Below are 56,845 nucleotides of genomic sequence, written 5' to 3'. Positions count from 1 at the left end.
GCTGTTATTCAACGCGCGCATCATTCCTTACCGCGGCTCCTGGCTGGACTTCGAGTTCGACCACAAGGATTGCGTGTACGTGCGTATCGACCGCCGTCGAAAAATCCCGGCGACGATTCTGCTCAGAGCGCTGGGTATGGATAACGAAGAGATCATCAAGATCTTCTTCGAAACGAACAAATTTACGATCAGCGCCGATCAGGTGCTGTTCCATGTCGTGCCTGAAAGAATGCGCGGCGAAATCGCGGCATTCGATATCAGGCACGGCGACCAGGTGATCGTCGAAGAAGGCCGCCGCATCACCAGCAAGCATATCCGCCAGATGCTGGCGGCGGGGCTGACTCAAGTTGCGGTACCGAAAGACTATCTGGTCGGCAAGATTCTTGCCAGCAATATTATCGACCACTCGACCGGTGAATTGCTGGCCAGCGTCAACGACGAGCTGACGCTGGCCGCGATTGAGCGCTTCATCGAGCACGGCATCAGCGAGATCGACACCTTGTTCGTGAATGACCTGGACAGAGGTCCGTATATTTCGAACGCAATGCGCCTGGACGTTACGACCAACCAGATGGAGGCATTGGTCGAAATTTACCGGATGATGCGTCCCGGCGAGCCGCCGACCAAAGAATCGGCTGAAAACCTGTTCCAGAATCTGTTTTTTACCGACGAACGCTACGATTTGTCGACAGTCGGCCGGATGAAATTCAACCGCCGTCTGGGCCGGACCGAAATCACCGGTCCCGGCACGCTGAGCAAGGAAGACATCATCGATGTCCTGAAAGAACTGATCGATATCCGGAACGGCAACGGCAATGTCGACGACATCGACCATTTGGGCAACCGGCGCGTGCGGTCGGTCGGCGAAATGATCGAGAACCAGTTCCGCGTCGGCTTGGTGCGCGTCGAGCGCGCGGTCAAGGAACGCTTGACCCTGGCTGATTCCGAAGGCCTGATGCCGCAGGAAATCATCAATGCGAAACCGGTTTCGGCGGCGGTCAAGGAATTCTTCGGATCGAGCCAGCTGTCGCAGTTTATGGATCAGAACAATCCGCTGTCGCAGGTGACCCACAAGCGCCGGGTATCGGCGCTGGGTCCCGGCGGTCTGGCGCGCGAGCGTGCGGGTTTCGAGGTGCGCGACGTGCATACCACGCACTACGGCCGGGTTTGTCCGATCGAAACGCCGGAAGGTCCGAATATCGGGTTGATCAACTCGTTGTCGGTCTATGCCCGGACCAACGAATATGGCTTCCTGGAAACGCCTTACCGTAAGGTGGTGGACGGCAAGGTCACCGACCAGGTCGACTATCTGTCCGCGATCGAGGAAGGCGAATACGTGATCGCGCAGGCGAGTGTTCCGGTCGACGAAAACGGCAAGCTGATCGAAGGTTTGGTATCCTGCCGTCACAAGGACGAATTTACGCTGGCGATGTCCGACACCGTGCAGTATATGGACGTGTCCTCGAAACAGATCGTTTCGGTCGCGGCCTCGATCATTCCGTTCCTCGAACACGACGACGCGAACCGCGCGTTAATGGGATCGAACATGCAGCGCCAGGCCGTGCCGACGTTGCGCGCGGAAAAACCGCTGGTCGGCACCGGCATGGAACGGACCGTCGCGAAAGACTCCGGTGTTGCGGTGGTGGCGACGCGCGGCGGCAGCATCGAAGCGATCGATGCGGCCAGAATCGTGGTGCGTGTGAACGACACCGAAACCGAAACCGGTGCGCCGGGTGTCGATATTTACAATCTGACCAAATATACGCGCTCGAACCAGAATACCTGCATCAACCAGAAGCCGCTGGTCAAACCGGGGGACATCGTCAAAAAAGGAGACATCCTGGCTGACGGTCCGTCGACCGATTTGGGCGAATTGGCGCTTGGCCAGAACATGCTGGTCGCGTTCATGCCGTGGAATGGCTATAACTTCGAAGATTCGATCCTGGTTTCCGAACGTGTCGTGAAGGAGGATCGCTTCACCACGATTCACATCGAAGAAAAGACCTGTGTCGCACGCGATACCAAGCACAGCCCTGAAGAAATTACTGCCGATATTCCGAACGTCAGTGAAGAAGCGTTGTCAAAATTAGATGAATCCGGAATCGTCTATGTCGGCGCCGAAGTGAAGCCGGGCGACATTCTGGTCGGTAAAGTGACGCCGAAGGGTGAAACCCAACTGACGCCGGAAGAAAAATTGCTGCGCGCGATTTTCGGCGAGAAGGCGGCGGATGTGAAGGATACCTCGTTGCGTGTGCCGAGCAGCATCGAAGGCACCGTGATCGACGTGCAAGTCTTTACCCGCGACGGCGTCAAGAAAGACAAGCGTGCGCTGGAGATCGAAGACGCCGAAATCAAGCGTTACCGGAAGGACTTGGATGACCAGCTGAAAATTCTGGAAGGCGACATCTATGCGCGGATCGCCAAGGCGATTACCGGCAAGCTCGCTCAATCGGGCCCTGGGCATTTGAAGGCCGGCAGCGAAGTGACCGCGGATTATCTGGCCGGATTGAAACATTCGGACTGGCTGAAGATCCGGATGAAAGACGAAGACATCAACGTGCAGATCGAAGCGGCAGCCGAACAAATCGAGCAGCAGCGCAAGGCATTCGATGAAAAATTCGAAAACAAGCGCAGGAAAATCACGATGGGCGACGATCTGCCGCCCGGTGTATTGAAAATGGTCAAGGTGTATCTGGCGGTCAAGCGGCGCATCCAGCCGGGCGACAAGATGGCGGGCCGGCACGGAAACAAAGGGGTTATCTCGATGATTCGTCCGGTCGAGGATATGCCTTATACCGCCGACGGCAATCCGGTCGACATCGTGTTGAACCCTCTCGGCGTACCGTCGCGGATGAACGTCGGCCAGGTGCTCGAAACCCACTTGGGCTGGGCCGCGAAAGGGCTTGGCATCAAGATCGGCAAGATGCTCGAAGCGAGAGCCAAGATCAACGAGATTCGCGAGTATCTGGACAAGATTTATAATTCGAGCGGCCGGAAAGAAAATCTGGGCTCCTTCTCGGATAAAGAGATCCTGGAATTGGCGCAAAATCTGGTCGGCGGCGTGCCGATGGCGACGCCGGTCTTCGACGGTGCGACCGAGGAAGACATTCGTACCATGCTCAGGCTGGCGGATCTGCCGGAACACGGGCAGACCGTGTTGTACGACGGCCTGACAGGGGAAGCGTTCGAGCGCGAAGTCACAGTCGGCTACATGTACATGCTGAAACTGAACCACCTGGTCGACGACAAGATGCATGCGAGATCGACCGGTCCCTACAGCCTGGTTACGCAACAGCCGCTGGGCGGCAAAGCCCAGTTCGGCGGCCAGCGTTTCGGGGAAATGGAAGTCTGGGCACTCGAAGCTTACGGCGCGGCTTATACCTTGCAGGAAATGCTGACGGTCAAGTCCGACGACGTGACCGGCCGGACCCGGATGTACAAGAATATCGTCGACGGCGACCACAAGATGGATGCCGGCATGCCGGAATCGTTCAACGTATTGATCAAGGAAATCCGTTCATTGGCGGTCAATATCGAATTGGAACGCGATTAAACGCCAGCTTGGCATATAACCGGTAGCCTGTCCCGGAACCCTGCGTCCGGGACTTATTTAAATTTAAAGAGGATAAACTCTTGAAAGATTTAATGAATTTTTTGAAGCGTCAAGGCCGGGCCGAAGATTTCGACGGTATCCGGATTGGCTTGGCATCTCCCGACATGATCCGTGCCTGGTCCTATGGAGAAGTCAAAAAACCTGAAACGATCAACTACCGCACCTTCAAGCCGGAGCGCGACGGCCTGTTCTGCGCGAAGATCTTCGGACCGGTCAGCGACTACGAATGTTTGTGCGGGAAATACAAGCGCCTGAAGCACCGTGGCGTCATCTGCGAGAAATGCGGCGTCGAAGTCACGCTGTCGAAAGTCCGCCGCGAGCGGATGGGTCACATCGAGCTGGCAAGTCCTGTTGCGCACATCTGGTTCCTGAAATCGCTGCCGTCGCGGATTGCGCTGCTGCTCGACATGACGCTCCGCGAGATCGAGCGCGTCCTGTATTTCGAATCCTTCGTGGTGTTGGATCCGGGCTTGACGCCGTTGAACAAGGGTCAATTGTTGACCGACGACGAATATCTCGACGCGGTCGAGCTGCACGGTGACGATTTCGTTGCGAAAATGGGCGCCGAGGCGATTTACGACTTGCTCAAGGCAATCGACCTGAAGGAAGAGGTCAATGTGTTGCGCGAGGAAATCAATTCGACCAATTCCGAGACCAAGATCAAGAAATATTCGAAGCGCCTCAAGGTGATCGATTCCCTGCTGAGTTCACGCAACCGGCCGGAATGGATGATCCTGAAAGTGCTGCCGGTATTGCCGCCGGAGCTGCGCCCCTTGGTGCCGCTCGACGGAGGCCGTTTCGCGACATCCGATCTGAACGATCTGTACCGCCGCGTGATCAACCGGAACAACCGTTTGAACCGCCTACTGGATCTGAATGCGCCGGACATCATCGTGCGCAACGAAAAGCGGATGCTGCAGGAATCGGTCGATGCCTTGCTCGATAACGGCCGCCGCGGCCGGGCGATTACCGGCACCAACCGGCGTCCTTTGAAATCCCTGGCCGACATGATCAAGGGCAAGCAGGGGCGTTTCCGGCAAAACCTGCTCGGGAAGCGGGTCGACTATTCCGGCCGGTCGGTAATCGTGGTCGGTCCGACCTTGCGCCTGCATCAGTGCGGTCTGCCGAAAAAAATGGCGCTGGAATTGTTCAAACCTTTTATTTTCAGCAAGCTGCAGTTCCGCGGCCATGCGACCACGATCAAGGCGGCCAAGAAGATGGTCGAGCGCGAAGGCGCCGAGGTGTGGGATATTTTAGAGGAAGTGATCCGCGAGCATCCGATCCTGCTGAACCGTGCGCCGACTCTGCACCGTCTGGGTATTCAGGCGTTCGAGCCGATTCTGATCGAAGGTAAGGCGATTCAGCTGCATCCTTTGGTATGTAGTGCGTTCAACGCGGATTTCGACGGCGACCAGATGGCGGTGCACATCCCGCTGTCGCTCGAAGCGCAGCTCGAAGCCAGAACGCTGATGATGGCGACCAACAATATCCTCTCGCCCGCGAACGGCGAGCCGGTCATCAATCCGTCTCAGGACGTGGTGTTGGGGCTGTATTACATCAGCCGGCAAAAAGTCAATGCGAAAGGCGAAGGCGGCATCTTCGTCAGTGTCGGTGAAGTACAAAAAGCACTGATGGAAAAAACGGTGGAACTGCAGTCGAAGATTCAACTGCGGATCACTGAAAGAACCAAAGCCGAAAACGGAGAGATCATCGAAAAGACTCATCGCGTCGAAACCACGGTCGGCCGCGCACTGATCTGGGACATCGTGCCCGAGCTGATGCCGTTCGAATTGGTCAACTGCGACATGACCAAAAAGAACATCTCGCGCCTGATCAACTACTGCTACCGCTACCTCGGCAACAAGGATACGGTTATCCTGGCGGACCAGCTGATGTATCTCGGTTTCCGTTACGCGACGATCGCCGGCGTGTCGTTCGGCGTCGAAGACATGGCGATTCCGGCAAAGAAAGTCGATATCATCACGTCTGCCGAAGCGGAAGTCAGCGAGATTCAAAGCCAGTACGCATCCGGTTTGGTGACCGACGGCGAGCGCTATAACAAGGTTGTCGACATCTGGTCCCATGCGAACGATCAGGTCGCGAAGGTGATGATGGACGGTCTCGGCGAAGAGAGCGTGATGAATGCCGATGGCGAAATGGTCAAGCAGAAATCGTTCAATTCGATCTTCATGATGGCCGAATCGGGCGCCCGGGGTTCCGCGGCGCAGATTCGCCAGCTGGCGGGGATGCGGGGGTTGATGGCGAAGCCGGACGGTTCGATCATCGAAACACCGATCACCGCAAACTTCCGTGAAGGTCTGGACGTATTGCAATACTTCATCTCGACTCACGGTGCCCGGAAGGGTCTGGCCGATACCGCGCTGAAAACCGCGAATTCGGGTTACCTGACCCGGCGGCTGGTCGATGTGGCTCAGGATCTGGTCATTACCGGTGAGGATTGCGGTACCGAAAACGGTTTGATCATGATGCCGATCATCGAAGGTGGCGATGTGGTGGAACCGCTGTCCGAGCGTGTGCTGGGTCGTGTCGCGGCAAAAGACGTGATGGAGGCGAGCGGCGAAAAAGTTGTCGTTCCGGCCGGTACGCTGTTGAACGAATATTGGGTCAGCGTGCTCGAAGAGCAGAGCATCGACCAGGTACTGGTGCGTTCGATCATTACCTGCGAAAGCCGTTATGGCGTCTGCGCGGCCTGCTACGGACGCGACCTGGGCCGCGGCCATCTGGTCAATATCGGCGAAGCGGTCGGCGTGATCGCGGCGCAGTCGATCGGCGAACCCGGTACGCAGTTGACGATGCGGACTTTCCACATCGGCGGTGCGGCTTCCCGGTCGGCGGCGATCAGCAACGTACAGGTCAAATCGTCCGGTACGGTCCGTTTGAGCAACCTGAAATCGGTCTTGAATCGCGAGGGCAATCTAGTGGCGGTTTCTCGCTCGGGTGAAGTCGGCGTGGTCGACGATTACGGCCGTGAGCGGGAGCGCTACAAGATTCCCTACGGTTCGGTGCTGTCGGTGCAGGAAGGCGGCCGCGTGAACACGGGCGACATCATCGTCACCTGGGATCCGCATACGCACCCGGTCATTACCGAAGTAGACGGTGTCGTCAAACTGGAGCATTTCAACGAAGGTGTCACCGTTCAAAAAATCTCGGACGAAGTGACCGGTCTGAGCTCGTTGGTGGTTACCGATCCGAAGCAGCGCGGCAGTGCGGGCAAGGAATTGCGTCCGATGGTTAAGCTGATCGGTGCCGCCGACGAAGCGATCTTCTTGCCGGGAACCGAAATTCCCGCGCAGTACTTTCTGCCGGCCGGCGCGATCGTCGGCATCAAAGACGGCGGTGAGGTGAAGGTCGGCGACGTGTTGGCCAGAATTCCGCAGGAATCTTCGAAAACCCGTGACATTACCGGCGGTCTGCCGCGCGTTGCGGACTTGTTCGAGGCCCGCAAGACCAAGGATCCGGCGATCCTGGCCGAAACGAGCGGAACCGTGTCTTTCGGCAAGGAAACCAAAGGCAAACAGCGCGTGATCATTACCGATGCGGCCGGCGAACAGGTGGAAACCCTGATTCCGAAGTGGCGCCATATCACCGTATTCGAGGGCGAATATGTCGAAAAGGGTGAAACGATCGCCGAAGGCGAATTGACCCCGCACGACATTCTGCGTCTGCGCGGTGTTGAAGAGCTGGCGAATTATCTGGTCAAGGAAATTCAGGACGTTTACCGTCTGCAAGGGGTAAAAATCAACGACAAACACATCGAAGCCATCATTCGCCAGATGCTGAGAAAAGTCGAGATTACCGCTTCCGGTGATACCTCCTTCCTGAAAGGCGATCAAGTCGAGCGTGCCGCGCTACGTGAAGAGAATGATCGGATGGAAACCGAAGGCAAGATTCCGGCTAGTTTCGAGCCGGTCTTGTTGGGCATCACTAAGGCTTCATTGGCAACCGAATCGTTCATTTCGGCCGCCTCGTTCCAGGAAACGACGCGCGTATTGACCGATGCGGCGGTTCGCGGTTTGAGCGACAGTCTGCAAGGTTTGAAAGAAAACGTGATCGTGGGTCGGTTGATTCCGGCCGGAACCGGTCTGGCTTATCACGAAAATCGAAAGAATCGTGCTGCCCAGTACCAGGTAGTCGAATCCGAAGCGGCATCGGCAGTCGATGCGAGCGATGTGGAAGAGGCTCTCAAACAGGCGCTGAATCTGTAAGTACCGAGTTAAATTACATTTTAATGTAAATTCGTCTTGACCTGGCTAAACTTTGTCAGTATCATAAACGGCTAACATGAACTAACGTGATTGGTCAGGTCGAAAAAACCGATAACCGCCGGCCCGCTAAAGCCAGGCGGTTATTTTTTTATAATCTGGCAGTTAATTGATATCGGAGTAATTAGAAAAATGGCCACGATCAACCAATTGGTCCGTAAGCCACGTGCCAAGAAAATCGAAAAAACCAATGTTCCTGCATTGGAAGCCTGTCCGCAGCGTCGGGGGGTTTGCACGCGTGTTTATACCACTACACCTAAGAAACCGAATTCGGCGCTGCGTAAAGTGGCTCGGGTTAGGTTGACCAACGGCGCTGAAGTCAGTAGCTACATCGGCGGCGAAGGCCACAACTTGCAAGAGCACTCCGTGGTTTTGATTAGAGGTGGCCGGGTCAAGGACTTGCCAGGTGTGCGTTATCACGTCGTGCGCGGCAGTCTCGATACTTCTGGCGTCAATAACAGAAAATGCGGTCGCTCCAAGTACGGAACCAAACGGCCAAAAGGCAAATAACAGGTTGATAAGCTATGTCTAGAAGAAGAGTTGCTACCAAAAGAGAAATCATTCCGGATCCGCGTTACGGCAGCGTGATGCTGAGCAAGTTCATGAACATGATCATGGAAAGCGGCAAGAAATCCATTGCGGAAGGCATCGTTTACGGCGCTCTGGATGTGATCGAAAGCAAAGGCCATGGCGAACCTCTGGAAGTTTTGTCTAAGGCGCTTGAAAATGTACAGCCCCGCGTAGAAGTGAAATCGCGCCGCGTGGGTGGTGCGACCTATCAGGTGCCTGTCGAAGTACGCCCCTCTCGCCGCGTGGCATTGGCGATGCGCTGGTTGATCGACGCGTCGCGTAAAAGAAATGAAAAGAACATGCCGGCCAAATTGGCGGGCGAATTGCTGGATGCCTACGAAAACCGCGGCGCTGCAGCGAAGAAGCGGGAAGATACGCACCGCATGGCGGAAGCGAACAAGGCATTCTCGCATTATCGTTGGTAATCGATTACTGCAGATCGTAATTTAGCCGTGGCTCGCAAGACTCCGATAGAGCGATACCGTAATATCGGTATCATGGCTCACATTGATGCAGGGAAAACCACGGTTACCGAACGGATTCTCTATTACACCGGCGTATCGCATAAGATAGGCGAGGTGCATGACGGGGCTGCGACGATGGACTGGATGGCGCAGGAGCAGGAGCGGGGGATTACGATCACCTCTGCGGCGACGACCTGCTTTTGGTCCGGAATGAAAAAGCAGTATCCGCAGCACCGTATCAATATTATTGATACGCCTGGCCATGTCGATTTCACGATTGAGGTCGAACGTTCGCTCAGGGTTTTGGACGGAGCCTGTGCGGTTTTTTGTGCGGTAGGCGGGGTCGAGCCTCAGTCGGAGACGGTTTGGCGACAGGCGAATAAATATCATGTCCCCCGCTTGGTATTCGTTAACAAAATGGATCGCTCGGGAGCGAATTTCTTGCGGGTGATCGAACAGATCAAGTCGAGGCTGGGAGGTCTGGCTGTGCCCATGCAACTGCCGATCGGCGCTGAAGACCGCTTCGAAGGCGTGGTCGATCTGATCAAGATGAAGGCGATCTACTGGGACGAAGGCAATATGGGGATGACCTTCCAAGAGAGGGACATCCCGCCCGATATGCTGGAAGAGTGTAAAACGTGGCGCGAGCATATGGTCGAGGCCGCTGCCGAAGCCAGCGAAGAGTTGCTGGAAAAGTATCTGCTCGAAGAAACGCTCACGAATGAGGAAATCAAGCAGGGCATCCGTCAGCAGACGATAGCCAATAAGCTGATGCCGGCGTTCTGTGGATCCGCCTTTAAAAATAAAGGCGTGCAGGCCATGCTGGATGCGGTAATCGAATACCTTCCGGCGCCAACCGATGTGGTGGCAATTAAAGGTCATCTGGAAGACGAAGAAACCGAAGCGGAGCGACCCTCGAGCGATGAGGCTCCATTTGCCGCCTTGGCTTTCAAAATCGCGACCGACCCCTTTGTCGGCGCTTTGACGTTTTTTAGAGTGTATTCCGGGGTGCTGAATTCCGGCGACAGTGTCTATAACTCGGTTAAAAGACGCAGAGAACGGATTGGTCGGTTGGTGCAGATGCATGCGAACAGCCGCGAAGAAATCAAGGAAGTTCGTGCGGGCGACATTGCCGCTGCGATCGGCTTAAAAGATGTTACGACTGGCGACACTTTGTGCGATCAGGATCATAAAATCGTGCTGGAGCGGATGGATTTCCCTGAGCCGGTCATTTCCGTGGCGGTAGAACCGAGAACAAAGGCCGACCAGGAAAAGATGGGCATTGCGCTCGGCAAACTTGCCCAGGAGGATCCTTCCTTCCGCGTCAGAACGGATGAGGAAACGGGGCAGATCATCATTTCGGGAATGGGTGAGCTGCATCTGGAAATTATCGTCGACCGGATGCGCAGAGAGTTTAATGTTGAAGCGAATGTCGGCGCGCCGCAAGTGGCCTATCGCGAAACGATACGGAAAAGGGTCGAGCAGGAAGGCAAGTTCGTCAGGCAGTCCGGAGGGCGCGGTCAATACGGTCATGTCTGGCTGCGAATCGAGCCGCAGGAGCCGGGTGAAGGTTATCAGTTCGTGAACGGCATTGTCGGTGGCATAGTCCCGAAAGAATACATTCCTGCGGTCGATAAAGGCGTGCAGGAGCAATTGAAAAGTGGTGTGTTGGCCGGCTACCCGGTTCTTGATGTCAAGGTGACCTTGTTTGACGGTTCCTACCACGATGTCGATTCGAGCGAAATGGCGTTTAAAATCGCCGGTTCGATGTGTTTCCGTGAAGGCGCGAGAAAGGCGGATCCGGTCTTGCTTGAGCCGATCATGAAAGTGGAAGTGATCACGCCCGAAGATTATATGGGCGATGTGGTCGGCGATATCAACCGGCGGCGCGGTGTGATCCATGGCATGGAAGATACGCCGTCAGGCAAGGCAATCAGCTGTGAAGTGCCGCTTGCCGAAATGTTTGGTTATGCGACCGATTTACGGTCGGCGACTCAGGGACGGGCGACATATACGATGCAATTTGAAAAGTACACTGAGGCGCCGGCAAGTATTGCGGATGCGATTATTAAAAAATCTTCATTATTTTGAATATTAAAAGAATAGGGTATTGACACATGGCCAAAGAGAAATTTTCCCGTAGCAAGCCACACGTAAACGTCGGCACGATCGGACACGTCGACCACGGCAAGACGACCTTGACCGCGGCATTGACCAAAGTCATGGCGGAACTGCAAGGCGGCGAAGTCAAAGCGTTCGACCAGATCGACAATGCGCCGGAAGAGCGGGCGCGGGGGATCACGATCGCCACCTCGCACGTGGAGTACCAATCGGCAGCCCGGCACTATGCGCATGTGGACTGCCCGGGCCATGCGGACTACGTGAAGAACATGATTACCGGTGCGGCGCAGATGGACGGCGCGATCCTGGTGGTCTCGGCGGCCGACGGCCCAATGCCGCAAACCCGCGAGCACATCCTGTTGTCCCGCCAGGTCGGCGTGCCCTACATCGTGGTGTTCCTGAACAAGGCGGACATGGTGGACGATGCCGAGCTGATCGACTTGGTTGAAATGGAAATCCGCGAGCTGCTGGACCTGTACGAATTCCCGGGCGACGACACCCCGATCATCGTCGGATCGGCCTTGAAGGCCCTGGAAGGCGACCAAAGCGAAGTGGGCGTGCCCGCCATCATCAAACTGGTCGACGCCCTGGATAGCTATATCCCGCTACCGGAGCGCGCCGTGGACGGTGCCTTCCTGATGCCGATCGAAGACGTGTTCTCGATCTCGGGTCGCGGTACGGTCGTCACCGGCCGGGTCGAGCGCGGTATCATCAAGGTCGGTCAGGAAGTGGAAATCGTCGGCATCCGTCCGACCCAAACCACCACCTGCACCGGCGTGGAAATGTTCCGCAAGCTGTTGGATCAAGGCCAGGCGGGCGACAACGTCGGCATCCTGCTGCGCGGCACCAAGCGCGATGATGTGGAGCGCGGCCAGGTGTTGGCGCAAAAAGGCACGATCAAGCCGCACAAACAGTTCAAGGCGGAAATCTACGTGTTATCGAAGGAAGAAGGCGGCCGTCATACCCCCTTCTTCGATGGCTACCGGCCACAGTTCTATTTCCGGACCACCGACGTGACCGGCGCGGTCAAGCTGCCGGAAGGCACCGAAATGGTGATGCCGGGCGACAACATCGCCGTCGAAATCACCCTGATCTCGCCGATCGCGATGGACGAAGGGTTGCGGTTTGCGATTCGCGAAGGCGGCCGTACCGTTGGTGCGGGCGTTGTGGCTTCTATTATCGAGTAATAAACAATGTCAAATCAAACAATCAGAATCCGTTTGAAATCATTTGATCACAAATTGATCGATCAATCGGCTGGTGAAATAGTAGAAACTGCAAGAAGAACCGGTGCGCAAGTCAAAGGGCCGATTCCGTTGCCTACTAAAAAAGAACGGTTCACGATTTTGATCTCGCCGCATGTCAATAAAGATGCCCGGGATCAATACGAATTAAGAACCTATAAAAGATTGCTGGACATTGTAGAGCCTACCGACAAGACCGTTGATGCATTGATGAAACTGGATCTTGCCGCAGGCGTGGATGTTCAAATTAAGTTGAATTAAAAGATAGAGGAATTGGCAGATGTCAATAGGTCTTATAGGTCGTAAGTGCGGTATGACCAGGGTTTTTTGCGAAGATGGCTCGTCTGTGCCGGTAACCGTACTGCAGATCGACTCCAATCGGGTCACTCAGGTTAAAGGTATCGAAAACGATGGTTATCGCGCTGTTCAGGTGACTGTGGGCGACGTGAAATCATCACGAGTCAATAAAGCAATGGCCGGTCATTTTGCGGCGGCCAATGTGACGGCGGGTCGCGGTCTTTGGGAATTCAGGCTCGAAGACGGCGAAGGCGAAGGCATTTCTGTCGGTTCTGAACTGTCTTTGGATATTTTTTCCGCGGGTCAAATCGTGGACGTTCAGGGAACCAGCATCGGTAAAGGTTTTGCCGGGGCGATCAAGCGCCACAACTTTCATATGCAGGATGCGACCCACGGTAACTCGGTGTCGCACCGGGTGCACGGCTCGGTCGGCATGAACCAGACGCCAGGCCGCGTTTTTAAGGGCAAGAAGATGGCGGGTCATCTGGGTGCGGTCAAGACGACCGTGCAAAATCTGACCGTCCATGCGGTCGATGCCGAAAGGCGTTTGATTCTGGTTAAGGGCGCTGTGCCAGGCGCGAAGGGCGGTGATGTCGTGATCAGGCCCGCCTCGAAAATGAAAAATAAAGGTTAAGTTATGGGTTTGCAAGTACCTGCATTGAATGATCAAGACACGGCCGGCAAGGTCGAAGTCAACGAGGCCGTTTTTGGTCGGGATTATAACGAAACGTTGATCCACCAGATCGTCACACGCTTTCTGGCAGCCAAAAGAGCCGGTACCAAGGCGCAAAAGACCCGCTCCGAAGTGAGCGGCGGCGGTATGAAGCCATGGCGACAAAAAGGCACCGGCCGGGCGCGTTCGGGATCGACCCGCAGCCCGATCTGGCGTACCGGTGGTGTGGCGTTTGCGGCAAGACCCCGCAACTACGAGCAGAAGTTGAACAAGAAAATGTTCCGCGCCGGCATCCGCTCGATCCTGTCCGAATTGCTTAGACAAGATCGCTTGGTCGTGGCGAACGACATTTTGCCGACTTCGCCGAAGACGAAGGATTTTGTGGCCAAGCTGAAAGGGCTGGACGCACGCCGTATTCTGATCGTGGTCGATTCGGTCGATCAAAATCTGGCGCTGGCTTCTCGCAATGTGCCTTACATTGAAGTCGTTGAAGCGAACAATCTGAACCCGGTGCTGCTGGTGTCGGCTGAAAAGGTCATTGCGACTTCAGGTGCGCTGAAAAAAATCGAGGAGCACTTAGCATGAGTACGCATCAAAATTATTTAACGACGGTCATTCGCGCGCCGGTCATTTCCGAAAAGAGCACGCTGCAGGCCGAAGTAAACAAGATTATTGTATTCAAAGTCCTGAAGCAAGCCACCAAAAAGCAAATCAAGGATGCGGTGGAGCTAATGTTCAATGTCGAAGTCGACAACGTCAATGTCCTGAATGTGCAGGGCAAGCAAAAACGTTTCGGCCGTACCTTGGGTAAAAAATCGGATTGGAAAAAGGCCTATGTCAAGCTGAAACCCGGCCACGACATCGATTTTTCCGCGGCTTAATTCAACAGATACAAAGATCAATTAGGAAACGGTAGTTAACATGGCGATTGTAAAGTCAAAACCGACATCACCAGGTTCACGGTTTGTCGTACGGATCAAATCAGACGATCTGCATAAAGGCAAGCCGTATGCACCATTGCTGGATAAAAACAGCAAAACGGGAGGTCGTAACAACCAAGGGCGTATCACAACACGTCATGTCGGCGGTGGTCACAAGCAGCACTACCGTATTATTGATTTTAAAAGAAATAAAACCGACATTCCGGCCGTTGTCGAGCGCCTCGAGTACGATCCTAACCGTACCGCGAATATCGCTCTGGTCTTGTTCAAAGACGGCGAGCGCCGCTATATCATTGCTCCTAAGGGCCTGTCGGTCGGCCAGGAAGTGCTGTCTTCCGAAACCGTGCCGGTCAAGCCGGGCAACTGTATGCCGCTGCGCAACATTCCTCTGGGCACCACCGTACACTGCGTCGAGTTGAAGCCGGGTAAAGGTGCGCAGTTGGCCAGAAGCGCGGGCACATCGGCGCAATTGGTGGCGCGCGAAGGCGCGCATGCCACTTTGAGGCTGCGTTCCGGCGAAATGCGTAAAGTACTGGCGGATTGCCGCGCGGTGATTGGCGAAGTGTCCAATTCGGAGCATAATCTGGCGTCTCTCGGTAAAGCCGGCGCAACCCGCTGGCGCGGTGTCAGACCGACCGTTCGCGGTGTGGTCATGAACCCGGTTGATCACCCGCACGGCGGCGGCGAAGGCCGTACTTCCGGCGGCAGACATCCGGTTTCGCCATGGGGTATGCCGACCAAGGGCTACAAGACTAGAAAAAACAAGCGGACTGACAACATGATCGTCAGACGCCGTAAGCAAAAATAGTGAGGAATTAGCGTGCCACGTTCAATTAAGAAAGGTCCTTTTGTTGATCACCACCTTATCAAAAAGGTGGAAGATGCGGTAAGCAGCAATAATCGGAAACCAATTAAAACCTGGTCCAGAAGATCGATGATAGTACCCGAAATGTTGGGTTTAACCATTGCGGTCCATAATGGACGCCTTCATGTTCCGGTACTCGTTTCCGAGAATATGATCGGCCACAAGCTTGGCGAATTTGCCCCAACTCGAACATACAAAGGCCATGTGGCCGACAAGAAATCCAAATAGGTGAGAGATGGAAACTAGTGCAAAATTAAGTAATGCGCCTTTGTCGGCGCAGAAAGCCCGGCTGGTTGGGGATCAAATCCGCGGACTGCCGGTGGATCAGGCCTTGAACGTGTTGAAATTCAGCTCCAAGAAAGGCGCGGCGATCATGAAAAAAGTGCTCGAGTCCGCGATCGCGAATGCTGAAAACAATGATAGCGCCGATATCGACGAGTTAAAAGTGTCTACCGTTTATGTTGATGAAGGGGCGACCTTGAAAAGATTTAAGGCAAGAGCCAAAGGACGTGCAAACCATATCCTGAAGCGGACTTGCCATATCACAGTTAAAGTCGCAGAGAAGGCATAGGGGTAACAATGGGTCAAAAAGTACATCCAGTAGGCATTCGCCTGGGCATCGTGAAAGACTGGAATTCCAGATGGTATGCGAACAACCAGGATTATTCGGTCTTCCTGCATCAGGATTTGCAGGTCAGAGACTACATCAAAAAGAAACTGGCGCATGCATCGGTGAGCCGGATTCAAATCAATCGGCCGGCCAACAATGCCCATATCACGATTCACACCGCGCGTCCGGGTATCGTGATCGGCAAGAAAGGTGAAGATATCGAAATCTTGAAGCAGGAAGTTTCGAAGATGATGGGGATTCCCGTCCAGGTCAACGTTGAAGAAATCAGAAAGCCTGAGCTCGACGCGCAACTGGTTGCGGAAGGTGTCGCTCAACAGCTCGAAAAGCGCATCATGTACCGCCGCGCCATGAAGCGAGCAGTGACCAACACGATGCGTCTGGGTGCAGAAGGCATCAAGATCAACGTCGGCGGTCGTCTGAACGGTGCTGAAATCGCGCGCAGCGAATGGTACCGCGAAGGCCGTGTGCCTCTGCATACGCTGCGTGCAGATATCGATTACGCGACTGCGGAAGCGAAAACCACTTATGGCGTGATCGGCATCAAAGTCTGGATCTTCAAGGGTGAAGTATTCGACATGGATGCGCATCAGGCCGCGCTTAATTCTGAAACCAAAAAATAATCGTTGAAGGAACAGAGACATGCTTCAACCAAAAAGAACAAAATTTCGTAAACAGCACAAAGGCAGAAACAACGGAGTGGCTGTGCGGGGTTCATCCGTCAGTTTTGGCGACTTCGGCTTAAAATCGATTACTCGCGGCCGTTTGACCGCGCGCCAGATTGAGGCCGGCCGCCGAGCGATTACTCGTCACGTCAAACGGGGCGGAAAAATCTGGATCCGGGTTTTCCCTGACAAGCCGATTACGAAAAAACCTTTAGAAGTTCGTATGGGAAAAGGTAAAGGTAGTGTAGAATACTGGGTTGCTCAAGTCAGACCCGGCATGATGCTTTACGAAATCCAAGGTGTGAGTGAAGAACTGGCACGGGAAGCGTTTACCCTGGCGGCGGCAAAATTGCCATTGAAAACACTGTTTACCGCGCGGACGATAATGTAATGAAAGCCACAGAATTACGCCAAAAAACCCAAGACGAACTGAATTCGTTACTGCTCGATTTGGCGCGCGAGCGTTTTAATTTGAGAATGCAAAAAAGTACCGGTCAATTGTCCAAGCCTTCCGAAGTGAAACGGGTTCGCCGTGAAATGGCCCGGATTCAGACCGTTTTGAACGAAAAGAAAGGCGCATAAGTATGAGCGAAAATCAAACCAAAGTTCGGACGATCACCGGACGCGTCGTCAGCAACAAGATGGATAAAACTATTACCGTTCTAGTGGAGCGGGTTGTAAAGCATCCTGTTTACGGCAAGTACGTCAAAAGATCGACCAAGATGATGGCGCATGACGAAAACAACGTGTGCCAGGAAGGCGACGTTGTTTCGATTACCTCATGCCGTCCGTTGTCAAGACACAAAACCTTCAAACTGGTAGAAGTTTTAGAAAGTGCTAACAAATAATTAGCACGAACCTTATTTGAGAAAACTGGGAATTTATCATGATTCAGATGCAAACTAACCTTGAGGTCGCCGACAACAGCGGCGCAAAAAAGGTCATGTGTATCAAAGTACTCGGCGGTTCGCACCGGCGCTATGCGAATATTGGCGATATCATCAAAGTCAGTATTAAAGATGCGATCCCGCGCGGGAGAGTAAAAAAAGGCGAGGTTTACAACGCCCTGGTCGTTCGCACCTGCAAAGGCGTGCGCAGATCCGATGGTTCGGTCATTCGCTTCGACGACAATGCCGCCGTCATCCTGAACAATAACTTGCAGCCACTGGGCACCCGTATCTTCGGGCCGGTTACCCGTGAGCTCCGCGGTGAGAAATTCATGAAGATCATCTCACTCGCTCCTGAAGTGTTATAAGGTAGGGTTTGACGATGCAAAAAATTAAAAAAGGCGACGAAGTGATCGTTCGTACCGGTAAAGACAAAGGCAAAACCGGTCGCGTAAGCAAAATTTTGAAAGATGATAAGGTCCTGGTTGAAGGCATCAATCAAGTTAAAAAGAGTCAACGGCCAAATCCGAATGCGGGCGTGACGGGCGGCATTATCACGAAAGACATGCCGATCCACATCTCCAATATCGGACTTTATAACCCTGCTACTAAAAAAGCGGAACGTGTCGGAATCAAACTTCTGGATAATGGCAAGAAAGTCAGATATTTCAAGTCCACGAACGAAGTTGTTGATGCGTAAGGTGTAATATCATGGCCAGACTACAGACAGAATATAAAGAAAGAATTTTGCCTGCACTGATGCAGCAATTCGGCTACAAGTCGATCATGCAGGCGCCCCGTATTACCAAAATCACCTTGAACATGGGTGTCGGCGAAGCGATTGCAGACAAGAAAATTCTGCAGGCAGCGGTTGCCGATATGGAAAAAATCTCCGGTCAGAAACCGGTGATCACCTTGGCCAGAAAGTCGATCGCGGGCTTCAAGATCCGTGACGATATGCCGATCGGCTGCAAGGTCACTTTGCGCAGCGACAGAATGTATGAGTTCCTGGATCGTTTGATCAATATCGCAATCCCGCGTATCCGCGACTTCAGAGGCTTGAACTCTAAGAGCTTCGACGGCCGTGGCAATTATTCGATGGGGGTGAAGGAGCAAATCATCTTCCCTGAAATCGATTATGACAAGATCGATATGTTGCGCGGTATGGACATTACCATTACGACCACCGCCAGGACCAATGAAGAAGGTCTGGCGCTGCTCAAACAGTTCAATTTTCCATTTAAGAATTAAGGCGATATTGGTATGGCGAAGAAGTCAATGATAGCGCGCGAAGACAAGCGTAAAAAGTTGGCGCAAAAATACGGCGCAAAACGCAAGTCTTTGAAAGAGACGATCAGAAACCCGAATTCAACGTTCGAAGAAAAAGAAGCGGCCCAGCTGCAACTGCAAAAACTGCCAAGAGACTCCAGCTTCTCTCGGGTGCGCAACCGGTGCAATTTGACGGGCCGCCCGCATGGTTATTACCGTAAGTTTGGTCTCAGCCGCAACAAGCTGAGAGAGGCCACGATGCGCGGCGACGTACCCGGTCTGGTCAAGGCCAGCTGGTAACTCTGCCGGATCATGTTTGGAGATTGAAAATGAGTATGACAGACCCTATTGCAGATATGCTGACCCGGATCAGAAACGGTCAAGCAGCTGGCAAAAAAATAGTTAAACAACCCTCTTCCAAGCTGAAAGTCGCGATCGCGAAGGTCTTGAAGGAAGAAGGCTATATTTCCGATTACAGCACCGAAACCGTCGGCAATCACACCGAGATGACAATCGTGTTGAAATATTACCGGGGCGCCCCTGTAATCGAAAGCATCAAAAGAGTTAGCAGACCCGGTTTGCGCATTTATAAGTCGAAAGATGAACTGCCAAAAGTGCTTGGCGGTTTGGGTATTGCTATTGTATCAACATCCAATGGTGTAATGACCGATCGAGCTGCTCGTGCAATTGGACATGGCGGTGAAGTGATTTGTACCGTTTGCTAATATAGGCGTGATATGTCAAGAATTGCAAAAGCCCCAGTGACGATTCCACAGGGCGTGGACGTCAAACTCGATGGCAACAACCTGACCGTCAAAGGAAGCAAAGGTCAGTTGTCTTATCAATTTAATTCCGCGATCGGCTTCAACTTTGTCGATAAAACCATCCAAATGGAATGGAACAAAGACGACAAGGCAGCGACTGCACAAGCGGGCACCGCCCGTGCGCTCATCAGCAATATGGTGACGGGCGTATCTGTAGGCTATGAGAGGAAGCTGACCTTGGTCGGCGTCGGTTACAGAGCGCAGGCGAAAGGCAGTGTCTTGAACCTGGCGCTGGGTTTCTCGCATCCGGTCGACTTTGAAGTGCCTGCGGGCATTACCGTGGAAACCCCAAGTCAAACCGATATCGTGGTCAAAGGCACCGACAAGCAACTGGTTGGTGAGGTGGCTGCGAAGATCAGAGCGTTTCGTCCGCCAGAGCCTTATAAAGGTAAAGGCGTTCGCTATGCGGATGAAAATGTCGCCCGTAAAGAAGCTAAGAAGAAGTAAGGTAGCGTGATGGAAAAGAAGAATAGTCGTATGAAGCGCGCATTGAAATTGCGCAGCAAAATCAAGAGACTGGGTACGACCCGTCTGTCGGTTCATAAAACATCACAGCATATCTACGCCCAGATCATCAGCGGCGACGGTAACAGCACTTTGGCCAGCGCGTCGACCAATCAAGCGGCGATCAAGGCGGCGGTCGGCTACACCGGCAATATCAAAGCCGCTGCCGAAGTCGGCAAAGTGATTGCCGAGCGTGCGTTGGCCGCCGGCATTACCGAAGTGGCGTTCGATCGTTCGGGTTTTAAATATCACGGCCGTGTGAAGGCGCTTGCAGAAGCTGCGCGCGAAGCCGGTTTGAAATTTTAGGGGATTACAATGGCAGCAGCACCTACACAAGGCAGCACTGACGGTCTGCAGGAAAAACTCGTCGCGGTTAGACGGGTGGCAAAAGTTGTTAAAGGCGGACGTGTTTTCGGCTTCACCGCATTGACGGTGGTCGGCGACGGCGAAGGCCGCGTTGGTTACGGCGTCAGCAAAGCGCGCGAAGTGCCGATCGCAATTCAAAAATCGTTGGAACAAGCGCGCAAAAACATGCGTAAGGTTCCGTTGAAGGGCGACACCCTGCAATACCCGATCGTGAATACGACCGGCGCCGCGAAAGTTTTCATGCAGCCAGCTTCCGAAGGTACCGGTATCATCGCGGGTGGCGCAATGCGCGCAGTTTTCGAAGTCGTCGGGATTCACAACGTATTGGCGAAATGCATTGGCACCAGCAATCCGATCAATGTGGTCAGGGCGACGATCAACGGATTGACCTCGATGCACAATCCGAATCATATTGCCGCGAAGCGTGGTTTGACGATCGAACAGATTTTGGGGCAATAAACGATGACCAGCAATAAACTCAGCGTCACGATGATCAAAAGCAAACACGGTCGTTTGCCAAATCACCAGGCATGTCTGAAAGGTTTAGGTTTAAGCAGAATCAACCAGACGGTTGAAGTGCTGAATACGCCCGAAAACCGTGGCATGATCAAGAAAATCGCTTACATGTTGAAAGTCGAGGAGCGGTAATGTTTTTGAATTCCATTCAAGCGAGCCCGGGTTCGCGCAAGAAAGCCAAGCGCGTCGGTCGCGGCATCGGCTCGACCCTGGGTAAAACCTGCGGCCGCGGCCATAAAGGTCAAAAAGCCAGAGCCGGCGGCTTTCATAAAGTTGGTTTCGAAGGCGGTCAGATGCCTTTGCAGCGCCGTTTGCCGAAGATCGGGTTTAAATCGCGTAAAGCGATGTTTACGGCCCAAGTTCGTCTCAACGAGTTGAACGGTTTGCAGGCTGACGTGATTGACGTACAAACCTTGATCGACAGTAACATCGTTCCTGTTTTCACCAAAACCGTGAAGGTAATCAAGTCGGGCGAAATATCCCGTGCAGTGACCCTCAAGGGCTTGAAAGTGACGGGCGGTGCGCTGGCTTCCATCCAGGCAGCCGGCGGCAAAGCAGAGGAATAAACTCGTATGTCAAGAGACGAATCAGCCAATAAACCCGGCGGACTGTCTGAGCTGAAATCCCGGCTTTTGTTCGTTTTGGGTGCATTTTTCGTGTATCGGGTCGGTTCGCACATCCCGGTGCCGGGCATTGATCCGAAAGCGCTGCAGATCATGTTCGAACAACAGAGCGGCTCGATCCTGGACATGTTCAACATGTTCTCGGGCGGTGCGTTGATGCGATTAAGCCTGTTCGCTCTTGGCATCATGCCTTATATCTCGGCCTCGATCATCATGCAGATGATGACGATCATCATTCCTGCGGTCGAGCAGATGAAGAAGGAAGGCGAAACCGGCCGACGCAAAATTTCGCAGTATACCCGTTACGGGACGGTAGCCTTGGCCTCGTTTCAGGCCATCGGTATTTCGGTTGCGTTGCAGAACCAGACCGCCGGCGGGCTTTCGGTAGTCATCAATCCAGGTATTGGCTTTATCGCGATCACCACGATTACCCTGGTGACCGGTACGATCTTTCTGATGTGGCTTGGCGAGCAAGTCACCGAGCGCGGTATCGGCAACGGTATTTCGATGATCATCTTCGCCGGTATCGTTTCCGGTTTGCCGAAAGCGGTGGGTGGAACTCTCGAGCTGGCTAGAACCGGCGAAATGAATGGGGCGTTCATCATTCTGCTGTTTCTGATTACGATAGCGGTGACCGCGATCGTCGTTTTCGTCGAAAGAGGGCAGCGCCGGATTCTCATCAACTATCCGAAAAGACAGCAAGGACGCAAAATGTATGCCGGGCAAAACAGCTTTTTGCCTTTGAAGTTGAACATGGCGGGTGTCATTCCCCCGATTTTTGCATCGAGCATCATTCTGTTTCCGGCGACCGTTGCGAACTGGTTCGGTAACAGTGAGGGTTTGACCTGGCTGCGCGATGTCGCGACGATGTTGTCTCCCGGACAGCCGGTGTATGTGATGTTTTATGCGGCCGCGATTATTTTCTTTTGCTTTTTCTATACCGCCCTGGTATTCAACTCAAAAGAAACCGCCGAAAATTTGAAAAAATCAGGCGCCTTTTTGCCGGGCATTCGGCCTGGCATCCAAACAAGCGCTTATATCGACAAGGTAATGACCCGGCTGACATTGATCGGTGCATTCTATATCACGCTAGTCTGTTTGTTGCCTGAGTTCTTGATTCTTTATTGGAACGTACCTTTTTATTTTGGCGGTACATCACTTTTAATTATCGTGGTCGTGGTTATGGATTTCATTTCGCAAATGCAAACTCATATCATGTCTCATCAGTATGAAGGCCTGATGAAGAAAGCCAATCTGAAAAAATAAATTCAATTCAGTTTCCAATAGGAGTCAACCAATGAAAGTCCGAGCTTCGGTTAAAGCAATTTGCAGAAAATGCAAAATCGTAAAAAGAAATGGCGTCGTTAGAGTGATTTGTGAAGACGCTAATCACAAACAACGGCAAGGTTAATAATTATTTGTGCCGTAATTCAACGAGTGTTATAATTCGGCGCTTAACTCAAGAATAGAACTCAGGGGAATATCTACATGGCGCGTATTGCCGGGATAAATATACCAGATCATAAGCATGCGGAAATTTCATTGACCGCAATTTATGGCATTGGCCGTAAAACAGCGCAGAATATTTGCACTGAAGCGGGCATTTTGCCATCTGTTAAAATCAAGGAACTGTCCGAAGAACAGTTGGATACGTTGCGGAACATCATTTCCAAGATGACCGTCGAGGGTGATTTGCGTCGTGAAGTTTCGATGAATATCAAACGCTTGATGGATCTCGGTTGCTATCGCGGAATACGGCATCGCCGTGGTTTGCCGCTCAGAGGACAAAGGACGAGAACGAATGCGCGTACTCGTAAAGGTCCCCGCAAACCGATCAAGAAATAATTCCCGGCAGAGGTTAAATAAATGGCTAGTCCAGCTCGTACCAGAAAACGCATCAAGAAAGAAGTCGCTGACGGCGTCGCGCACGTTCACGCTTCGTTTAACAACACCATCATTACGATTACAGACAGAAAAGGCAATACGCTGGCTTGGGCTACCTCCGGCGGTTCGGGGTTTCGCGGGTCGCGTAAGAGCACTCCGTTCGCGGCGCAGGTTGCTGCGGAGAAGGCAGGCACCATCGCTCAGGAATACGGCATGAAAAACCTGGATGTAATGATCAAGGGCCCTGGCCCGGGTCGTGAGTCCGCTGTTCGTTCTCTGAACAACTTGGGTTTCAAAATTACCAATATTGTCGACGTGACTCCGATTCCTCATAACGGATGCCGTCCACCCAAAAAACGCCGCGTATAGTCTCTGGAGTTGTAAATCATGGCAAGATATCTCGGACCTACCTGCAAACTGAGCCGCAGAGAAGGCACTGACCTGTTTTTGAAAAGCCGGGGCAAATCCCTGGAAGGCAAATGTAAGCTGGATCAAAGACCCGGCCAGCATGGCACCAAACGCACACGGAACTCGGACTACGCGATGCAGTTGCGCGCCAAGCAGCGGCTGCGCAGAATCTATGGCGTTCTGGAAAGACAATTCAGCAATTATTATAAAATCGCCGATCAGAAAAAAGGCGCTACCGGTGAAAATTTATTGAATCTGCTCGAGTCGCGCCTGGATAACGTCGTGTACCGGATGGGCTTTGCATCTACCCGAGCCGAAGCGCGTCAATTGGTCAGCCATAAGGCTTTTCTGATCAATGGAGCGACTATCAATGTGCCTTCGTATCAGGTTTCGCCAGGCGATGTAATTTCCGTGAAAGAGAAAGCCAAAAAGCAGCAGCGTATTATCGATGCGCTGACGGTTACCGAACAATATGGCTTTCCTTCATGGGTTGAAGTTAACTCTAAAACGATGACCGGTACTTTTACCTCATTGCCGGATCGCGCCGACTTGGGCAGCGATATCAACGAACAGTTGGTTGTAGAGTTGTACTCAAAATAATTACCATTCTGAGGGAATTAAATGCAGAATTCAATTTCTGGTTTGTTGAAGCCTCGTATCGTTGAGGTTATTAGTAAATCGAAGAATCATTCAAAGATCGTCATAGAGCCGCTTGAACGCGGCTTTGGTCATTCGATTGGCAATGCCTTACGCCGCGTTTTGCTTTCTACGATTCCAGGATGCGCAGTAACCGATGTCGAGATCGACGGCGTACTGCACGAGTACACCACGATTGAAGGTGTTCAGGAAGATGTCATTGACATCCTGCTGAATTTGAAACAATTGGCGGTCATCCTGCATTCGCGGGATGAAGCCGTTTTGACCTTGTCGAAAACAGGTGCAGGCACCGTCACGGCTGCCGACATTTCATTGCCTCATGATGCGGAAATCGTTAATCCCGATTTGGTGATTGCCAACATGACCCAGTCGGGGTCTTTGAATATGAAGATTCGCGTTCGCCGCGGCAGAGGTTATGAACCTGTCAGTGTGCGCAGAACGCGCAATGATAGTACATCTGCGGTCGGCGCATTGCATGTGGATGCTTCCTATAGTCCGATCGTTCGCGTCGCGTATTCGGTCGAGAGCACCCGGGTCGAGCAGCGCACCGATTTGGACAAGCTGATCATCGAGCTCGAAACCAACGGTACCGTCGATCCTGAACAAACGATCAAATTGGCCGCGACCATTTTACATGATCAGTTGTCCGTTTTCGTCGATTTCGAGAAGGTGGCAGAGCAGCCGGCTGAAGAAATCTATGTTCCGGAAGATAATTTCGATCCGATTTTGCTGCGTCCGGTCGATGATCTCGAATTGACCGTGCGTTCGGCGAACTGTTTGAAAGCCGAAAATATATTCTATATCGGCGATTTGATTCAGCGCACTGAAGTCGAGTTATTGAAGACGCCGAATCTGGGTAAGAAGTCTCTGACCGAGATCAAAGATATTTTGGCGCTAAAAGGGCTGTCGCTTGGCATGCGCCTGGAAAACTGGCCGCCGGATAGTCTGGCAGAGCATATTCATTCAAGCAATTAACATCCATATAGCTAGGTCCCGATAAAATGCGACACAGAAAATCCGGAAAAAAATTCAGCATTACCAGCAGCCATCGTAAGGCGTTGTACAGCAGCCTGACATGTGCGTTGATCAATCATGAGCTTATCAAAACCACTCTACCGAAAGCGAAAGAGTTGAGAAGATACGCCGAGCCTTTGATTACCCTGTCAAAAGAAGACAGCGTTGCAAAGCGCCGTATGGCTTTCGCCAAATTGCGCGACCGTGATGTCGTCACTAAATTGTTCAACGAGCTGGGGCCTCGCTATCAAGGTAGACCGGGTGGTTATCTGCGTATCATGAAATGCGGATTCCGGTCCGGTGATGATGCGCCGATGGCTTATGTCGAACTGGTTGATAGACCGCAATAAGCCTGATTCAAGAGGACAAAAAAGCCGGGCTAGTCCCGGCTTTTCTTTGCTGGTGAAATTCGGTCGTTGCCGGCTCGAATTTCAATTGAGGAAAGGATCGAGTTATTTTTCCAAATACTGTTTCTTGTTTTCTTTGCCGTTCCATTCGTCGGCATCCGGTAATGCGGCTTTAACTTCGGTAATGCTGGGCCATTCTTTGGACAGCGTTGCGTTCAACTCGATAAATTCTTGTTGATCTTCCGGAACTTCATCTTCGGAAAAGATCGCATTCGCCGGACATTCGGGCTCGCAGAGTGTGCAGTCGATACACTCATCGGGATCGATCACCAAGAAATTGGGACCTTCGTGAAAACAATCGACGGGGCATACGTCCACGCAATCGGTAAATTTACATTTGATACAGTTCTCAGTGACTACAAAAGCCATAATTATTTCCGGGAAAGTTGTCGAATTATCGTCGTTAAAGGTGGGTTATCATAACAGAAACCGGGTTTCGATTGAATACCCTATCGGTATAGTGTAGTTATGAATCAAGCAGATGCATTAACCAAACAGGTGGCCGGGACAGCGGTGCGTTAATCTTGAAGCGCATTAGTAGCGGATAGAAGAGGCGTTGCTGAACGAGGCAACGAGCTTCTTGCCGGTTTCCTCTTTCCGGATCTTGTCGAGCGCTTTTTGCGCTTCCGTTTTCAACTGGCTATCCGCAAAAACCTGCTCCGGGCGTGCCGGTGCATTGGCCGCGTGTTCGAAATATTTTTTGGCTTCTTTCGGCCGATCTTGCGTTAGCAGAAAATCGCCGTAATAATAATTGCTGTCGATGCCGTTCGGATTGATTTCGAGCGCGGTTTCAAGCAGTTCTTTGGCTTTATCGTTGTCGCCGAATGCGATAGGCCACTTCGGTACCATGTAATACAGGGTGCCGAGAGTGACGTAGGCGGAGCCGTCCATCGCGTTCGGATTGATGTTGATTGCTTCTAGCAGCAGTTCCTTGGCTTCGTTGACTAACGACAGCGCGGAGAGGGCACTTTGGGTATCGGCCGAGGTCGCTTTGATGACGGCCTCCCAAAAAATCGGCTCGGCCGCTTTCGGGTGTTGTTTTTTGAGCAGCGTCGCTTTCTCCAGGAGCTGTCGATAGGCGCTGCCTTGCCTGGCCTTGGGGGTCTTATAGTAGATAGAGGCCCATTCGCTTTCGATCGATTGCAATGTACTGCCGAGATTATCCGCAACACACTGGCTCGATAGTAGTAATAATGCAACAAAAGTAGTTTTTTTCATACAGCGAACTATAGAGGAATCTTCGCCGCAATTCAACGCTTTTCTAAAAAATTTTTCTCTATGCCAGACGCTCTCGACCTCTCCCGGCAATAGGGAAAATCTTGTATTTATAACAAAGGGTTGTTGAAAGATAATGTGCCGAACAATATCGGCTGTTTATGGTTTTTCACCCCATTCGGAATAAGGATGTAAAGCGAGGTTATTGTTGTAATAACGCAAATCATCGGTGACTTCCGCACCTAGCCAGGCAGGTTTGTCAAAAGCCCGGCCGATTTCGTCAAGTTCGATTTCCGCCACGATCAGGCCCTGGTTCGCGCCTTCGAATTCATCGATTTCCCAGAGGTCGTTGCCGTGCCGGACATAATGCCGGGTTTTTTCGATCAATGGTTTTTTGCATAAATGGGCCATAATCTCTTCAGCGTCGGTAACCGGGATCTCGTATTCATATTCGAGCCGGTGAGTGCCTACCGTGGCGCTTTTGATGTTCAACCAAGCCCGGCGTTCGCAAATTCTGACCCGAATCGAACTGGTCGGTTGTGAGCTTAGATAACCTTGCCTGAATATTTCGGAGCGCTCGACCGCTTGCCGCCAGTTTTCATTCGCGAGTAAAAATTTATGTTCGACTTCTAATGCCATGGCCTTATCGGAAAAAACAGTTGGGGGAGAGGTATTGTAAAACAACCGCACCCAGGCCTTTAAAATAATCTTGGGGAACGGATGACGCTTGAAAAGGTCGGAATAAACGTGAACAGACGTTTACCACGTGGACTTTGCTTGAAACGCAAGCAATGTTAAAGTATTAGTTGACTAAATACGTGGGAATTCCGGGTATTTAGTTTTCTTATGTTCAACTGATTTAAGGATTTTATCAAATGGCTTTCGAACTTCCTGCTTTGCCTTATGCCAAAAACAACTTGGCGCCGCACATTTCCGAAGAAACTCTCGAGTATCACTACGGCAAACATCACCAAGCTTATGTTACGAATTTGAATAATTTGATTCCCGGCACCGAATTTGAAGGATTGTCTCTGGAAGAAATTATTTTGAAATCTTCAGGCGGGATCTTCAATAACGCCGCTCAGGTTTGGAACCATACTTTCTATTGGAACTGCCTGTCGCCCAATGGTGGCGGGGAGCCGGCCGGAGCGTTGGCCGATGCGATCAATGCGACGTTCGGTTCATTCGCAAAATTCAAGGAAGAATTCACCAAATGCGCCGTTACGACTTTCGGTTCGGGCTGGGCCTGGCTGGTCAAGAATAACGACGGTACTCTGGCTCTAGTTAGCACTGGCAATGCGGGATGCCCGCTCACCTCGGGTCAAAAACCGCTGTTGACCTGCGACGTATGGGAGCACGCCTATTACATCGACTACCGCAATGCCCGTCCCACCTATGTGGAAGCCTTCTGGAAATTGGTGAACTGGGATTTTGCGGCAGCGAATTTCGCGGCCTGATTTTTCCTGAATCGAAACCTTCTGCGCCTCTGCGCGGAAGGTTTTTTATGTTGAGAGCCGTTGCTGCTTATTGGAGGATCCGAAACCGGGCAGTGAGGTGATCGATTGTCTTTTGGCTGGCAAATGAAAATCGGCTTTTTTGTTGCAGTCAGCTTTCTTTGCTTTATTTACGCATTGAAACTCTTGTAAGATTAACGGGTCTTTTTGCTTGAGATGCATTTTTCACGAGGATTATTTTCGATGAGTACCCCTAATACTGTAATTATCCGCTCCGAATCCCAGGTGTTGGCAGCCAATAAAATGTTGCGCAATACCTATATGCTGCTGTCGATGACGCTGTTGTTCAGCGCCATGAGCGCCGGACTTTCGATGATGTTGAATCTGCCGCATCCGGGCGTCGTAGTGACGCTGGTCGGCTATTTCGGCTTGCTGTTTCTGACGACCAAGTTGCGCAATAGCGCTTGGGGCTTGTTGTCGATTTTTGCGTTGACCGGTTTCATGGGGTTGACCTTGGGGCCGATCATTAACCTGTACCTGCAGGCGTTTACCAATGGAAACCAGTTGGTGATGATGGCGCTGGGCGGCACCGGCACGATTTTTCTGGGATTGTCGGCTTATGCGCTGACTACCCGCAAGGATTTCAGCTTCATGCGCGGTTTCCTGCTGGTTGGCGTGCTGGTCGCCTTTCTGGCCGGATTGGGGGCGATCTTTTTCACGATTCCTGCGCTGTCGCTTGCCGTCTCCGCGATGTTCATCGTGCTGATGTCGGGGATGATTTTGTTTCAGACCAGCGAAATCGTGCATGGCGGCGAAACGAACTACATCATGGCGACCGTGTCGCTGTATGTGTCGATCTATAACCTGTTCTTGAGCTTGCTGCAATTGCTCGGCGTATTCGGCGGCGACGAGTAGTCCCTATCTTTCTTGTCATTGCGGGGATCGCGTCGAAAACCAAGCGTTTCACGGCCATTGTTCCCGCCTCCACAATTCGCCTGTTTTGCTCTGTTGCGTACGGGCGATGAGTCATAAAACCCGCAACAGCGCGAGATTGGCTTTTATTACGGCAGGGAGGCCGTTGCCCTTCGGCTCGATGCGGTGCTTTTTCGGATTGCCGATAAGGAAAATTTGCTGATGCCGAACCTTAACGCGATCAAACACTATTTGACGACCGCTATTTGGCAGGAAGACGGGCGCGCGCGCTCCGATTTTGCCAAGCAACGGATCACGTTGTTGCGCGGCCTGCTGATTCTGTTCCGCGAAGCATCCGACCCCGATTTGAAATACCGTGCGATGGGGCTGGTTTACACGACGCTATTGTCGCTGGCGCCGTTGCTGGCGGTTAGTTTCTCGGTCCTTAAGGCGTTCGGCGTGCATAATCAGTTGATGCCGCTGCTGTTGGGCGTACTTGAGCCCTTCGGCGAAAAAGGCGCGGAGCTTGCCGACCAAGTCATCGGCTATGTCGAAAACATCAGTATCGGCGTGCTGGGAACGGCAGGCTTGGTATTCTTGCTGTACACGGTCGTTTCGCTGCTGAGCATCATCGAGGAATGTTTCAACCGCATCTGGCGAGTCGAGGCGTCAAGAAACTGGATTCACCGCAGCAGCGACTATATGAGCGTGCTGCTGGTCGGACCGGTTCTGACCGTTTCCTCACTGGGCATGATGGCGTCGATGGCCAGTAATGCCCTGGTGCAGAAAATGATTGCGCTGGAGCCTTTCGGCACCGCGTATTATCTCGCCGGGTTGATTTTGCCTTATGTACTGATCATTGCGGCGCTGACTTTTCTTTACATTTTCATGCCGAATACCCGGGTCAACTTTGGTTCCGCTTTGGTCGGCGGTATCGCGGCAGGGTTGACCTGGAAAATAGGCGGTTGGCTATTCGGCATCTTCGTCGAAAAATCGACGAGCTACAATGCGATCTATTCGAGCTTTGCGATCATTCTGCTGTCGATGATCTGGCTGTATGTCAGTTGGCTGATCGTGCTGTTGGGCGGCGTCGTCTCATTCTTATACCAATATCCGCGCTATCTTCTGCACAAAAACAAAAGACCGTACCTGAGCCATCGCCAGCAGGAATATTTCGGTTTTCTGGTCCTGTACTTGATTGGCAAGGCGTACCATGACGGGAGGCCACCGTGGACACTGCACGCATTGGCGGATGAAATCGACCAGCCCTGGGAATCGGTCCGCCAGATCTTACAAGGTCTCAACAAGGCCGGGTTTGTGATTGCGATCCAGTCCGAACCGAACGCCTATCTTCCCGCCCGGGCTCTCGATACGATCAGCTTGAAGGCAGTCTATGCCCGGCTGCGTGCCTTGGACGGACAGGAGCAGGCGGCTTTCCGTCCGGAAAACGAAGAGGAGGCTGTGGGAGCACTGGCAAACCGTATCGAAGTGGCGGCGATGGCGGTTCTGGAGGGACAAAGTTTAAGCGATCTGATTCAACCGCCGGCGCCAAAAACGCAAGACGGGCCGGAAACCGGGGAACGTTGAGATTCGGAGCGTTTGGGATCGAAGTTCTGATCGAACGATCCATAATCGCGTACCACTTCTCGAATAGGCTCAAGGTGAGCCTCCGTATTCCGGATCCGGCGCGCATCGTTGCGCGGTCGTTTCATCGTTATTCGCACGGGCCTTCGTTTCCATTTCCTGCAGCGCCAGAATACGCTTACCGGCGGCCCGCGATGTCCTCGTTAATGGCCGCCAGCAAAGTGCGCAGCGTATAGGCCGTATATGGCAACGATAGCGCGTGATCAGGCCCACCTGCGTTTTGATCAGTACTCCTTGGCATTCGGGCAGGTACTGGGCGATATTTTTTCTAACTGCATCATTTCCTTCCGCAAAGCATTTCCTCCCACGGCGATGCGAATTTCAATCCGCAGGGCTTTGTCAGGGCCGCATTTCCCTCCGGAATAATCGGTTCGTTCGCCGGCTTCAAGGCGGTATAGCGGTGGGTTCGAAGAAACCACGGAGAAATAAAAGGGCCTGCCGATGCCAAGTATGTTTATTACCGAACAGACGATATTGAATACCTCGGTTAATTTCGGGTTTGTGAAACGTTATTACGTATTCAGCCCTTCTCGGCATTTAAGTCGAGATAACTAACACCTAACCAAGGGAGTAAAAACATGAAATCATTGATTCCTGTTGTAACGGCAGCTGTTTTCGGCGTGGCGATCGCAAGCAATTCTTATGCCGGAGGCGTTAAGGAGAAAAGAGAAGAAGTCAGAGAAGAACGGCAAGACGTCAGGGAAAAACAAAGGGAGCTACAGAAAGCGGTCAATGAAGAAATGCAGGAAGTCAGTCGAGCCAGCAAGATTATCGGCACCGATGTGAAAAATACCAAAGGGGAGGACCTGGGCGACATCAAGGATCTTGTGCTCGATCCTACGAGCGGACGTCTCGCCTATGTCGTCGTTTCCTACGGCGGTATTTTGGGAATGGGCGACAAGCTGTTCGCGATTCCGTGGAATGCCGTACGCTGGTCTGCCGATAAGGATTATTTTACGCTGAATATGGATAAAGAAGCTTTGAAAAATGCCCCCGGATTCGATGAGGACCATTGGCCCGTGAGCGCAGCGCAATGGCAGCAGCAACGCGGGGATCTGAACCGTTTCTACCGCGTTAATCCTTAAGGCGTTTCAAGAAGAGGGCGGGCCCTGAGGCCGGTTTGCGAACCTGCAGAGATACCTTTTCGTTTTTACAGATAGGCGGCCGCCCGGATGGGATGGCCGGTCCGAAAAGCCGGGAGAAGGCGGAAGAACAAGACCGGCCCGGCATTGGCCGGTCCCCGTTTTCCTCGACAAGGGAAAATCGGCTGCGTCGGGCGGCGCGTCGTTCAGGCAGCCGAATTATCCCTTAACCTGCCGGATCTCGATCTTGAGGGTCGAGTGAGCGCAAGGCGCGCTTTATGAGTCCCGGAGTCTAACCGGCCTGCCCGGAAAAGAACGCTTCGGTTTCTGCATGCCGCAAATCGAAGCGTCATTCCGAAAAACTCGAAATCAGCCTTGATTGATGTTTAACGGTTCGGTTGGATCAATCAATATGAACAAAAAAACAGATGGCAGATCGATCGATAACCGGCGCTTTCCGGTAGGCGCGGAGAGAGCATCGGAAAAAGGCATTCATTTTAGGGTATGGGCGCCTGAGAGAAAATCGGTAAAACTGGCGATGAATCCGCGTGGGGAAGAGATCGATTCTCCGCATTGGCCGGTCGAAGTCGAATTGCAAAAGGAGGAAAACGGCTATTTTTCGGCCATCGTCCAGGAGCCCTGCGTAGGGGGGCTGTACCGTTACCTGCTGGATGGCGATCCGCAGCCGTATCCGGATCCCGCTTCGCGCTTTCAGCCGCAGGGCCCGCACGGGCCTTCGCAGGTAATCGATGCGTTGACGTTCGAATGGACGGACGCCGCCTGGCCGGGAGTCGATGCCCACGGTCAGGTGATTTACGAGATGCATATCGGTACCTTCACGCACGAAGGCACCTGGGTCGCCGCCGCGAAAGAACTGCCCGAATTGGCTCGACTGGGCGTGACCGTGCTGGAGATCATGCCGGTGGCCGATTTTCCGGGGCGGTTCGGCTGGGGGTACGACGGCGTCAATCTGTTCGCGCCGACGCGGCTTTACGGCACGCCGGACGAATTCCGGTTTTTCGTGAACGAGGCGCACGCGGTCGGGCTCGGGGTGATTCTGGATGTGGTATTCAATCATTTCGGCCCGGACGGCAATTATCTCGGAAAATTCTCGAACGACTATTTCTCTGCGCGTTATCAGTGCGACTGGGGCGATGCGCTGAATTTTGACGGGCCTAACTCCGCCCCGGTACGCGAGTACGTGCTCGCCAATGCGGCCTACTGGATCAATGAGTTTCACCTCGACGGCCTGCGCCTCGATGCCACCCAGCAGATTTTCGACAGTTCCCCGGTCAACATCATTGCCGCAATCGTGCAAACGGTGCACCACGCGGGGTCTCCGCGAAAAACTTTCGTAATCGGCGAGAACGAACCGCAGGACGCCCGACTGTTCCTGACTTCCGAACAGGGCGGTTTCGGCATCGATGCCCTATGGAACGACGATTTCCACCATACCGCAATGGTCGCGATGACCGGGCGCGCCGACGCCTACTACAGCGATTACCGGGGATTGGCGCAGGAATTCGTCTCCACCTTGAAGCGGGGATTTTTATATCAGGGCCAATGGTATTCGTGGCAGCATAAGCATCGCGGCACCCCGGTACTGAACATGCCGCCGGCCAAATTCGTAAACTTCATCCAGAACCACGATCAACTGGCCAATTCCGGCAGCGGCAAACGCATTCACCTGTTGACCAGCCCCAATCGCTACCGGGCATTGACCGCGCTGTTCTTGCTGTCGCCGCAGACCCCGATGCTGTTTCAGGGTCAGGAATTTGCCGCCACCAGCCCCTTTTTTTATTTTGCCGACCATAAAGAAGACATTGCCTATCTGGTCGCGCGCGGGCGCTCCGAATTTCTGGCCCAGTTCCGTTCCCTGGCGACGCCCGAAATGCAGGCACGGCTGCCCGATCCCCGGGACCCGGTCACGTTTACGCATTCCAAGTTGAACCTGAACGACCGCTATCAGCATAAGGAAGAATATGCCTTGCACCGCGATCTGCTGCGCCTGCGCCGCGAGGATCCGGTATTTCAAACCTGTCAGCAAAGCCAGCGTATCGACGGCGCGGTGCTGAGCCTGGATGCGTGGGTAATCCGTTTTTTCGGGGACAAACCGGGGGACGACCGCCTGTTGCTGGTCAATCTAAGCCGGGACCTTCATCTCGTTCCCGCCCCGGAACCGCTGCTGGCGCCGCTGCCGGGGAGCGTTTGGGATGCCCTGTGGTCCAGCGAGGATCCCCGGTACGGCGGTTTGGGCATGCCGCCCTGGCCCGCCGAGGACAATTGGTATTTGCAGGGCGAGTCCGCCGTTGTGCTGCATCCTGTCTCTCAATCACCAAAGGATACCCCATCATGATCAGCGATGTTGTGATTCGAACGAACTGGACCGGGACGCCTGCCGAACAGGAAGCCCTGCTGACGCACGAGTGGATCGTCACGAATGGACTGGGCAGTTATGCGTCAGGAACGATTTCCGGCGTTCCCACGCGCCGTTACCACAGTCTGTTGACGGCGGCGATTCCGGATCCTCACGGCCGCTACGTGATGCTCAATCAATTGAGTGAACTGGTGCGGCTGCCTGACGGTACCACGCAGAAAATCGGCGGCATCGAATTGACGAGCGGAGCCCTGGATCTTTATGGCATGTCCACGCTGCGCGAATTCCGCCTGGACGCCGGCATGCCGGTATGGCGGTACGAACTGAAGGATCATGTGATCGAAAAATGGATCTTGATGCCGCATATGAGCAATACCGTGCATATCGGTTACCGTCTGGTTTCAGGGCCGGGACCGGTGCGGCTCAAGCTACGCATCGCCGTGCATTTTCGCCGGCATGACACGTCTTTGAACGAAGGGCCGCCTTTGGAATTTTATGACCTCAAAGCTTCCGCCGGGCGTATCGAGGTTCATGGCGCCTCCATTCCGCCCTTATGCCTCTATATTGAAGACGGCAGTCCGGCGTTCACGATCGAGCCCAAACGCTTCAGCGACATTCTTTATCGGATCGAAGAACAAAGAGGTTATGAGGCCCACGGCAACCTATGGAGCCCCGGCTATTTCCGGGCCGATCTCGTCCCCGGCAAGACGGTGACGCTGATCGCTTCCACCGAGAACTGGGAAAGCATGCTGGCACTGTCGCCCGCGGAGGCGCTGCAGGCCGAACTGGAACGGCGTACCACCTTGCTGAGAACCGCGCGTCCGGGATTCGATAAAAGCTTGGTCAAGCAGTTGTTGCTGGCCTCCGATCAGTTTGTGGTCGCGCCGGCCGACCGGGTCGGCGAAACCGCGCGGATGCGCGCCACCGGCGGGGATGTGCGCACCATCATCGCCGGTTACCATTGGTTCACTGATTGGGGACGCGATACGATGATCAGCCTGGAAGGACTGACGCTGGTAACCGGCCGGCATGTCGAGGCAGGACTCATTCTGCGTACGTTCGCTTATCATCTGCGTGACGGGCTGATTCCCAACCTGTTTCCGGAAGGGGAAGACGAGGGGGTGTATTACACCGCCGATGCGACACTGTGGTATTTTCATGCGGTGGAACGCTATGTCTCGATTACCGGCGACCGGAGCTTGCTCAGAGGCCTGCTGCGCAAGCTGCTGGACATTATCGAACATCACATCAAAGGCACGCGCTTCGGTATTCATTGCGATCCGAAAGACGGCCTGTTGATCCAGGGCGATCCCCGTTACGCGTTGACCTGGATGGATGCCAAATTACCCGATTGGATCGTCACGCCCCGCCGCGGCAAAGCGGTCGAGATCAATGGGCTGTGGTACAACGCGCTGCGCCTGCTGGAAAAATGGCTGCAGGAAGAGAATATCCACGCGCCGCTGAGCCAGATCTCGCAGCTTGCGGACCTTGCCCGGCGAAGTTTCAACCAACGCTTCTGGAATCCCGGGACGGGATACTTATACGACATCGTCGACGGCGAAGACGGTCAGGACGACCCGGCCTGCCGCCCCAATCAACTATTCGCCTTCTCGCTTTCCAATCCGGTGCTGGAGCCTGAATACTGGCAGCCGGTATTCGAGGTCGTCAAAGACCGGTTGCTGACGCCGGTGGGTCTGCGCACTTTATCGCGGGATCATCCCGACTATAAACCGACCTACCACGGCGATTTGCGCACCCGCGATGCCGCATATCACCAGGGTACGGTCTGGCCTTGGCTGATAGGCCCGTACGTAGACGCCTGGTTGCGCATTTATCCGGACCAGCATAAAGAGATGCGCGACTTCCTGAATGAGCTATTGGAAAAGCATCTGCATGAAGCCTGTATCGGCTCGATCAGCGAAGTTTTCGATGCCGAAAGCCCGTTTTCGCCGCGCGGATGCATCGCTCAGGCATGGAGCGTCGCAGAGATACTCAGGGTCTGGGGCAAAGTGTCCGAAGAGGGGCAGAAAGCGGCTCAATAAAATTTTTCGGCCTGAAAAACGCTTTTCCCTTTAATTCATCCATTTCCGTTTTTTCCGGGTTCATTCCCCGCAAGGCAATCCGGTATAATCCGGCCAATGAGAGACGGCGCCGTCCGTGCCGAAACATCCCGTTTCCGGTCTCGGCTTAACTCTCATTGCCCACTTATCCGAGGAGAAACCGATGAAATTGACCATTGCCTTAACCTTTGGCGCCTGTTTTGCCGCCGGCGCAGCCTGGGCTGCCGAAAAACCGGCGCCGGCGCCGAACGGGATCGAACTGCCGGCGTATTACAAAAACTGGCGCGTGATCGGCGTATCGCACCGGCAGGATAAAGAGTCGTTGCGGGTGATCGTCGGCAACGACACGGCGGTCGATGCCGCCCGGACCGGCAATACCCATCCCTGGCCGGACGGGAGCATCCTCGGCAAGCTAGCCTGGAAAGACCAAACGCACCCCAACTGGCCGGCGGCGACCGTGCCCGGCGAATTCGTGCACGCCGAATTCATGATCAAGGATTCGGCGAAATATGCGAAGACCGGCGGCTGGGGATTTGCGCGCTGGCTCGGCATGGAACAGAAGCCGTACGGCCAGGATGCGTCATTCGTGCAGGAATGCCTGGCCTGCCATGATCAGGTCAAGGACAACGATTCGGTCTTTACGCATCCCGCGCCGCTGCCGTAAAGGCGTAGGGTACGCTGCGCGTGCCGCTTTTGGCCGCAATAAACGGGAGAGGCCGGATAAGTCGCCTCTCCCCAAGTCAATTAAACAGCGCCATCGCTTTCTTCAGTGTCGACCAGATGCCCCAGGTCAGCGGGGTGGCGACATACAGCCAGAACAGTATCGCCAGTGCCAGGGGAGTGGATTTGGGACGGTCGTCGGGTTTCATCGGGTCACTTTCCTTAAGATCGAATGGGTTGAAACGGCTTTAATGGGCATCGGAGGCGGGCCGATGCGGAAAAACGCCGTCGAATTCATCGAATTCGTCATGGCGCATGTGGTGTTTTTCATGGACGGGCCGGATCAGCATATTGCAGAGGAAGCCAGCCACCAGAATGCCGGCCATGATGTACATCGTCACGTTATAGGCGTTCGCGTTGGCGATGCCCTGTTCGATCTGGAATTCGCGGATGTAATTGACGAGTACCGGTCCCGCCACGCCGGCGGTCGACCAAGCGGTCAACAGGCGCCCGTGGATGCCGCCGACATAGCGGGTGCCGAAAATATCGGCCAGATAGGCCGGAATCGTCGAGAAGCCGCCGCCGTACATGCTCATGATCGCCGCGTACAACAGGATGAACAGGCCGATATTGCCGAGCCGGCCCGCCATCGGAACGGAGGCGTACAGCACCGCGCCGAGCGCGAAAAAAATGATGTAGGTATTTTTACGACCCAGAAAGTCGGAGGCCGAGGACCAGAAAAAACGGCCGCCCATGTTGAACAGGCTGAGCAGGCCGACGAACCCGGCTGCGGCCGCCGGCGTTACCGTGCCTTTGAACATTTCCTGGATCATCACCGACGCCTGGCCCAGTACTCCGATCCCCGCGGTCACGTTCAGGCACAACACCAGCCAGAGCAGGTAAAACTGCGGCGTCAGCAGGGCGCGGTCGATATGCACATGATTTTTCGTGATCATCCTATTTTCGATGACCGGCGGCGTCCAGCCTTCGGGTTTCCAGTCATTCGGTGGAATCCGTATCGTCAACGCGCCGATCAGCATCGAAACGAAATACAGGCTGCCCATCACCATGAAGGTTTCGAGCACCCCGGCCGAGGTCGCGGACTTGAAATGATCCATCAGCAGCACCGCGAGCGGCGCGCCGATCATCGCGCCGCCGCCGAAGCCCATGATCGCCAGACCGGTCGCCATGCCGCGCCGGTCCGGAAACCATTTAATCAGCGTCGACACCGGCGAGACGTAGCCGAGGCCCAGCCCGATGCCGCCGATGATGCCGTAGCCGAGATAGATCAGCCAGATCTGATGCAGGTGGATGCCGAGCGCCGAGATCCAGAAACCGCCGCCGAAGCAGCAGGCGGCGACCAGCATCGTCAGCCGGGGGCCGACCTTTTCCAGCCATTTGCCGCCGAACGCGGCGGACAAGCCCAAAAATACGATCGCCAGGCTGAATGTCCAGCCGAGAGTCGTCAGTTTCCAGTCGTCCGGCGCAGGCTCGGTGATGCCGATCACCTTGGTCAAAGGGTCGTTGAAAACGCTGAAGGCGTAAGCCTGGCCGATGCACAGATGCACGGACAGCGCGGCGGGCGGCACCATCCAGCGGTTATAGCTTCGGGAGGCGGTGATGCGTTGCTTGGAAAAAAAACCGGACATTGGGGGGCAAGCTCCTCGGTGATGGCTTGGCATTAAAAATTAAAGGGCGGCGGAGGCGGCCGGATGGGACGATTCAGCCTTAAAAAACTTACCAAGAGGTTATTTTACTCTGACGGAAGGCTGCGAATCCACCGGCTTTGGGAGGGCATGCGGCAGGAATCGAAAGCGGTATCGCATCTTGAACGGCTATTTATGCACGACGTCGGCTAAACTAGGCCCTGTGGCATGATCTTGCGCGGAAAAGCTTACGGCTGTCATCATTCTGTCACATTCGATGTCTAACCTATGCGCCAGAACACGAACCTGTCTACCTATCCCTATCATTGAGAGTCGATATGAAATTGTTTTTTAAGAAAACATCGCTGGCCTTGGCTTTGGGCGCGGCGTCGTTCGCCCCATTCGGCAGCCAGGCGGCTGCCAAACTGGCGGTCGATCCGGATTTGCCTTCCTATCAGACCGCCAGCGGGATTTCGGGCAACCTGTCCAGCGTCGGCTCCGATACCTTGGCCAACCTGATGACGCTGTGGGCCGAGACCTTCAACCGTTTTTACCCCAACGTGAACATTCAGATTCAGGCCGCGGGTTCTTCGACCGCGCCGCCGGCGTTGACCGAAGGCACCTCGAACCTGGGGCCGATGAGCCGGGAAATGAAGGACGATGAAATCGAGGCTTTCGAAGACAAATACGGCTATAAGCCGACCGCGGTTCCGGTGGCGGTCGACGCGTTGGCCGTGTTGGTGAACAAGGACAATCCGATCAAGGGCCTGTCGATGGATCAGGTCGATGCGATCTTCTCCACGACGCTGAAATGCGGCGCCAATAAAGGAATCGAAACCTGGGGCGACGCCGGCGTGCCTGCGTGGGGCGCGAAAAGCATTCAGTTGTACGGACGCAACTCGGTTTCCGGCACCTACGGTTATTTCAAGGAACACGCGCTCTGCAAAGGCGATTTCAAGAGCAACGTGAACGAGCAGCCGGGTTCGGCTTCGGTCGTGCAGTCGGTCACTTCTTCGACCAACGGCATCGGTTATTCCGGTATGGGCTATTCGACTTCCGGCGTCAGAATGGTGCCGCTGGCGAAAAAAGGCGGCACCGACTATGTCGAAGCGACGCCCGAAAATGCGCTCAAAGGCACTTATCCGTTGACCCGCTATTTGTTCATCTACGTGAACAAAAAGCCTAACCAGCCGCTGCCGCCTCTTGAAAAAGAATTCATGAGGATGGTGCTGTCGAAGGAAGGACAGGAAGTCGTGATCAAGGACGGCTATATTCCGCTGCCTGTCAAGGTCGTCGAAAAGTATCTGGAAGCGCTCGATAAATAACGGATTTCCACAGTCTTATCTCCTCCTGTTCAGGGTAAGGGCAAAAGTCGGTAAATAGCGGCAAAGTTGCCGGTGCTTACCTTCACGACATTGCTCATGTAAACGGCCAAGATTGACTCGATGTATCTTGGCCGTTTTTTTTCGGGATTGTTATATCATTGTCACTTTTGAAAGCTAGCATCTACGCATGTCTGAAACTTACAGCTTTAGGAACGCGTCTGGCTCTATCCAGCAATCGGCCGCCGGTTATTATCATAGGTGGCGTTTGATCAAGGATGCCCTGGCCCGTTATGGCGTCATCGTCGGGGGGCTCGGCATCCTGGCCGCGATCATTCTGATTTTCTTTTACCTGGTGTATGTGGTTTATCCGCTCTTTACCGGCGCTTCGGCCTCGCCGGTGAACCGGTATGCGGCGCCTGAACCGTCGCTCGGCAGGACGCTGTACCTCGACATCGAGGAGCAAAACGAGTTGGCGGCCCGTTTCACGGACAGCGGCCGTGTGGTATTTTTCGAAGCGGCGACCGGCAAACCGGTACTGACGCAGGCGATTGCGCTTCCCGAAGGCGTTTCGGTCACCAGTTTCACCCCGGGCCGTCCGGTGAATGGGGGCGTGTTCGCTTACGGGCTTTCGAATGGCGGCGTTATCGTGGTCAGGAACCACTACAAGGTGACCTATGACAAGGATGTGCGCAAGATAGCGCCGGAACTCGGTTATCCGCTCGGAGAGGCGCCGCTGATGATCGGCGAGGAAGGAGCGCCGCTCGATAAGGTCGCCGTCAAATGGGAAGACGATGCGACGGTGATTGTGGCGAAAACCGGCGGCAAGATTCGTTTGGTCAGTTTCGAAAAAGAGCGGTCGTTGTTCGCCGAAGAGTCGGCGGTTCAGCGTACCGATGCGGTACTGGATACGCCGGCCGAAAATATCGCGCAAATATTGATCGACAAGAACGGAGAAAATCTGTTTCTGGCCGGCAGCGACGGCAGTGTCGGTTTTTTCGATATTGCGGATAAAAATGCGCCGGTGCTCAGGCAGCGCCAGAACGTGGTCGAAACGGGGCTTGCGATTACCAGCCTGGCTTTACTGAACGGCGATCTGTCGCTGCTGGTCGGCGATTCCTCTGGACAGGTTACGCAGTGGAGCAAAGGCAAGGACGAATTGAACAATGTGGTGCTGAAAAAGCTCAGGGTCTTCAAGGTTTCCGACCGGCCTGTCGTTACGATCGATTCCGAGCAGCGGCGCAAGGGCTTCATGACCTTCGATGCCGGCGGGAAAATGGGGCTTTTCAATTCCACCGCGGAAAGGCGCCTGCTGGAAGAACCGCTTGCGGCGCATCCGGTAGCGGCAGCGTTGTCGCCGCGCGCGAACGCCTTGCTGATGCAGGACGAAGACGGCCAAATCCATTTCTGGAGCGTCCATAACGAGCATCCGGAAGTTTCGTTCGGGTCGATCTGGGGGAAAGTCTGGTATGAAAGCTACCAGAAGCCCGATTACATCTGGCAGTCGTCTTCGGCCGCGAACGATTTCGAGCCGAAATACAGTATGACGCCGTTGGTTTTCGGCACACTGAAGGCGGCCTTCTACGCGATGCTGTTCGCTATGCCGCTGTCTTTGCTGGGCGCCATTTACACTGCTTATTTCATGGCGCCGGCCATGCGTCAGCTGGTCAAGCCGACCATCGAGCTGATGGGGGCGCTGCCGTCGGTGATTTTGGGTTTCCTGGCCGGTTTATGGCTGGCGCCTTTCATCGAAAAGCACCTCGCCGGCATCTTCTCGACGCTGATCTTGCTGCCGGTCGGCGTGCTGCTGTTTGCGCTGGGCTGGCAGTGGGTCCCGAAAGCGATCCGGCATAAAATTCCCGAAGGCTGGGAGGGCGCGTTATTGATTCCGGTGATGCTGTTTACCGGCTGGTTCGCATTCCAGGTCAGTGTGCCTCTGGAAGCGGCGCTGTTCGGCGGTTCGCTACGCGACTGGTTCAGCCGCGAGTGGGGGATCGGCTATGACCAGCGTAACGCGCTGGTCGTCGGCATCGCGATGGGGTTCGCGGTGGTGCCGACCATTTTTTCGATTGCGGAAGACGCGGTGTTCAGCGTGCCGAAGCATTTGACGGTCGGTTCCCTGGCCTTGGGTGCGACCCCGTGGCAGACGGTCATCCGCGTCGTGCTGCTGACCGCCAGCCCCGGCATTTTTTCGGCGGTGATGATCGGACTCGGCCGGGCGATCGGCGAGACGATGATCGTGTTGATGGCGACCGGCAACACGCCGGTGATGGACTTCAGCGTATTTCAGGGGCTCAGGACCCTGGCGGCCAACATCGCGGTCGAGATGCCGGAAGCCGAAGTCGACAGCACGCATTACCGGATCTTGTTTCTGGCGGCGCTGGTACTGTTCCTGTTCACCTTCATCTTCAACACGCTGGCCGAAATCATCCGTCAGCGCCTACGTGAAAAATACAGTTCGTTATGATCAAATCGTGGTTTAAAAGCGGCAATCCGTGGGTATGGTTGACGGCTTCGGCGGTCAGCGCCTGCCTGATCATGGTGCTGGGCGTATTGGGATTGATCCTGGTACGCGGAATCGGCAATTTCTGGCCGGGCGGCCTGATGCAGTTCAGTTACCAGGAAGACGGCGGGCAAGTGCATGAAGTGATCGGCGAGCTGATCGATACCAGCGTCACGCCGGCGGCGATGGCGCAAGTGGCCGGTTTTGCGATGACCGACGACGAAGACGTGCTGGTCCAGTATCAAATCAAGACCGGCAATCGCGATGTATCCGGTTCGGATTTCCGCTGGATCCAGGAACGCCGGATCAAACGGCAAAGTACGCCTCCCGAACTGATCGCGGTCGAACGGCGGGAGTGGGGTAATTTCTACGGCCGGCTGGTCGCCGTCAAGGAAGGAGGCAAGGTAATCGCCGAAGGGCCGGGGGCGATGCCGGTGCTGCAGGAACGCCTGGAGGCGGCGCTGGACATTTTCGAGAAGATTGCCCATCTCGAAAAAAAGGAAATCGGCGCGGTCAACTACGGGCTGGAGCGGCTGCGTCTGGAGCGGCGCAAACTGGAGTTGGAGAAGCGCTGGGACGCGGCCTCGGAGCAGCGTATCGCGGCCGAGAAAGCGGTTTTGGACGGAGAATATAAAAAATTCCAAACCGAATTGGTGGCGCGGTATCGCGACATCCGCAAGGACAGTTTCGTCGCGGCCGCGGACGACGGCAGCGAACACGAGATCGCGCTGGCCAAGGTCGTCCGGGTTTATCAGCCGAACGAAATGAGCGTATTCGGCAAAATCGGCCATTATTTCACCAAGTTCGCCGAGTTTCTGGCCGACGATCCGCGCGAGGCGAACACCGAAGGCGGCATTTTTCCGGCGATTTACGGCACCATTCTGATGGTGATTGTCATGTCGATCATCGTGACGCCGTTCGGCGTGATCGCGGCGGTGTATCTGCGCGAATACGCGAAACAGGGTTTCACGACCCGGCTGATCCGGATCGCGGTGAACAATCTGGCCGGGGTGCCTTCCGTCGTTTACGGCGTGTTCGGCCTTGGATTCTTCGTTTACATCCTGGGCGGCAAGATCGACCGCCTGTTTTATCCGGAAGCCTCGCCCGCGCCGGTATTCGGTACCCCCGGCCTGATGTGGGCGTCGATCACGCTGGCGCTGTTGACGCTGCCGGTCGTGATCGTGTCGACCGAAGAAGGTCTGGCGCGCATTCCCAAATCGATCCGCGAGGGCAGTCTGGCGCTCGGCGCGACCAAGTTTGAAACGCTTTGGCGGACGGTGCTGCCTATGGCAAGTCCCGCAATGATGACCGGCCTGATCCTGGCGGTCGCGCGAGCGGCCGGCGAAGTGGCGCCGCTGATGCTGGTCGGCGTGGTCAAACTGGCGCCGTCGCTGCCTCTGGACGGCAATTTCCCATTTTTGCATCTGGAAAGAAAATTCATGCACCTCGGCTTTCATATCTACGACGTGGGCTTCCAGAGCCCGAATGTCGAGGCGGCGCGTCCCTTGGTCTATGCGACATCGCTGCTGCTGGTCCTGGTGATTATCGGGCTCAATCTGTCTGCGATCCTGATCCGCAATCATCTGAGGGAAAAATATCGAGCTCTTGAAGGTTAATCATCATGACAACAGCACAACAAGCACGTACCCATGCGATCGACATGAAGTCGATCCTGCGCGATACGAAAGGCCAGGCCGAGACCGGGTTTTCCGAAGTCTGCATCCGGGTCGACAATTTGAGCCTGTTTTACGGAGAAAAACAGGCCCTGCACCACATCAACATGGACATTCAGAAACAGAAGGTAACCGCCTACATCGGCCCGAGCGGCTGCGGCAAATCGACGCTGCTGCGCTGCATCAACCGGATGAACGATCTGGTCGACAGCGCCCGGATCGAAGGCCGGATCCTGCTGGACAACGAGAACATCTACGATAAGTCGGTGAATGTCGCGGCGTTGCGCCGGCGCGTCGGGATGGTGTTCCAGAAGCCGAACCCGTTCCCGAAATCGATCTTCGAAAACGTTGCCTACGGCCTCAGGATTCAGGGCATCAACGATAAAAGAACGCTCGAAGAAACGGTCGAAAAGGCGTTGCGCGGCGCGGCGCTCTGGGATGAAATGAAGGATCGCCTGAACGACAATGCGCTCGGGATGTCCGGCGGCCAGCAGCAGCGTCTGGTGATCGCGCGCGCGATTGCGATCGAGCCCGAGGTGCTGCTGCTCGACGAGCCGGCGTCGGCGCTGGATCCGATCTCGACCCTGAAAATCGAGGAATTGATCAACGAGCTGAAAGAACAATACACGATCGTGATCGTGACGCACAACATGCAACAGGCGGCGCGGGTATCCGATCTCACCGCCTTTATGTACATGGGCGAACTGATCGAGATGGGCCCGACCAGCGAACTGTTCACGAATCCGAAAAAACAGCAGACAGAAGATTACATCACCGGCCGTTATGGTTAAGGAGCCGACAATGGAAAACAGTAAGATCGGACAGCATATCTCCGCCCAGTTCAACAAGGAAATCGAAGACATCCGCAACAAGGTGCTGACTATGGGCGGACTCGTCGAACAGCAACTGGAGCTGGCGATGCAGTCCTTTTCGACGGGCGACATCGAAATGGCCGAGCTGGTGATCAAGCAGGACAATCAGGTCGATGCGCTGGAAGTCGAGATCGATCGCGAATGTACGCAGATCCTGGCGCTTCGGCAGCCGGCCGCGTTCGATCTGCGTTTGCTGCTGACCGTGATCAAGGTGATCAACGAACTGGAAATCGTCGGTGATCTGGCCGAGCGGATCGCAAAACTGGCGATCCAGTCGGCCGACAGCGACGGTCGAATCGATCAGTATTACGAGATCCAGCACATGGCGAATCTGGTCAAGGACATGCTGCACCGGGCACTCGACGCATTCGCGCGGATGAGCATCGAGGACGTTCCGGCGATTACCGGCCTGGACGACAACGTCGACCGCGAATATTCGAGCATCATCCGCCAGTTGATCACGCACATGATGGAAGACCCGCGCAACATCACCCGCACGCTGAACGTGCTGTGGACCGTGCGCGCGATGGAACGGATCGGCGACCATGCCTGCTACATCTGCGAGCATCTGATCTACATGGTCAAGGGCGAGGCGGTGCGCCATTTGAGCCGGGAAGAAATGGCGAAGAAAGTCAAGGGGGGGTGAGGCGTACAGCCTGATAGGTCGGGCAACCGCTTTATCGTTGCCCGGCGATCATGTGGCGATTCTGCTTCGGAATGTTGCGCGGGTCTGAAACCCTGTCACCTTTCAAGGCATGGAAAATGTCGGGCACAAAAAGCGCGTGCCCGACCGCGCGGCTTAATCAAACCGTTTTTCCACTCTACGAATTTCACGTAAAATTTGTTTCCGTTTTTTTCATTTAAAGAGCCAGATTATGTACCGATTCGACATTATCAATCTATTTATCAAAAAACACGGTTATCAGCGTTATCTGGAAATCGGCGTAGAGGGCGGCGATGCTTTCAATAGCTCCCTCTGCCCGACAAAGCATGGCGTTGACCCGGCCTCGGTAAACGCCACATTCCGTATCACCTCCGATGAATTTTTCGGCATGCTGGCGGATCATATCCGTTACGACTTGATTTTTGTCGATGGCCTCCATACGGAGGAGCAAGCGCAGCGCGATATCGAGAATGCCCTGCGGCATCTGTCCGAGAACGGAACCATTATCGTCCATGACTGCGATCCACCCACGGAATGGCATCAACGCAGCTATGAGGAAGCCTTGCAGAACGGCTGCCGCCAGTGGAACGGCACGACCTGGCGGGCTTTCGTCAATTTACGCGCCTCCCGACCCGATTTGAGCATGTGCGTAGTCAATACCGACTGGGGTTGCGGCATCGTCCGGCGCGGCACTCAAACTCCGCTGGCATTGCCGCCCGCCTATACTTACGCCGACTTCGCCAAGCACCGTACCGAGTGGCTGAATCTTATTTCCGAACAAGATTTTCTGGCAAGCCTGGCGTAATCGAAAAGCCTTGGGTTAGCTTTAACAGTTCGCCGACGGTGAAAAATCACAACTTCACGATGATGGATGCCACCGGTTCTATTTCCGGATTGGGTCTGCCCAGGTCGGAATAACCGCCTTCCTCTACCCAGACCCAGTCATTCAGCCCCAAAGCCAGAAAGCGTTCGGGGATACGCTGATCGTATTTCCAGCGCAAATAGCGGACATGGCGCTGAATATCCTGATTTCTAACCCGCTGGGTGTTCGCTCCGCCTTCGATATATTGCAAATAACCCAAGACCGGAGTTCTCGCCATCGTCGTGTGCAGGAAGGCGCGTATCGATAATTCAAAATCATCGGCGGCTTTTATGCTTGTGCCTACGCATCTCGCCCGCAAACCCGTACGGTGGATGAATTGTAGGGTGGATTCGCCGTCAGGCAATCCACCAAAACGGCACACCGGCGCTTCGTTTGGCATGGCGGTTTACTGGCGCGAAACCGCCTCATCCATCTGAGCGGGCGGGAATTTAGAGCATTTTCATATCGCGTGCAGGGAGGTACGAAAGCGCACCCGCCTGGGTTTCTGGATTCCGGCAATCCCTGTCGGAATGACGGGCTTATGTATAAGGGCATGGGTAAGAGGTTTCCTATTTAGACCTGTATTTATAGGATTTCTCTGTGAAGTAGGCTATTTAAAGATTTCTGCAACCCTAATTTTTAGCAATGTCAATGCACTACACTAAACCGGACATACTTTTTAAAATAACTGCCGGGTTTTGGAGGAGACGCGCCGGTGACTCACTGGTCTTTGATCAGGCGCACCACTTGCAATTTGAAGCTGCTGTCGAATACCCGACGTTTTTTTATCATGATCTTGTTTCCATTTTCTATGTGGATAGATAGAGTTTATTAACCTTATACCATTAAATTTTCTCATAAAAGTTACCGCCAGCATTGAGCCGTCGATTCGAAACAAACGGCCAAGCTATTGCCGCACTCTTTTGCTCGACTCATGTTTTGGCCGTTAGCGACTGTTGTGTTAGAATCGCGAAACATCTACTATCGGTCATCCGCGCCTTCGCATAAAGTATTGAACAGGCTCGAAAAACACTCTCGATCTACAGAGGTGGCCTGATCAAGCCTTTTGTGCGGACTCCCTCTGATGATAGAGGGAACAATTTCGTTCCATGTTGCCGTCGTAACCTTGCGGAGAACGGTATTATCCGGTAGACGGTGATGTTTTGCCGGTGGCGCGGTTTTTTCTCGTTTACGATTTTCGCGCTATTTTCATGCTTGTGCCTACGAATCCCGTTCGCAAGCAATACATCAACACGAATCGGAACGGTTACCGTCGGTCATGCCATGAACTCAACAACAATCGCAGGCGGAATCGTTTCGCTTGGACAATCCTGTTCCGTGACCGTTACCGGTAAAGCCGAGGCGCCCCAATGTCGCAGATCGTCGTAGAGTTTCGCAGTTCCTTTACCCGGTCGTCCGCGACGGCGACTTTTACCGACGGGAAAGACTACGTCGCAGGCAGCAATCCGGCTTGCGATCTGCCTTTGCAAGGCCAGGACGTCAAAGCGGAACATGCCAGGCTGTCGTTTACTCTCGACGGCTTGTTCGTAAGCCCGTTTGCGGACGCTCGGATCACGGTCAACGGCCATTCCGCCGTCGGCAAAACAAAACTTTCCGACGGCGACTGGCTTGCGCTCGGCGCAACGCTGTTCCAAGTCAATTTTCTAGATCACCCTACCGGGACCTCGCCATTCGCAGCCCCTGCGTCCCCAAAATCCGGCGTGCTGACGATAGGCCGGATTCCCGAATGCGATCTCGAAATCGCTTCGCCTTTGGTGTCGAGAGAACACGCACGACTCTATTGCGACGCAAACGGCGTCGAAATCGAAGATCTCAACAGTACCAACGGCACCTTCGTGAATGGCCGACAGATCGAAGGCCGCCTGCGCCTGAAGCAGGGCGACCGTGTCTCGATCGCCTCGTTCGGTTTTCTGTTTACCGGACAAGCACTGGAGCCGATCGACACCTCCGGTCGGGTCCGGGTCGAAGTGCAAGGTTTGTGCAAGGAAGTCTTCGACCGCTCGACCAAACAGTCAAAGCGCCTGCTCGACGACATTAGTCTCGCGATAGAACCGGGCGAGTTCGTCGTACTTTTCGGCACCAGCGGCTCCGGTAAATCGACTTTGCTCGATGCATTGAACGGCCGGCGCCCGGCCACTAGCGGCAAGGTGCTCTACAACGGCATCGATTTGTACGGCGCCTTCGACGCGTTTCGGGCCACGATCGGCTACGTGCCGCAGCAGGACATCGTGCATCGGAAGATTACGATTCAAAACGCGCTGAAATATACCGCCCGCTTGCGCCTGCCGCCGGATACCTCGGATCGGGAAATCGGCGGCTACATCGGCAGCGTGTTGAGCAAGGTTGAATTGAGCGAAAAGAGTGCCTTGCCGATCGATACGCCGGCACCGCTCAGCGGCGGCCAGTTGAAGCGAGTCAGCTTGGCCGTCGAGCTGGTCGCGAATCCGAACATTCTGTTTCTCGACGAAGTTACCAGCGGCCTCGACGCCGGCACCGATAAACGCATGATGCGTCTGTTCGCGGATCTCGCGGCCGATGAAAAGACGGTCGTCTGCGTCACCCACACGCTCGAAAACATCGACGTCTGTCATCTTGTCGTGCTGTTGCACAAAGGCAAACTGGTCTATTTCGGCCCGCCGCGCGAAGCTGCGGCCTATTTCGGCGTGCAGAAACTGTCCGATGTCTACGAATTACTCGAAGCGAGCCCGGCAAACCTGTGGGCGGACAAGTTCCGGCAGTCGTCGTATTATCAGAATTACGTACTCGCGCGCATGACATCGCCTGCGTCCGCGCTGAATTCGGCCACCCAGCCGATCCCCCCGAATGAGGCGAAAAACCGCCGTTGGTTCGACTGGCGGCAGACCGGCACCTTGATACGGCGTTATCTCGACCTGATCGCTTCCGACAAGAAAAATTTATTGATCCTGCTCTTGCAGGCGCCGCTAATCGCGGTGATCATCGGGCTGGTATTCAATACCGACGGTTTGCCCGCGCAGCGCGCGGAAGCCGAGAGCAAGATCTTCTTCATCCTGGTGCTTTCCGCGATCTGGTTCGGTACCTTGAATTCGGCTCGGGAATTGGTCAAGGAATTACCGATTTATCTGCGCGAACGTTCGGTCAACTTGGGCATTACGCCTTATTTGACCAGCAAGCTGCTGCCTTTGGCCGCATTGTGCCTGATCCAGTGCGCACTGCTGTTCGGCATCGTCTCGCTGATGGTCGACTTGCCCGGCGGCTTTTTCGCGCGCGTCGCGGTGTTGTTTTCGGCGGCGATGGCCGCCACCTGCATGGGCCTTGCGGTCAGCGCCTTCGTCGACTCGAACGACAAGGCAGTCGCGACTGCGCCGATTTTATTGATTCCGCAAGTGGTGCTGTCGAACGCGGTGGTGATTTTGAGCGATGGCGGCTTGTGGGTCGCAAAGACGAGTGTGATCGCTTATTGGGCCCTCGATGCGATGAAAACCACGTTGAGCTTGCAAAGCCGCAGCGTGCAATATCCTTTCACCGGCAAGCTGATCGTGCCGATTTCCGGCACTTTCGGCGCCGACCTCGGCATGGTTGCGTTGCTCGGCATCGTGTTCATCGGGATCGCGGTGCTCGGGCTCAAATTAAAGGATCGCAGGAAATAGCCATGAATCTCGATAAAAATCCGGAAAATCGCGTCTGCCCCGGCTGCGGTACTGAAAACCCTCTCGTCGCCCTGGCGCAACGCGACTACCGTTGCAGCCAGTGCAATCTCGAAATGGCGCATCTCGACGTCGCCGCGAACGGCGTGATTCGCGGCGTCTTCGGCTGGCTGCGCGAGGTCGGCAGCACGATCGGCGAGCGCTACCGGGTTGTCGCAGTGCTCGGCAAGGGCGGTTTCGGCGCCACCTATCTGGTCGAAGACCTGCGCCTAAACGCCAAACGGCGGGCGATCAAAGAGGTGCCGGAACTGTTGTTCGACGAGTACGAAACCACTTTGCTGAGCCGTCTGAATCATCCATCGATCCCGGACATCATCGACCGCAGCGTCGCGGACGGCATGGTTTATCTGGTACTCGAATTCGGCGGCAGCAAGACACTGAGCAGCGAGCGCAAGCAATATCCGGGGCGCATTCCGCTCGACATTTTGTTGCCGTGGATGCGGCAGTTGTGCGAAGTGTTGATTTATTTGCATTCGCAAAAGCCTCCGATCATCCACCGCGACCTGAAGCCGGACAACGTGCTGCTCGATGAAAACGGCCGTATCATGTTGATCGACTTCGGCATCGCGAAGGAATCGACCCCGTCGACGATGACCCGGACGATCGGCCGCGCCGCGACGCACGGCTTCAGTCCGCCCGAGCAGGCAATGGGCACCGGCACCGACGAACGATCGGACATCTATGCGCTGAGCGCTACCTTTTATGCGCTATTGACCGGGCAGAATCCGCCCGCCGCGCACGAGCGCGTCGCCGGTAAGGATCTGATCGCGCCGTCGCAGTTGGCGCCCGGCGTGCCGCCGCTGCTGGAAGCGGCGATTCTGCGCGCGTTGAACCTGAACGTGAATCTGCGTCAGCAAACGATGCAGGAATTCGGCCAAACCCTCGCCGCGATCGATCCCGGTATGCCCGGTCCTGCGACGCAAAGCGCCCAATACACCGACCGTACCGTGCTGGTCAGCCGGCGGACCGGCGCGACCGGGCTGCATCCGCCGAGCCTGAAACTACCGAGCGAGCCGGTTTCGTTAACCTTGCCGAAATCGGCGCCTTCGGCCGCAATACCCCCCGCCCACATCGCAACCGATTCGAATCGAAAAGCACTCTGGCTGATGGCCGGCGTTTCGTTCGCCCTCGCCGCGACGTTGGCGATCGCCTATTTTTTGTGGCCCGCCGCGAAAGACGAATCCACCCGAATCGCCGGGACGCAAGCGCCTGGTCAGACCCTCGACTTGCTCCCGCCATTGCCGCAATTACCCGTCGCGGTGCAGCCGACCGCCGAGCCCGAAAAGGCCACCCCGACCCCGGTACCCGCTCCGTCTACCAGCGTTGCTGCGATTATGCCAACACCGACTCCCGGGGGTAGCGCCGCGGCCGCCTTCGAAGAGGAATTAAAAAAGAAAGGAGGAAGCCCAGAAATCAAACCGATACCCGGCCCCTCTTCGCAAGCCGAAAACACTTTGTATAGGACGCGAGAGGCAAGTACACCGAAAAACATCGCCGCAGCGCCCAAACCCAAACCGGTGGTCAAGCGCAAGGAACCGACACGGCAGGTGGCAAAACGAAATTCCGGCGGCAATAATGACAGTTGGCTAGACGATTTCAGCAGTAGTGGTGTCAGGGTCAAATGATCAAAACAGTCTATAGTGAAAAGACCAACCCGCAATTTTTAACAACGACAACCGATGACGAGGGGATAGCCATGATACAAGCGCTACGAAAAAAGACGTTAATTTCATCGTTCAAAACTGCCCGAGGCAGGCTGCTGCTCACGGGTTTCGCCACCCTGTTGGCGAGCTTGGCATCGATGCCGGCGTCCGCGCTGGGTTTTTCGGATCCCGGCGGCTATGGCCTGAAGATTTACCGGGTCAACTCGGGCTTGTATCCCTATGTCCAGGTGTATTTCCGCACCTTCGATCAAGAACAGAACCCCTTGGTCAATTTGAACGCGATGAACATCGGTCTGATGGTTAAAGGCAGGGCCTACGATCCGATGAAGCGTCAATATAACATCGGTTCGATCCGCCAACGCCAGGAGGCAACGCGCTCGGTCTTGATCCTCGATGCGAGCAAGTCGATGACTGGCGCGCCATTCTTGGCCGCGCAAAAAGCCGCGACCCGCTATATCGACAGCAAGCGTCCACAGGACGAAGTCGCGATCTTATCGATTCGGGACACGAAAACCGGCTATGACATCGTTTCCGATTTCGAAAGAGACCCCGGCGCGCTTGGCCGGCGTCTTTTCGAGGTAGTGCCGGACGGCAATCGCAGCCGAATCTACGATACGATCGGGGCCGCGATGCAAATGTGCGGGATGTCCGCGCAAGGATCGGTGACGCCCGGCATAGAAAATTACATCATTTCCTGCTCGATCGTGGTGTTCTCGGACGGCTACGATGAAGGCAGCGCCATTTCGCGCGAGGAACTGAACGGCCGCATCACCGCGCTCGGCATTCCGGTACCGATTTATTCACTCGCCTATTCGAAAAAAAGCCGCGAGCATTTTAAAAACCTCGAATCGCTGTCGAAGAATTCATTCGGCATTTACTATTTGATTGGCGAGGCAATCGATGAAATGCAAAAAACCGTTGAGCGGATCCAAAATATCCTGCAAAGCGATTACGTGTTGACCTTCCGTTCCGTGGTCGAGGTCGACGGCGAGGAGCACGCGATCAAGGTCGGCGTCGAATACCCTACCGGCAGCGGAAAATTCTATTACGAAAGCGCCAAGATGGAGGCGATACAGCCGCCCCCGGTACCTGCAGTGTTGCAGCAAATACAGGTGCTGGACGGCTATTTCCCGGCGTTGCCTGAAGGCATGGCCCCGTACATGGAAAAACCGGCGGAAGCTCTGGCTGCTCCGCCAGCGCAAATTCCCGCTGCGCCGGCGCCTCAGGGCACTCAAGCACAAAATGCGAAGGAGCTATAAATGAAAAAGACGCTTAACCTCAAAATCGGCATTTTCGCCCCTTCGGTCGTCCTGCTGGCTGGCTGCGCGACAATGGAGCAATCCGCCGGCCTTGCGGCTTTAGGTTGCGGTGCGGTTGGCGCCTTGACCGGGGTCCTGACCAACAACGCCGGGGCCGGCGCCGGAGCCGGCGCCGGCTGCATGGCCTTAGCCGGGCTGGCGCTGTACAACTACCATTCGAGTCAAACCCGGACCGTGGAGCAGGATCAACGGCTTTACGGTTACACCGCACCGGTCAACAGCACCGAAGTCAAGATTCGGACAGCTACCGCTTATCCGGAAACGGTGCATGTCGGCGACACGGTCAAAATCGGCATGGATTATTCGGTAATGGCGCCGCAAGGCACACCGAGCGTCAACGTGACCGAATCGATGGTACTCAAACATGATGGTAAAACCCTGAAGACGTTGAGCGAACGGCCGGTTTCCAGACCTCTGGGTGGCGGCAGTTCCGAGGTCGATTTCAAGATACCCGCCAAGATGCCGTCCGGTACTTACGTGGTCGAGCAAAAAGTGCAGGCCGGCACCAGTTATGATATCCGTCCGACCGTATTTGTCGTCGGTTCTTGAAGCGATGCCCGTGCGCAGAACCGGCGCTCCGCTTCGATTGCTGCTGTCCGCCGCTGCAGCGGTCTTCGCTTCCGCCGCGGCGGCCGTTCCTTGCCCAGAGCAGCAGGCCGCAATCGACGCCTCGTTACAGCGCATCTACAACGAGTGGCCGTTGCGCGCGAGTAGCGATCATCCGTCTCGCTATGTGCAAAACCTCGCTTCGAGGCTCGCTGCTGACAGCGGACGTCCCGAGCTGATGCACTGGAAGGTTGCTCTGGTCAGAAATCTGGCGCCGAATGCGTTCTCGATCGGCAACGGCTACGCGTTCGTGACTGACGGCGCGCTTCGCTTCGTTCTGAATGAATCGGAACTGGCCGCGATATTGGCGCATGAACTCGGCCACGAATTGGCCGGCCATTTTTGCGCGCCCAAAACGACGACCGGTTCCGGCGGTCTGTTCGATCTGTTTTCGCGCCCGGAACCCGAACCCAACCGCATTGGTGTCGGTTCATTGACGCAGGTGATTGACCCGTCCAAAGAACGCGAGGCCGATGACATCGCCTTGTCGTTGCTCTGGTCGGCCGGTTTCAATCCCCGCGCTTTGCTGGACATGGCGCTGCGATTGCCGGCAAACGGCCCTTTGCATTATTTGAATGCGGAGCGAGTCCGCTTTCTCGAACGGGCGGTGCTTCGCTTTCCGCCGGCCAAAGCAGTAAGCTCGAACGAATTTTTTGCGGTCAAACGCAGCCTGGAAACCGAATAGCATGTCACGAGGCAAAATCGTATACGGCGCAGCAAGTCACCCGGGACGGGTCCGCGAACTGAACGAAGACAGCTATCTTGCCTGGCCGGCATGGGGTTTATGGGCGGTGGCCGATGGCCTGGGCGGCCACGAGGCCGGCGAAGTCGCCAGCGCGATCGCGATTCAGGAAATCGCTCGTGCAGTCAAAGTCGGCGGCACATTGTCGCAAGCGGTCGATGCGGCGCATCGGGCAATCATGCATGCGATACAAGACGGCGTCGGCAGTGAAGGGATGGGCTCGACGCTGGCGGCAGTAAAAATCGAAGACATGGCTTACCAAATCGCCTGGGTTGGCGACAGTCGCGTTTATTTATGGAACGGAGCGCTTGCTCAATTGACGAAGGACCATTCCTATGTACAACTCCTCCTGGAAGCCGGCTTGATCGACCGTAGCCAAATTGCCGGCCATCCCTATCACAACGTGATCTGCCAGGCTCTCGGCACGCGCGGTGCCGACGGACAAGACATTCGGCCCGATTTCGCGGCCGGCATGTTAAATGACGGCGATATACTGTTGCTGTGTTCGGACGGACTAACCGGTGAACTTGCCGATGCGGAGATCGCCGCGCTTCTCGGGGAAGCCGGCGGCCTACAAACGCGGGCCGACCGATTGGTCGAAGCGTCGTTGGCCGCTGGCGGCAACGATAACGTGACGGTATTGTTGCTGGGTTTGCATTGAACAGCTTTTGCCGGCGGTTGCGAAAATCTTCAGTTCGGTAGGCCGGGCAACAGCTTCATCGTTGCCGGACGTTTGGAGTCAAGGTGTAGTTTATTTCGGAGAAGTAGTTTACGTTTCTCCCCTATGCCGCCAACCAAAACCCCTATTTCTCCAACCCGATAAAATCCCACACCCTGTGCGAGAAAGTCGCTTCGCTGTGTTCTGGGACCGGAGGGCCGTCGGGATAATTCAGCTGGTAGATTCGCTCGACATTGGCGGCCTGATCCGGCATGTCCAGTTTGGTATAAGCCTCCTTCAGGGCTTCCAGCGCATACGGCACCGCCGGAGTCCGCTGGTATTTTTCGATCACCTCAGCTGCCCGGTTGACGGCGGCGACATAAGCCTGGCGTTTGATATAAAAACGGGCGATATGCACTTCGTGCATCGCCATGTTGTTTCTTAGCGCGGTCATCCGCTGCTTGGCGTCCGCAATATATTTGCTGTTCGGGAAGCGATTGATCAGCTCCGAGAAATTTTCGTAAGCTTCTTTGGTGGTGCTGATGTCGCGCTGCGAGGAGTCGGTCGGCAGGAAGCGGTCGACGAAGCCGAAGCCGCGGTTGTAGTTGACGAGCCCTTTCAGGTAATAGGCATAATCGACGCTCGGATTGCGCGGATTGATCTTGATGAAGCGGTCGGCCGCCGCGAGTGCCGCGTCGGAATCGCCGCTTTTGTAATAGGCATAGGCAACGTCGAGCTGGGTTTGCGCGGAGGTTTCGCCGAACGGGTAGCGCGCTTCCAGCGCCTCGTAGATTTTGACCGCTTTTTCGTAATTGCCGGCGTCGACGGCGGTTTGCGCTTCCTGGCGGAATTTTTCGACATTCCAGTCTTTGTATTCGTCTTCCGTTTCGGCATCCTTGCTGAACGAGAAATTCTTTAGCGATTCGCAGCCGGTCAGCGAGAACGCAAGCCAGCCAATAAATAAACTTTTTAACAAAATTAATCGCATAGTGCTATCGACACGTAGTAATATGATCGGTTTTCGTGCCGGATCGGCAGTTAGCCGATCCGGCACGAAAACTGAACGAGTATAACGTAACGCAGAACGAATCAGAAGAATTTGCGATGGAAAGATTGACGGCCGTAGTGCCCTATGAGTTGGCGGGAATGCGTCTGGATCAGGCATTGGCCGAATTGTTCGCCGACTATTCGAGAACCCGTCTGCAAGCTTGGGTCAAATCAGGCAGGGTGACGGTGAACGGTCGGGCGCTGAAAGCGAAAGACAAGCTGGAAGGCGGCGAAGAGATCGTGCTGGAGGCGGAAGAAGAGGTCGTGGTCGATTCCGAGCCGCAGGACATTCCGCTCGACATCGTTTACGAGGACGAGAGCTTGCTGGTGGTGAACAAGCCGGCCGGCTTGGTGGTGCATCCGGCGGCCGGCAACTGGGACGGCACCCTGCTGAATGCGCTGCTGCATCACGATCCGCATCTCGAAACGCTGC

61 protein-coding genes (2 of these 61 cut by a window edge) are annotated in these 56,845 nt (G+C 54.7%); 54 read left to right on the top strand and 7 right to left on the bottom strand.

Going from position 1 to position 56,845, the window contains the following annotated elements; translation table 11 throughout:
- The 34 genes from rpoB to rplQ form a co-directional block, all read left to right on the top strand.
- On the top strand, positions 1-3,553 hold the 3' portion of the coding sequence (gene rpoB, locus CC94_RS0103480; RefSeq protein ID WP_005373980.1) for a DNA-directed RNA polymerase subunit beta. 524 nt of this gene lie to the left of the window's left edge; only the last 3,553 of its 4,077 coding nucleotides appear in the window; its start codon lies off the left edge, out of view; its stop codon occupies positions 3,551-3,553.
- Between the two features lie 80 nt (positions 3,554-3,633).
- Positions 3,634-7,839, top strand: a complete 4,206-nt coding sequence (gene rpoC / locus CC94_RS0103475; RefSeq protein WP_342633114.1) for a DNA-directed RNA polymerase subunit beta' — start codon at positions 3,634-3,636, stop codon at positions 7,837-7,839.
- 189 nt (positions 7,840-8,028) lie between these two features.
- Positions 8,029-8,406, top strand: a complete 378-nt coding sequence (rpsL, locus tag CC94_RS0103470; protein WP_005373976.1) for a 30S ribosomal protein S12 — start codon at positions 8,029-8,031, stop codon at positions 8,404-8,406.
- Between the two features lie 14 nt (positions 8,407-8,420).
- Entirely contained in the window at positions 8,421-8,891 is a 471-nt protein-coding gene (rpsG, locus tag CC94_RS0103465; RefSeq protein ID WP_005373974.1) for a 30S ribosomal protein S7, read from the top strand.
- A 27-nt stretch (positions 8,892-8,918) separates the two neighbouring features.
- A complete protein-coding gene (gene fusA, locus CC94_RS0103460; protein WP_031429810.1) occupies positions 8,919-11,021 on the top strand; it encodes an elongation factor G in 2,103 nt (700 codons plus the stop codon).
- Positions 11,022-11,047: 26 nt separating this feature from the next.
- The gene (tuf, locus tag CC94_RS0103455; RefSeq protein ID WP_005373968.1) at positions 11,048-12,238 is read left to right on the top strand and encodes an elongation factor Tu; all 1,191 of its coding nucleotides are present in this window, start codon (positions 11,048-11,050) and stop codon (positions 12,236-12,238) included.
- Positions 12,239-12,244: 6 nt separating this feature from the next.
- Positions 12,245-12,556, top strand: a complete 312-nt coding sequence (gene rpsJ / locus CC94_RS0103450) for a 30S ribosomal protein S10 (protein WP_005373966.1) — start codon at positions 12,245-12,247, stop codon at positions 12,554-12,556.
- A gap of 19 nt (positions 12,557-12,575) precedes the next feature.
- Positions 12,576-13,226 (top strand): 50S ribosomal protein L3, encoded by a 651-nt coding sequence (gene rplC, locus CC94_RS0103445; protein WP_031429805.1) that lies wholly within the window; start codon positions 12,576-12,578, stop codon positions 13,224-13,226.
- Between the two features lie 3 nt (positions 13,227-13,229).
- Entirely contained in the window at positions 13,230-13,850 is a 621-nt protein-coding gene (rplD, locus tag CC94_RS0103440; protein WP_005373962.1) for a 50S ribosomal protein L4, read from the top strand.
- A complete protein-coding gene (gene rplW, locus CC94_RS0103435) occupies positions 13,847-14,146 on the top strand; it encodes a 50S ribosomal protein L23 (RefSeq protein WP_005373961.1) in 300 nt (99 codons plus the stop codon). Before rplD ends, rplW begins: the two co-directional genes overlap by 4 nt.
- Positions 14,147-14,186: 40 nt before the next feature.
- Complete coding sequence (gene rplB / locus CC94_RS0103430) at positions 14,187-15,014, top strand: 50S ribosomal protein L2 (protein ID WP_005373959.1); 828 nt, start codon at positions 14,187-14,189, stop codon at positions 15,012-15,014.
- Between the two features lie 12 nt (positions 15,015-15,026).
- Positions 15,027-15,299 (top strand): 30S ribosomal protein S19, encoded by a 273-nt coding sequence (rpsS, locus tag CC94_RS0103425; protein WP_005373958.1) that lies wholly within the window; start codon positions 15,027-15,029, stop codon positions 15,297-15,299.
- A gap of 7 nt (positions 15,300-15,306) precedes the next feature.
- A complete protein-coding gene (rplV, locus tag CC94_RS0103420; protein ID WP_005373955.1) occupies positions 15,307-15,642 on the top strand; it encodes a 50S ribosomal protein L22 in 336 nt (111 codons plus the stop codon).
- Positions 15,643-15,650: 8 nt separating this feature from the next.
- A complete protein-coding gene (gene rpsC / locus CC94_RS0103415; RefSeq protein WP_005373954.1) occupies positions 15,651-16,322 on the top strand; it encodes a 30S ribosomal protein S3 in 672 nt (223 codons plus the stop codon).
- Between the two features lie 19 nt (positions 16,323-16,341).
- The gene (gene rplP / locus CC94_RS0103410) at positions 16,342-16,755 is read left to right on the top strand and encodes a 50S ribosomal protein L16 (protein ID WP_005373952.1); all 414 of its coding nucleotides are present in this window, start codon (positions 16,342-16,344) and stop codon (positions 16,753-16,755) included.
- Positions 16,755-16,946, top strand: a complete 192-nt coding sequence (gene rpmC / locus CC94_RS0103405; RefSeq protein WP_005373951.1) for a 50S ribosomal protein L29 — start codon at positions 16,755-16,757, stop codon at positions 16,944-16,946. Before rplP ends, rpmC begins: the two co-directional genes overlap by 1 nt.
- A 2-nt stretch (positions 16,947-16,948) precedes the next feature.
- Complete coding sequence (rpsQ, locus tag CC94_RS0103400; protein WP_005373950.1) at positions 16,949-17,212, top strand: 30S ribosomal protein S17; 264 nt, start codon at positions 16,949-16,951, stop codon at positions 17,210-17,212.
- A gap of 38 nt (positions 17,213-17,250) precedes the next feature.
- Positions 17,251-17,619 (top strand): 50S ribosomal protein L14, encoded by a 369-nt coding sequence (gene rplN, locus CC94_RS0103395; protein ID WP_005373948.1) that lies wholly within the window; start codon positions 17,251-17,253, stop codon positions 17,617-17,619.
- Positions 17,620-17,633: 14 nt separating this feature from the next.
- Positions 17,634-17,951 (top strand): 50S ribosomal protein L24, encoded by a 318-nt coding sequence (gene rplX / locus CC94_RS0103390; protein ID WP_005373946.1) that lies wholly within the window; start codon positions 17,634-17,636, stop codon positions 17,949-17,951.
- Positions 17,952-17,962: 11 nt separating this feature from the next.
- Positions 17,963-18,502, top strand: coding sequence for a 50S ribosomal protein L5 (gene rplE / locus CC94_RS0103385; protein WP_005373944.1), 540 nt, complete (start codon positions 17,963-17,965; stop codon positions 18,500-18,502).
- Positions 18,503-18,514: 12 nt separating this feature from the next.
- A complete protein-coding gene (gene rpsN / locus CC94_RS0103380; RefSeq protein WP_005373943.1) occupies positions 18,515-18,820 on the top strand; it encodes a 30S ribosomal protein S14 in 306 nt (101 codons plus the stop codon).
- A gap of 29 nt (positions 18,821-18,849) precedes the next feature.
- Complete coding sequence (rpsH, locus tag CC94_RS0103375) at positions 18,850-19,245, top strand: 30S ribosomal protein S8 (RefSeq protein WP_005373941.1); 396 nt, start codon at positions 18,850-18,852, stop codon at positions 19,243-19,245.
- A 12-nt stretch (positions 19,246-19,257) separates the two neighbouring features.
- Positions 19,258-19,791: a 50S ribosomal protein L6 gene (rplF, locus tag CC94_RS0103370; protein WP_005373939.1), complete on the top strand. Its 534-nt coding sequence runs from the start codon at positions 19,258-19,260 to the stop codon at positions 19,789-19,791.
- Positions 19,792-19,800: 9 nt separating this feature from the next.
- Positions 19,801-20,154, top strand: coding sequence for a 50S ribosomal protein L18 (rplR, locus tag CC94_RS0103365; protein WP_005373937.1), 354 nt, complete (start codon positions 19,801-19,803; stop codon positions 20,152-20,154).
- A 9-nt stretch (positions 20,155-20,163) separates the two neighbouring features.
- Positions 20,164-20,673: a 30S ribosomal protein S5 gene (gene rpsE / locus CC94_RS0103360; protein WP_005373935.1), complete on the top strand. Its 510-nt coding sequence runs from the start codon at positions 20,164-20,166 to the stop codon at positions 20,671-20,673.
- Positions 20,674-20,676: 3 nt separating this feature from the next.
- Positions 20,677-20,862: a 50S ribosomal protein L30 gene (gene rpmD, locus CC94_RS0103355; RefSeq protein ID WP_005373933.1), complete on the top strand. Its 186-nt coding sequence runs from the start codon at positions 20,677-20,679 to the stop codon at positions 20,860-20,862.
- The gene (gene rplO, locus CC94_RS0103350) at positions 20,862-21,296 is read left to right on the top strand and encodes a 50S ribosomal protein L15 (protein WP_005373931.1); all 435 of its coding nucleotides are present in this window, start codon (positions 20,862-20,864) and stop codon (positions 21,294-21,296) included. The genes rpmD and rplO overlap by 1 nt, the downstream gene beginning before the upstream one ends.
- 6 nt (positions 21,297-21,302) lie before the next feature.
- Positions 21,303-22,619, top strand: coding sequence for a preprotein translocase subunit SecY (gene secY / locus CC94_RS0103345; RefSeq protein WP_005373929.1), 1,317 nt, complete (start codon positions 21,303-21,305; stop codon positions 22,617-22,619).
- 31 nt (positions 22,620-22,650) lie between these two features.
- Positions 22,651-22,764: a 50S ribosomal protein L36 gene (gene rpmJ, locus CC94_RS22800; protein ID WP_005373927.1), complete on the top strand. Its 114-nt coding sequence runs from the start codon at positions 22,651-22,653 to the stop codon at positions 22,762-22,764.
- Positions 22,765-22,841: 77 nt separating this feature from the next.
- Positions 22,842-23,198, top strand: coding sequence for a 30S ribosomal protein S13 (rpsM, locus tag CC94_RS0103340; RefSeq protein WP_005373925.1), 357 nt, complete (start codon positions 22,842-22,844; stop codon positions 23,196-23,198).
- A 21-nt stretch (positions 23,199-23,219) separates the two neighbouring features.
- Positions 23,220-23,606 carry a 30S ribosomal protein S11 gene (rpsK, locus tag CC94_RS0103335; RefSeq protein ID WP_005373919.1) on the top strand — a complete coding sequence of 129 codons (387 nt, stop codon included), beginning with the start codon at positions 23,220-23,222 and terminating at the stop codon, positions 23,604-23,606.
- Positions 23,607-23,624: 18 nt separating this feature from the next.
- Positions 23,625-24,245 carry a 30S ribosomal protein S4 gene (gene rpsD / locus CC94_RS0103330; RefSeq protein ID WP_005373918.1) on the top strand — a complete coding sequence of 207 codons (621 nt, stop codon included), beginning with the start codon at positions 23,625-23,627 and terminating at the stop codon, positions 24,243-24,245.
- Positions 24,246-24,266: 21 nt separating this feature from the next.
- On the top strand, positions 24,267-25,277 hold the full coding sequence (locus CC94_RS0103325) for a DNA-directed RNA polymerase subunit alpha (protein ID WP_005373917.1): 1,011 nt from the start codon (positions 24,267-24,269) through the stop codon (positions 25,275-25,277).
- A gap of 26 nt (positions 25,278-25,303) precedes the next feature.
- Positions 25,304-25,666 carry a 50S ribosomal protein L17 gene (gene rplQ, locus CC94_RS0103320; RefSeq protein WP_005373916.1) on the top strand — a complete coding sequence of 121 codons (363 nt, stop codon included), beginning with the start codon at positions 25,304-25,306 and terminating at the stop codon, positions 25,664-25,666.
- 102 nt (positions 25,667-25,768) lie between these two features.
- On the opposite strand, the gene fdxA is transcribed toward rplQ, so the two are convergent.
- The 3 genes from fdxA to CC94_RS0103305 all read right to left on the bottom strand — a co-directional run bounded on the left by fdxA (position 25,769) and on the right by CC94_RS0103305 (position 27,577).
- Positions 25,769-26,092: a ferredoxin FdxA gene (fdxA, locus tag CC94_RS0103315; protein ID WP_005373915.1), complete on the bottom strand. Its 324-nt coding sequence runs from the start codon at positions 26,090-26,092 to the stop codon at positions 25,769-25,771.
- A 165-nt stretch (positions 26,093-26,257) separates the two neighbouring features.
- Entirely contained in the window at positions 26,258-26,869 is a 612-nt protein-coding gene (locus tag CC94_RS0103310) for a tetratricopeptide repeat protein (protein ID WP_245619692.1), read from the bottom strand.
- Between the two features lie 228 nt (positions 26,870-27,097).
- Positions 27,098-27,577 (bottom strand): CYTH domain-containing protein, encoded by a 480-nt coding sequence (locus CC94_RS0103305; protein WP_005373911.1) that lies wholly within the window; start codon positions 27,575-27,577, stop codon positions 27,098-27,100.
- A gap of 236 nt (positions 27,578-27,813) precedes the next feature.
- Between CC94_RS0103305 and sodB the strand changes: the two genes are divergently transcribed.
- From sodB to CC94_RS0103270, 7 genes are all read left to right on the top strand, one after another.
- Positions 27,814-28,395, top strand: a complete 582-nt coding sequence (gene sodB, locus CC94_RS0103300) for a superoxide dismutase [Fe] (RefSeq protein WP_005373909.1) — start codon at positions 27,814-27,816, stop codon at positions 28,393-28,395.
- A 240-nt stretch (positions 28,396-28,635) separates the two neighbouring features.
- Positions 28,636-29,307 carry a Bax inhibitor-1/YccA family protein gene (locus CC94_RS0103295; RefSeq protein WP_005373908.1) on the top strand — a complete coding sequence of 224 codons (672 nt, stop codon included), beginning with the start codon at positions 28,636-28,638 and terminating at the stop codon, positions 29,305-29,307.
- Positions 29,308-29,526: 219 nt separating this feature from the next.
- Entirely contained in the window at positions 29,527-30,891 is a 1,365-nt protein-coding gene (locus tag CC94_RS0103290) for a YhjD/YihY/BrkB family envelope integrity protein (RefSeq protein WP_036304252.1), read from the top strand.
- 635 nt (positions 30,892-31,526) lie between these two features.
- Complete coding sequence (locus tag CC94_RS0103285; RefSeq protein ID WP_005373904.1) at positions 31,527-32,033, top strand: PRC-barrel domain-containing protein; 507 nt, start codon at positions 31,527-31,529, stop codon at positions 32,031-32,033.
- A gap of 409 nt (positions 32,034-32,442) precedes the next feature.
- Complete coding sequence (gene treZ, locus CC94_RS0103280) at positions 32,443-34,386, top strand: malto-oligosyltrehalose trehalohydrolase (protein ID WP_005373902.1); 1,944 nt, start codon at positions 32,443-32,445, stop codon at positions 34,384-34,386.
- The gene (locus CC94_RS0103275; protein WP_005373901.1) at positions 34,383-36,449 is read left to right on the top strand and encodes an amylo-alpha-1,6-glucosidase; all 2,067 of its coding nucleotides are present in this window, start codon (positions 34,383-34,385) and stop codon (positions 36,447-36,449) included. The genes treZ and CC94_RS0103275 overlap by 4 nt, the downstream gene beginning before the upstream one ends.
- Positions 36,450-36,630: 181 nt before the next feature.
- Positions 36,631-37,131, top strand: coding sequence for a cytochrome P460 family protein (locus CC94_RS0103270; protein WP_005373899.1), 501 nt, complete (start codon positions 36,631-36,633; stop codon positions 37,129-37,131).
- Between the two features lie 76 nt (positions 37,132-37,207).
- Here the strand turns inward: CC94_RS0103270 and CC94_RS24990 are convergent, their stop codons facing one another.
- Together CC94_RS24990 and CC94_RS0103260 are read right to left on the bottom strand one after the other, a co-directional pair.
- The gene (locus CC94_RS24990) at positions 37,208-37,336 is read right to left on the bottom strand and encodes an MFS transporter small subunit (RefSeq protein ID WP_281023966.1); all 129 of its coding nucleotides are present in this window, start codon (positions 37,334-37,336) and stop codon (positions 37,208-37,210) included.
- 39 nt (positions 37,337-37,375) lie between these two features.
- Positions 37,376-38,776, bottom strand: coding sequence for an L-lactate MFS transporter (locus tag CC94_RS0103260; RefSeq protein ID WP_031429795.1), 1,401 nt, complete (start codon positions 38,774-38,776; stop codon positions 37,376-37,378).
- 335 nt (positions 38,777-39,111) lie between these two features.
- Here CC94_RS0103260 and CC94_RS0103255 point away from each other — a divergent pair, with 335 nt between their 5' ends.
- The 6 genes from CC94_RS0103255 to CC94_RS22155 all read left to right on the top strand — a co-directional run bounded on the left by CC94_RS0103255 (position 39,112) and on the right by CC94_RS22155 (position 46,612).
- Positions 39,112-40,098 carry a PstS family phosphate ABC transporter substrate-binding protein gene (locus CC94_RS0103255; RefSeq protein ID WP_005373897.1) on the top strand — a complete coding sequence of 329 codons (987 nt, stop codon included), beginning with the start codon at positions 39,112-39,114 and terminating at the stop codon, positions 40,096-40,098.
- 187 nt (positions 40,099-40,285) lie between these two features.
- Complete coding sequence (locus CC94_RS0103250) at positions 40,286-42,562, top strand: ABC transporter permease subunit (protein WP_005373895.1); 2,277 nt, start codon at positions 40,286-40,288, stop codon at positions 42,560-42,562.
- The gene (gene pstA, locus CC94_RS0103245) at positions 42,559-44,214 is read left to right on the top strand and encodes a phosphate ABC transporter permease PstA (protein WP_005373894.1); all 1,656 of its coding nucleotides are present in this window, start codon (positions 42,559-42,561) and stop codon (positions 44,212-44,214) included. The genes CC94_RS0103250 and pstA overlap by 4 nt, the downstream gene beginning before the upstream one ends.
- A 5-nt stretch (positions 44,215-44,219) precedes the next feature.
- Complete coding sequence (gene pstB / locus CC94_RS0103240) at positions 44,220-45,062, top strand: phosphate ABC transporter ATP-binding protein PstB (protein WP_005373893.1); 843 nt, start codon at positions 44,220-44,222, stop codon at positions 45,060-45,062.
- A 10-nt stretch (positions 45,063-45,072) separates the two neighbouring features.
- Positions 45,073-45,789: a phosphate signaling complex protein PhoU gene (phoU, locus tag CC94_RS0103235; RefSeq protein WP_005373892.1), complete on the top strand. Its 717-nt coding sequence runs from the start codon at positions 45,073-45,075 to the stop codon at positions 45,787-45,789.
- A gap of 229 nt (positions 45,790-46,018) precedes the next feature.
- Positions 46,019-46,612 (top strand): class I SAM-dependent methyltransferase, encoded by a 594-nt coding sequence (locus CC94_RS22155; RefSeq protein ID WP_005373891.1) that lies wholly within the window; start codon positions 46,019-46,021, stop codon positions 46,610-46,612.
- Between the two features lie 46 nt (positions 46,613-46,658).
- Here CC94_RS22155 and CC94_RS23550 read toward each other — a convergent pair whose 3' ends face one another.
- A complete protein-coding gene (locus CC94_RS23550) occupies positions 46,659-47,069 on the bottom strand; it encodes a hypothetical protein (protein ID WP_157203363.1) in 411 nt (136 codons plus the stop codon).
- 970 nt (positions 47,070-48,039) lie between these two features.
- On the opposite strand from CC94_RS23550, the gene CC94_RS0103220 reads away from it, so the two are divergent.
- From CC94_RS0103220 to CC94_RS0103195, 6 genes are all read left to right on the top strand, one after another.
- Positions 48,040-50,319, top strand: coding sequence for an FHA domain-containing protein (locus tag CC94_RS0103220; RefSeq protein WP_005373888.1), 2,280 nt, complete (start codon positions 48,040-48,042; stop codon positions 50,317-50,319).
- Positions 50,320-50,321: 2 nt separating this feature from the next.
- Complete coding sequence (locus tag CC94_RS21185) at positions 50,322-52,001, top strand: serine/threonine protein kinase (protein ID WP_051911365.1); 1,680 nt, start codon at positions 50,322-50,324, stop codon at positions 51,999-52,001.
- A gap of 71 nt (positions 52,002-52,072) precedes the next feature.
- Positions 52,073-53,299: a vWA domain-containing protein gene (locus tag CC94_RS0103210; RefSeq protein ID WP_157203362.1), complete on the top strand. Its 1,227-nt coding sequence runs from the start codon at positions 52,073-52,075 to the stop codon at positions 53,297-53,299.
- Positions 53,300-53,908: a hypothetical protein gene (locus tag CC94_RS0103205; protein WP_005373882.1), complete on the top strand. Its 609-nt coding sequence runs from the start codon at positions 53,300-53,302 to the stop codon at positions 53,906-53,908.
- 4 nt (positions 53,909-53,912) lie between these two features.
- Positions 53,913-54,650 (top strand): M48 family metallopeptidase, encoded by a 738-nt coding sequence (locus CC94_RS0103200; RefSeq protein ID WP_005373880.1) that lies wholly within the window; start codon positions 53,913-53,915, stop codon positions 54,648-54,650.
- Position 54,651: 1 nt separating this feature from the next.
- On the top strand, positions 54,652-55,368 hold the full coding sequence (locus CC94_RS0103195; RefSeq protein ID WP_005373878.1) for a PP2C family protein-serine/threonine phosphatase: 717 nt from the start codon (positions 54,652-54,654) through the stop codon (positions 55,366-55,368).
- A 142-nt stretch (positions 55,369-55,510) separates the two neighbouring features.
- Here CC94_RS0103195 and CC94_RS0103190 read toward each other — a convergent pair whose 3' ends face one another.
- A complete protein-coding gene (locus CC94_RS0103190) occupies positions 55,511-56,353 on the bottom strand; it encodes an outer membrane protein assembly factor BamD (protein WP_005373877.1) in 843 nt (280 codons plus the stop codon).
- 116 nt (positions 56,354-56,469) lie between these two features.
- Here CC94_RS0103190 and rluD point away from each other — a divergent pair, with 116 nt between their 5' ends.
- Positions 56,470-56,845, top strand: partial view of a 23S rRNA pseudouridine(1911/1915/1917) synthase RluD gene (gene rluD / locus CC94_RS0103185; RefSeq protein ID WP_031429784.1) — the 5' end (the start) only. 569 nt of this gene lie beyond the right edge of the window; only the first 376 of its 945 coding nucleotides appear in the window; the start codon lies at positions 56,470-56,472; its stop codon lies beyond the right edge, outside the window.

The organism is Methylomicrobium agile (genome assembly GCF_000733855.1).
Taxonomy (GTDB): Bacteria; Pseudomonadota; Gammaproteobacteria; order Methylococcales; family Methylomonadaceae; genus Methylomicrobium; species Methylomicrobium agile.
This window is presented reverse-complemented; position numbering and strand designations above follow the sequence as displayed.

Coding starts and splice junctions, on each gene's coding strand:
- rpsL (WP_005373976.1), top strand. CDS start 8,029: ATGGCCACGATCAACCAATTGGTCCGTAAGCCACGTGCCAAGAAAATC.
- rpsG (WP_005373974.1), top strand. CDS start 8,421: ATGTCTAGAAGAAGAGTTGCTACCAAAAGAGAAATCATTCCGGATCCG.
- tuf (WP_005373968.1), top strand. CDS start 11,048: ATGGCCAAAGAGAAATTTTCCCGTAGCAAGCCACACGTAAACGTCGGC.
- rpsJ (WP_005373966.1), top strand. CDS start 12,245: ATGTCAAATCAAACAATCAGAATCCGTTTGAAATCATTTGATCACAAA.
- rplC (WP_031429805.1), top strand. CDS start 12,576: ATGTCAATAGGTCTTATAGGTCGTAAGTGCGGTATGACCAGGGTTTTT.
- rplD (WP_005373962.1), top strand. CDS start 13,230: ATGGGTTTGCAAGTACCTGCATTGAATGATCAAGACACGGCCGGCAAG.
- rplW (WP_005373961.1), top strand. CDS start 13,847: ATGAGTACGCATCAAAATTATTTAACGACGGTCATTCGCGCGCCGGTC.
- rplB (WP_005373959.1), top strand. CDS start 14,187: ATGGCGATTGTAAAGTCAAAACCGACATCACCAGGTTCACGGTTTGTC.
- rplV (WP_005373955.1), top strand. CDS start 15,307: ATGGAAACTAGTGCAAAATTAAGTAATGCGCCTTTGTCGGCGCAGAAA.
- rpsC (WP_005373954.1), top strand. CDS start 15,651: ATGGGTCAAAAAGTACATCCAGTAGGCATTCGCCTGGGCATCGTGAAA.
- rplP (WP_005373952.1), top strand. CDS start 16,342: ATGCTTCAACCAAAAAGAACAAAATTTCGTAAACAGCACAAAGGCAGA.
- rpmC (WP_005373951.1), top strand. CDS start 16,755: ATGAAAGCCACAGAATTACGCCAAAAAACCCAAGACGAACTGAATTCG.
- rpsQ (WP_005373950.1), top strand. CDS start 16,949: ATGAGCGAAAATCAAACCAAAGTTCGGACGATCACCGGACGCGTCGTC.
- rplN (WP_005373948.1), top strand. CDS start 17,251: ATGATTCAGATGCAAACTAACCTTGAGGTCGCCGACAACAGCGGCGCA.
- rplX (WP_005373946.1), top strand. CDS start 17,634: ATGCAAAAAATTAAAAAAGGCGACGAAGTGATCGTTCGTACCGGTAAA.
- rplE (WP_005373944.1), top strand. CDS start 17,963: ATGGCCAGACTACAGACAGAATATAAAGAAAGAATTTTGCCTGCACTG.
- rpsN (WP_005373943.1), top strand. CDS start 18,515: ATGGCGAAGAAGTCAATGATAGCGCGCGAAGACAAGCGTAAAAAGTTG.
- rpsH (WP_005373941.1), top strand. CDS start 18,850: ATGAGTATGACAGACCCTATTGCAGATATGCTGACCCGGATCAGAAAC.
- rplF (WP_005373939.1), top strand. CDS start 19,258: ATGTCAAGAATTGCAAAAGCCCCAGTGACGATTCCACAGGGCGTGGAC.
- rplR (WP_005373937.1), top strand. CDS start 19,801: ATGGAAAAGAAGAATAGTCGTATGAAGCGCGCATTGAAATTGCGCAGC.
- rpsE (WP_005373935.1), top strand. CDS start 20,164: ATGGCAGCAGCACCTACACAAGGCAGCACTGACGGTCTGCAGGAAAAA.
- rpmD (WP_005373933.1), top strand. CDS start 20,677: ATGACCAGCAATAAACTCAGCGTCACGATGATCAAAAGCAAACACGGT.
- rplO (WP_005373931.1), top strand. CDS start 20,862: ATGTTTTTGAATTCCATTCAAGCGAGCCCGGGTTCGCGCAAGAAAGCC.
- secY (WP_005373929.1), top strand. CDS start 21,303: ATGTCAAGAGACGAATCAGCCAATAAACCCGGCGGACTGTCTGAGCTG.
- rpmJ (WP_005373927.1), top strand. CDS start 22,651: ATGAAAGTCCGAGCTTCGGTTAAAGCAATTTGCAGAAAATGCAAAATC.
- rpsM (WP_005373925.1), top strand. CDS start 22,842: ATGGCGCGTATTGCCGGGATAAATATACCAGATCATAAGCATGCGGAA.
- rpsK (WP_005373919.1), top strand. CDS start 23,220: ATGGCTAGTCCAGCTCGTACCAGAAAACGCATCAAGAAAGAAGTCGCT.
- rpsD (WP_005373918.1), top strand. CDS start 23,625: ATGGCAAGATATCTCGGACCTACCTGCAAACTGAGCCGCAGAGAAGGC.
- CC94_RS0103325 (WP_005373917.1), top strand. CDS start 24,267: ATGCAGAATTCAATTTCTGGTTTGTTGAAGCCTCGTATCGTTGAGGTT.
- rplQ (WP_005373916.1), top strand. CDS start 25,304: ATGCGACACAGAAAATCCGGAAAAAAATTCAGCATTACCAGCAGCCAT.
- fdxA (WP_005373915.1), bottom strand. CDS start 26,092: ATGGCTTTTGTAGTCACTGAGAACTGTATCAAATGTAAATTTACCGAT.
- CC94_RS0103305 (WP_005373911.1), bottom strand. CDS start 27,577: ATGGCATTAGAAGTCGAACATAAATTTTTACTCGCGAATGAAAACTGG.
- sodB (WP_005373909.1), top strand. CDS start 27,814: ATGGCTTTCGAACTTCCTGCTTTGCCTTATGCCAAAAACAACTTGGCG.
- CC94_RS0103295 (WP_005373908.1), top strand. CDS start 28,636: ATGAGTACCCCTAATACTGTAATTATCCGCTCCGAATCCCAGGTGTTG.
- CC94_RS0103290 (WP_036304252.1), top strand. CDS start 29,527: ATGCCGAACCTTAACGCGATCAAACACTATTTGACGACCGCTATTTGG.
- CC94_RS0103285 (WP_005373904.1), top strand. CDS start 31,527: ATGAAATCATTGATTCCTGTTGTAACGGCAGCTGTTTTCGGCGTGGCG.
- treZ (WP_005373902.1), top strand. CDS start 32,443: ATGAACAAAAAAACAGATGGCAGATCGATCGATAACCGGCGCTTTCCG.
- CC94_RS0103275 (WP_005373901.1), top strand. CDS start 34,383: ATGATCAGCGATGTTGTGATTCGAACGAACTGGACCGGGACGCCTGCC.
- CC94_RS0103270 (WP_005373899.1), top strand. CDS start 36,631: ATGAAATTGACCATTGCCTTAACCTTTGGCGCCTGTTTTGCCGCCGGC.
- CC94_RS24990 (WP_281023966.1), bottom strand. CDS start 37,336: ATGAAACCCGACGACCGTCCCAAATCCACTCCCCTGGCACTGGCGATA.
- CC94_RS0103260 (WP_031429795.1), bottom strand. CDS start 38,776: ATGTCCGGTTTTTTTTCCAAGCAACGCATCACCGCCTCCCGAAGCTAT.
- CC94_RS0103255 (WP_005373897.1), top strand. CDS start 39,112: ATGAAATTGTTTTTTAAGAAAACATCGCTGGCCTTGGCTTTGGGCGCG.
- CC94_RS0103250 (WP_005373895.1), top strand. CDS start 40,286: ATGTCTGAAACTTACAGCTTTAGGAACGCGTCTGGCTCTATCCAGCAA.
- pstA (WP_005373894.1), top strand. CDS start 42,559: ATGATCAAATCGTGGTTTAAAAGCGGCAATCCGTGGGTATGGTTGACG.
- pstB (WP_005373893.1), top strand. CDS start 44,220: ATGACAACAGCACAACAAGCACGTACCCATGCGATCGACATGAAGTCG.
- phoU (WP_005373892.1), top strand. CDS start 45,073: ATGGAAAACAGTAAGATCGGACAGCATATCTCCGCCCAGTTCAACAAG.
- CC94_RS22155 (WP_005373891.1), top strand. CDS start 46,019: ATGTACCGATTCGACATTATCAATCTATTTATCAAAAAACACGGTTAT.
- CC94_RS23550 (WP_157203363.1), bottom strand. CDS start 47,069: ATGCCAAACGAAGCGCCGGTGTGCCGTTTTGGTGGATTGCCTGACGGC.
- CC94_RS0103220 (WP_005373888.1), top strand. CDS start 48,040: ATGTCGCAGATCGTCGTAGAGTTTCGCAGTTCCTTTACCCGGTCGTCC.
- CC94_RS21185 (WP_051911365.1), top strand. CDS start 50,322: ATGAATCTCGATAAAAATCCGGAAAATCGCGTCTGCCCCGGCTGCGGT.
- CC94_RS0103210 (WP_157203362.1), top strand. CDS start 52,073: ATGATACAAGCGCTACGAAAAAAGACGTTAATTTCATCGTTCAAAACT.
- CC94_RS0103205 (WP_005373882.1), top strand. CDS start 53,300: ATGAAAAAGACGCTTAACCTCAAAATCGGCATTTTCGCCCCTTCGGTC.
- CC94_RS0103200 (WP_005373880.1), top strand. CDS start 53,913: ATGCCCGTGCGCAGAACCGGCGCTCCGCTTCGATTGCTGCTGTCCGCC.
- CC94_RS0103195 (WP_005373878.1), top strand. CDS start 54,652: ATGTCACGAGGCAAAATCGTATACGGCGCAGCAAGTCACCCGGGACGG.
- CC94_RS0103190 (WP_005373877.1), bottom strand. CDS start 56,353: ATGCGATTAATTTTGTTAAAAAGTTTATTTATTGGCTGGCTTGCGTTC.